Below are 57,671 nucleotides of genomic sequence, written 5' to 3' on the forward strand. Positions count from 1 at the left end.
TGCAGAACATGTTAGGCGTGAAAGGCTGCCCGGCATTTGATGTTGCTGCTGCCTGCGCGGGTTTCACCTATGCGCTTAGCATCGCCGATCAATATGTAAAATCGGGCGCGGTGAAAAATGCGCTGGTGATCGGTTCTGACGTTCTGGCGCGTACCTGCGACCCGGAAGATCGTGGCACCATTATTATTTTTGGCGATGGCGCGGGCGCAGTTGTGCTCGGAGCATCCGAAGAGCCGGGTATCATCTCTACGCATCTGCATGCTGACGGTAGTTACGGCGAACTGTTAACGCTGCCGAATGCCAATCGTGTGCATCCAGAGAATCCTATTTTCCTGACAATGGCAGGAAACGAAGTCTTTAAAGTGGCGGTGACTGAGCTTTCTCGCATCGTCGACGAAACCCTCGAAGCGAATAATTTGCAGCGCAGTGAGCTGAACTGGCTGGTGCCGCATCAGGCAAATCTGCGCATTATCAGCGCGACAGCCAAAAAACTGGGCATGTCGCTGGACAACGTTGTGGTGACACTCGATCGTCACGGTAATACTTCTGCGGCGTCTGTCCCTTGTGCGCTGGATGAAGCGGTTCGCGACGGGCGCATTCAGCGCGGCCAATTGATTCTGCTGGAAGCCTTTGGCGGTGGTTTCACCTGGGGCTCTGCGCTGGTTCGTTTCTAGTACTAAGGATAAAAACATGACGCAATTTGCATTTGTGTTCCCGGGACAGGGTTCTCAAACCGTGGGTATGTTAGCTGACATGGCAGCAACTCACCCGGTTGTTGAAGAGACATTCCGTGAAGCCTCTGCGGCACTTGGCTACGATCTGTGGGCACTTGTTCAACAAGGGCCGGCGGAAGAGTTGAATAAAACCTGGCAGACGCAGCCTGCATTGTTGACGGCTTCCGTTGCCTTATGGCGTGTGTGGCAGCAACAGGGCGGTAAAACCCCTGCGTTGATGGCCGGCCACAGCCTGGGCGAGTATTCTGCACTGGTCTGTGCAGGTGTTATCCCGTTTGCAGACGCGGTGCGTCTGGTTGAACTGCGCGGTAAATTCATGCAGGAAGCCGTGCCGGAAGGTACTGGTGCTATGGCGGCAATTATCGGTCTGGATGATGCGTCCATCGCCAAAGCGTGTGAAGAGTCCGCGCAAGGGCAGGTTGTTTCTCCGGTAAACTATAATTCTCCGGGCCAGGTTGTTATCGCAGGCCACAAAGATGCGGTTGATCGTGCGGGTGCTGCCTGTAAAGCTGCTGGCGCGAAGCGCGCGCTGCCGCTGCCGGTCAGCGTGCCATCCCACTGTGCGCTGATGAAACCTGCTGCAGAGAAACTGGCGGCAGAATTAGAAAAAATCACGTTCAGCGTTCCGCAGGTTCCGGTTGTAAACAACGTTGATGTGAAATGCGAAACGTCGCCGGAAGCGATTCGTCACGCGCTGGTACGTCAGCTTTACAGCCCGGTGCAATGGACCAAAAGCGTTGAATGTATGGCATCACAGGGCGTTGAGCACCTGTATGAAGTTGGCCCAGGTAAAGTGCTTACCGGTCTGACAAAACGTATTGTTGATACCCTGACAGCGTCTGCGCTTAATGAGCCAGCCGCGCTGTCAGAGGCACTTGCGCAATAAAAGAGGAAAACCATGAGTTTTGAAGGAAAAGTCGCGCTGGTTACCGGCGCGAGCCGTGGCATTGGCCGCGCAATCGCGGAAGCCCTTGTTGCTCGTGGCGCGAAGGTTATCGGTACTGCAACCAGCGAAAATGGCGCTCAGGCTATTAGTGATTATTTAGGTGCCAACGGTAAAGGTCTGATGTTGAATGTGACCGATCCTGCATCTATTGAATCTGTGCTGGAAAACATTCGTGCCGGGTTTGGCGAAGTTGATATCCTGGTCAATAATGCCGGTATCACTCGCGATAACCTGTTAATGCGCATGAAGGATGACGAGTGGAACGATATCATCGAAACTAACCTGTCATCGGTTTTCCGTCTGTCAAAAGCGGTGATGCGCGCTATGATGAAAAAGCGTCATGGTCGTATCATCACTATCGGTTCTGTGGTTGGTACCATGGGAAATGCTGGTCAGGCAAACTACGCTGCGGCGAAGGCGGGTCTGATTGGTTTCAGTAAATCGCTGGCGCGAGAAGTCGCATCACGCGGGATTACTGTGAACGTTGTTGCTCCGGGCTTTATTGAAACGGACATGACGCGTGCGCTGACCGAAGATCAGCGTGCGGGTATTCTGGCGCAAGTTCCAGCGGGTCGCCTTGGCGGTGCTCAGGAAATCGCCAGCGCGGTTGCATTTTTAGCCTCTGACGAAGCAGGTTACATCACTGGTGAGACCCTGCACGTCAACGGCGGAATGTATATGGTTTAACCACGATTAAAATTATTTGCGTTATTAGGGCGAAAGGCCTCAAAATAGCGTAAAATCGTGGTACGAACTGCCGGGATTTAGTTGCAAATTTTTCAACATTTTATACACTACGAAAACCATCGCGAAAGCGAGTTTTGATAGGAAATTTAAGAGTATGAGCACTATCGAAGAACGCGTTAAGAAAATTATCGGCGAGCAGCTGGGCGTTAAGCAGGAAGAAGTTACCAACAATGCTTCCTTCGTTGAAGACCTGGGCGCTGATTCTCTTGACACCGTTGAGCTGGTAATGGCTCTGGAAGAAGAGTTTGATACTGAGATTCCGGACGAAGAAGCTGAGAAAATCACCACCGTTCAGGCTGCCATTGATTACATCAACGGTCACCAGGCGTAAGTGAACATCTCCAGGCGGTCATTCGACCGCCTGAGTTTTATCTTTTATCCCCCTAATCTTAATCTTTTTTCCCTCCCTGGAGGACAACCGTGTCTAAGCGTCGTGTAGTTGTGACCGGACTGGGCATGTTGTCTCCTGTCGGCAATACCGTAGAGTCTACCTGGAAAGCTCTCCTTGCCGGTCAGAGTGGCATCAGCCTGATCGACCATTTCGATACTAGCGCCTACGCAACGAAATTTGCTGGCTTAGTAAAGGACTTTAACTGTGAAGACATCATCTCGCGTAAAGAACAGCGCAAGATGGATGACTTTATTCAATATGGAATTGTCGCTGGCGTTCAGGCCATGCAGGATTCTGGCCTTGAAGTGACGGAAGAGAACGCAACCCGCATCGGTGCCGCTATTGGTTCCGGTATTGGTGGTCTCGGCCTGATTGAGGAAAACCACAGTTCTTTAGTGAATGGTGGCCCACGTAAAATCAGCCCGTTCTTCGTCCCGTCGACGATTGTTAATATGGTGGCCGGTCATCTGACCATCATGTTTGGCCTCCGCGGCCCAAGTATTTCGATTGCCACAGCCTGTACATCTGGTGTGCATAATATCGGCCATGCTGCACGTATGATCGCCTATGGCGATGCGGATGCGATGCTTGCCGGTGGCGCAGAAAAAGCGAGTACCCCGCTGGGCGTGGGTGGCTTTGGCGCGGCACGTGCGCTATCTACACGCAACGATAATCCTCAGGCTGCGAGCCGTCCGTGGGATCAGGACCGTGATGGTTTTGTTCTTGGCGATGGCGCAGGCATTATCATGCTTGAAGAGTATGAACACGCGAAAAAACGCGGTGCGAAAATTTATGCGGAAATCGTTGGTTTCGGCATGAGTAGCGATGCTTACCACATGACCTCTCCGCCGGAAAACGGTGCGGGTGCTGCTGATGCGATGGTCAACGCCATTCGTGATGCGGGCCTTGAACCAGGCCAAATCGGTTATGTAAACGCCCATGGGACATCGACCCCGGCGGGTGACAAAGCTGAAGCGCAGGCGGTTAAATCCGTGTTTGGTGATGCAGCGAGCCGCATTATGGTTAGCTCTACCAAATCTATGACGGGCCACCTGCTGGGTGCTGCGGGCGCGGTAGAGTCTATCTTCTCTATCCTTGCACTGCGCGACCAGGCTGTTCCGCCGACCATCAACCTGGATAACCCGTCTGAGGGTTGCGATCTGGATTTCGTTCCGCACGAAGCCCGTCAGGTAAATGGTCTGGAGTACACGCTGTGTAACTCCTTCGGCTTTGGTGGTACTAACGGCTCCCTGATCTTCAAAAAGGTCTGAGCGTAGCGCTGTTTATTACCCCAGCCTGTAAAAAGGTCCGCACTGCGGGCCTTTTTTATTCAGTTTTCTCCGCTTGTCCGGCGCAGAGTGTCCTGCCACACTAATCAGCCACGCATAAGGAGCCTCTATGTTGTTGATTAATGGTTGCGAGCAGACATTTCTTGCCGCAAATGACAGAGCGACTCAGTTTGGCGACGGCTGTTTCACGACGGCGCGTATCGACAACGGCACTATCAGTCTGTTGGCTGAACATCTGCATCGTCTGAAACTCGCCTGTGACAGGCTCTTTATCCCTTTTAACCAGTGGAAAACGCTGGAAGACGAAATGCGTCGTCTCGCCTCGGGAAGGACAAGTGGGGTTCTGAAAGCAATTATCAGCCGGGGCGGTGGTGGACGTGGTTATAGCGGAGCCGGGTGCCAGAGTCCGACACGTATTCTCAGCGTTTCTGCGTATCCGACGCATTACACTCGCTGGCGAGAAGAGGGGGTTACGCTTTCACTCAGCCCGGTACGTCTGGGGCGCAACCCGCACCTTGCCGGCATCAAACATCTCAATCGGCTGGAGCAGGTCCTGATCCGCCGTTATCTTGAGCAATCTCACGGTGACGAGGCGCTGGTTCTTGACAGTGAAGGGTGGGTTACGGAATGCTGTGCCGCGAATATTTTCTGGCGCAAAGGCCGCGATGTATTTACCCCAAACCTGAGTCAGGCTGGCGTTGATGGCATCATGCGACAATTTTGTCTGCGCCAACTGGCATCTTCCGACTATCGCGTTGTCGAAATCAATGCGTCGCCAGATGCACTTAACACTGCTGATGAAGTCATCATCTGTAATGCATTAATGCCCGTGATCCCCGTGCGTGAGTGGGATGGCATAAGCTGGACTTCCCGGGAGTTGTACCAATTTTTAGCCCCTCTTTGTGAGCATCCGATATCGTCATGAAAAAAATGTTGCGCGTTGTACTTCTTCTTCTGCTGGTCCTGGTGATTGCGGCAGGCGCGGGTATATGGAAAGTTCGCCAGTTGGCCGACAGTAAGCTCCTCATTAAAGAGGAGACTATTTTTACACTGGAAGCAGGAACCGGGCGCGTTGCGTTGGGTGAACAGCTTTATAGCGAGAAGGTGATTAATCGCCCGCGTGTGTTCCAGTGGTTGTTGCGCGTGGAGCCTGATCTTTCGCACTTTAAAGCCGGTACCTATCGGTTTACCCCAACTATGACGGTGCGTGACATGCTCCAGTTGCTGGAAAGCGGCAAAGAGGCGCAGTTCCCACTCCGTCTGGTTGAAGGGATGCGGTTAAGTGATTATCTGCAGCAACTGCGTGCCGCGCCGTATATCAAGCACACCCTGAAAGATGATGAATACGCGACGGTTGCTAAGGCGCTGGATTTCGAGCATGCGGACTGGGTGGAAGGGTGGTTCTGGCCGGATACCTGGATGTATACCGCGAATACCACGGATATTGCACTGCTCAAGCGTGCGCACCAAAAAATGGTGCGGGCGATTGATCAGGCGTGGGAAGGGCGTATGGAGGGGTTACCCTACCAGGATATAAACCAGATGGTGACGATGGCGTCTATCATCGAGAAAGAGACGGCGGTGGCCAGCGAGCGCGATAAAGTCGCATCGGTCTTTATTAACCGTTTGCGAATTGGGATGCGACTACAAACGGATCCCACCGTGATTTACGGGATGGGTGAGCGGTATAATGGTAAGTTGTCACGTGCCGATCTGGAAACGCCAACGCCGTACAATACCTATATCATCAGCGGTCTGCCGCCGGGTCCGATTGCCACGCCTGGCGAAGCCTCATTGAAAGCTGCGGCGCACCCGGCAAAAACGCCGTATCTCTATTTTGTCGCTGATGGCAAGGGTGGTCACACATTTAACACCAATCTCGCGAGCCACAATCGGTCAGTGCAGGACTATTTAAAAGTACTTAAGGAAAAAAATGGGCAGTAAATACATCGTCATTGAAGGGCTCGAAGGGGCAGGAAAAACCACCGCGCGTGATGTCGTGGTCGACGCGCTACGTCAACTGGGCGTAGAGGAGATGGTTTTCACCCGCGAGCCGGGCGGTACGCAACTGGCAGAAAAACTGCGCAGCCTGGTACTGGACATTCGTTCTGTTGGCGATGAGACGATTACGGTTAAGGCCGAAGTATTAATGTTTTATGCTGCCCGCGTTCAATTGGTGGAGACAGTGATTAAACCGGCACTGGCCAACGGAAGTTGGGTGATTGGCGATCGTCACGACCTCTCTACACAAGCCTATCAGGGCGGTGGACGTGGCGTTGATCAGACCATGCTGGCAACATTGCGCGACGCGGTGTTGGGTGATTTCCGCCCGGACCTGACGCTTTATCTGGACGTGACGCCCGAAGTCGGACTCAAGCGCGCCCGTGCTCGCGGTGAGCTGGACCGCATTGAACAGGAATCTCTGGATTTCTTCAACCGCACACGTGCCCGTTACCTTGAGCTGGCGGCGGCAGATGACAGCATTCGCACCATCGATGCCACGCAATCGCTCGAAGACGTGGTGGCGGATATCCGCCAGACTGTCACCGCCTGGGTGCAGGAGCAGGGCGCATGAGATGGTACCCGTGGCTGCGAGCGGATTATGAGCAACTGGTCGCCAGTTATCATGCCGGTCGCGGACATCATGCCTTGCTGGTCCACGCGCTACCGGGAATGGGTGACGATGCGCTGATCTATGCGCTAAGCCGTTATCTGCTTTGCCAGCATCCGGAAAATGCCAAAAGCTGCGGCCATTGCCGGGGCTGCCAGTTAATGCAGGCGGGGACGCATCCGGATTATTACCCGTTAGCCCCAGAAAAGGGCAAGACCACGCTCGGGATCGACGCGGTGCGCGAGGTCAGCGAAAAACTGTATGAGCACGCCCGTCTTGGCGGCGCTAAAGTGGTCTGGATTCAGGACGCCGCGCTTTTAACAGACGCCGCGGCAAATGCCCTGCTCAAAACGCTGGAAGAGCCGCCGAAAGAGACCTGGTTTTTTATGAGCTGTCGCGAACCGGCGCGCTTACTGGCAACGTTGCGTAGCCGCTGTCGGATGCATCACCTCGCGCCGCCTGCCGAGAACTATGCTTGTGCCTGGCTTGCTCGCGAGCACAGCGCGTCACAAGAGACCATTGTCAGCGCGTTACGCCTGTGTGGCGGCGCGCCCGGTGCGGCAGAGCAACTGCTGCAGGCGGACAACCTCGCACCGCGTCAGGCGCTGTGTCAGTCTCTTGGGCAGGTACTCAATAATGGCGACTGGCTTTCGCTGCTGGCGACATTGAGCCACGAACAGGTGGCCGAACGCCTGCACTGGCTGGCGACACTGCTGCTCGATGCCCTTAAGGTTCAGCAGGGCGCAACATTGCTGACGAATATGGATGCGATAATGCTGGTACGCCAGCTTGCCAGCCAGTTTAATGGCGAACGCCTGCAAGCCTGCCTTCACGCGGCGGTGGAATGCCGCGAACAGCTGATGACAGTGGTGGGCGTCAACCGTGAATTGCTATTGACCGACCTTTTATTACGCATTGAGCGTTACCTGCAACCCGGCGCTACGTTGCCCGGACAGCATTTCTAAGAGAGAGATTATGTTTTTAGTCGACTCCCATTGCCATCTTGATGGCCTGGATTATCAGTCGTTACATACGGATGTTAATGACGCGCTAGAAAAAGCCGCGGCCCGCGACGTGAAATTCTTCCTCGCCGTGGCGACGACACTGCCGGGTTACCGCAGTATGCGCGACCTGGTGGGAGAGCGTAGCGATGTGGCTTTTTCCTGCGGCGTACATCCGCTCAATCAGGATGAAGCCTATGCGGTGGAAGATTTACGCCGCATGGCCGCAGAAGAAGGCGTTGTGGCAATGGGTGAAACGGGTCTGGACTATTATTACACGCCGGAAACCAAAGCCCGCCAGCAAGCGTCGTTTCGTGATCATATCCGTATTGGTCGTGAACTGAATAAGCCGGTAATTGTTCACACCCGTGATGCGCGGGCAGATACGCTGGCTATCCTTCGCGAAGAAAAGGTGACGGATTGCGGAGGCGTACTACACTGTTTTACGGAAGATAGGGAAACGGCAGGTCAGTTATTAGATCTGGGCTTCTATATCTCGTTTTCCGGGATCGTCACCTTCCGTAACGCGGAACAACTGCGTGATGCGGCGCGTTACGTTCCGCTCGATCGTTTGCTGGTGGAGACAGATTCGCCTTATCTGGCACCGGTTCCTCATCGCGGTAAAGAAAACCAACCGGCGTATGTCCGGGATGTTGCTGAATATATGGCAGTTTTGAAGGGCGTTTCGGTCGATGAACTGGCGCAACAAACCACAGAAAACTTCGCTAAACTGTTCCATATCGATCCGGCCCGCCTGCAATCCCTCTGAATTTTCAGCTTATTTTAGTGCTCGTAATTAATAAGTAATGAGAGTAAAGTTCACCGCCACAAAAGAGGCGGTGAACGCTTTTTTTGACACATTCGGTAATGGGTTTTGTAAATCTATGAAAGTTTTGCCTCTGGCGCTAACTGAAACGTGATAGCCGTCAAACAAACTTATGCGGATTTATTTTACTCTGTGTAATAAATAAAGGGCACTTAGATGTCCTGTTCACAGCACGGTTCTCCCCCCGTGCCAATGCGCAAAAAGCGTAAAAAAAGCACAAATACTCAGGAGCACTCTCAATTATGTTTAAGAATGCATTTGCTAACCTGCAGAAGGTCGGTAAATCGCTGATGCTGCCGGTATCCGTACTGCCTATCGCAGGTATCCTGCTGGGCGTCGGGTCTGCTAACTTCAGCTGGCTGCCAGAAGTGGTTTCTCACGTAATGGCCGAAGCAGGCGGTTCTGTTTTTGCTAACATGCCGCTGATCTTCGCTATCGGTGTTGCTCTTGGCTTCACCAATAACGATGGCGTATCCGGTCTTGCTGCTGTGGTGGCCTACGGCATCATGGTGAAAACCATGTCCGTGGTTGCACCTCTGGTACTGCATTTACCTGCAGAAGAAATCGCGGCTAAACATCTGGCAGATACCGGTGTCCTCGGTGGTATCATCGCCGGTGCCATCGCTGCGTATATGTTTAACCGTTTCTACCGTATCAAGCTGCCTGAGTATCTGGGCTTCTTCGCCGGTAAGCGTTTTGTTCCGATTATCTCCGGTCTGGCCGCTATTATCTTCGGTGTTGTGCTGTCCTTCATTTGGCCACCGATTGGTACTGCTATTCAGGAATTCTCTCAATGGGCTGCCTACCAGAACCCGGTTGTTGCGTTCGGTATCTACGGCTTCATTGAGCGTTGCCTGGTGCCGTTTGGTCTGCATCATATCTGGAACGTTCCTTTCCAGATGCAGATCGGCGAATTCACCAACGCAGCAGGCCAGGTATTCCACGGCGATATCCCGCGTTACATGGCAGGCGACCCGACTGCGGGCAAACTGTCTGGCGGCTTCCTGTTCAAAATGTATGGCCTGCCGGCTGCTGCTATCGCGATTTGGCACTCTGCTAAACCAGAGAACCGCGCGAAAGTGGGCGGTATCATGATCTCCGCAGCGTTGACCTCGTTCCTGACCGGTATCACCGAGCCGATCGAGTTCTCCTTCATGTTCGTTGCGCCGATCCTGTACGCAATCCATGCGATTCTGGCTGGTCTGGCATTCCCGATCTGTATCCTGCTGGGTATGCGTGACGGTACGTCCTTCTCTCACGGCCTGATCGACTTCATCGTCCTGTCCGGTAACGGCAGCAAACTGTGGTTGTTCCCGGTTGTAGGTCTGTGCTATGCAGCGATTTACTACACCGTGTTCCGCGTACTGATTAAAGCGCTGGATCTGAAAACCCCGGGTCGTGAAGATGCGTCCGAAGAGTCTAAAGCTGGCGCAACCAGCGAAATGGCTCCGGCACTGGTCGCTGCGTTCGGCGGTAAAGAAAACATCACTAACCTGGATGCTTGCATCACTCGTCTGCGCGTTAGCGTTGCCGATGTGGCAAAAGTTGACCAGCCTGGTCTGAAAAAACTGGGCGCGGCAGGTGTGGTGGTTGCTGGTTCTGGTGTACAGGCAATTTTCGGTACTAAATCCGATAACCTGAAAACCGAAATGGATGAGTACATCCGCAGCAACTAAGCCGTAAAGTCTGGGGAGACTGAGGCAGCCGAAAGGCTGCCTTTTTTACGTTCAAAGGTTTTACATTTAAGGCAAATGAGACAAGAAGGTCATCTGTCACGTCAGAAGGGTGAAGGGCAATGAAATATAAAAAAGCCCGTCAGCGAACTAACGGGCAGGGGTTAGCATCTGAACGCCGTCATCAAAAGCTATAGCTGGCGCTGAGGGAAAAATTACGCGGTGCGCCGTAGACGGTATAGCTGCCTACATAATCGTAGTACTCACGGTCAAACACATTGTTCAGGTTTGCCTGGACGGCGAAATCTTTAGTGACCTGATAGCGCCCGAACAGATTCACCAGTGCATAGCTGCCTTGTTCTGCGCGCTGGGTATCTGACACGTCGGTCCAGACTTTGTTCTGCCAGTTTACCCCTCCGCCGATTGTTAACTCAGGCAGTGCCGGCAACTGATAGCGGGTAAACAACTTCATGGTGGTTCGCGGTTGATCGGAACTGACTGCCTTGCCCTGCTTGTCTTCGGCAATAAAGCGAGTCGCACCGAAGGTTAACTGCCAGTTATCGGTCAGCGCACCGTTCAGCTCAAATTCGATACCTTTACTGACGACGCCATCCAGGGATTCATAGATGGACTCCCCGCCTGGCATGTAAGTGTACGTATTACTGGCGACACCGTCTTGCTCGATACGGAACACGGCAAGGGACGTTGTCAGACGGGTGCTAAACCAGTCTGCTTTTACACCCGCTTCATAGCTCTTACCGGTGGTTGGATCGAGATAGTGCCCGGATGCGTCACGTTTGTCCTGCGGCTGGAAGATCTCGGTATAGCTGGCGTATGCGGACCAGTCTTCGTTGATGTCATAGACCAGGCCTGCATACGGTGTGACATCGTCTTTGGTGCTTTCAAGCCGGGTAGAAGGTGAACCTGACGGGTTGTAGCGAATATTGTATTCGGTATAACGTGCGCCCACGATCAGGTGCAGTGGATCGGCCAGCGAGACACGCGCCGAGGTATAGGCAGACGACTGACGAATATCGTCCTTGCTATACAGCGCCCATGGTGTCCATGCCGGATCGGCAATATTACCACTCCAGCCACTGTTGAATGAGCCCACATCGACAATCGTCCCAGGCGTGTCCGGCAGGGAATTGTCATAATGGTTACGCTGGCGGCTGTAGCTTGCGCCGAACATCAACTCGTGCTGGCGGCCAAACAGGTCAAAACCGCCACGCATGAAGGCATCAATGGCATCCTGTTTACGCTCGCCACGGTTCCAGCCGCCGTAACCGACCATTCCCAAGCCTGTGGCTTCATCCGGATAACCGTACATATACATCGTTTTGGTATCGAAATTGGTTTCCGCATGCATACCGTTAACATGCGCTTCCCAGCCATTGCCAAAACGCTGCGTCAGGTTGGCGAAGACTTTGGTGTTGTCTTTATCGGAATAGGCCCAAGTTGGCGCAACGGTTGTGCTGCGGTCATATTTCGCTTTGCTACCATCGGCGTACCAGGTCGGCAGACCGCCCCAGGTGGGGCTGTCAGTCTGGCTTTCCTGATACTCATATCCCAGCGATAAGGTGGTGCTGTCGGTTACGTCAGCATCAACAACACCGTAGATGAATTTTTTGCGGTAGTGGTATGTGTCCACCCAACTGTCATTATCCTGGTAACCGGTGATGACGCGGCCACGCACTTTGCCCGATTCGGTCAGCGGAGCCTGCAGATCAAGGATATAACGTTGTTTATCCCAGCTACCGTAAGTGGCGGACACGTTACCTTTGAATTCAGTACTATCTGCATGCTTACGCACCATGTTGACATAGGCCGCCGGGTTGCCAGTACCGGACATCAGACCCGTCGCGCCGCGTACTACTTCAATGCGGTCATAGATGGCGGTATCGGCGGCGGTGTCGCCAAAGTTCCAGACTTCACTAATGGAGGTTGGAAGATCGTCGTAGGCGTAGTTGCTGACAAAGAAGCCACGTGAATAAAACACGGTGCGATCGCTGTCCTGTACCTGCGCGGTGACGCCGGTGGTATTGGTCAATACTTGCCCGATTGAGTTCAGGTTCTGATCCTGCATACGCTGCTGACTGATAACGCTTACCGACTGTGGGATATCGCGCGGCACGAGCAGCAGTTTAGTGCCGGTGGTGGTGGTCTGAACGCTGTAGTCCTGGTCCTGGTGGGTATCGCTTTGGTCGCCGGATGCGCCTTCAACAATAACAGTTTCATCAGTGCCGGATGTGGATGCTGCAAAACCTGCGGCTGGTGTTAACGCGAACCCAATACAAACGGCCAGCAATGATGGCGCGCTGTTAAACGGACGCTGCTCATTCCTGGCGTTAATGGTGAAAGACATTATTAACCCTTAATGGTATGTGAACGGGATTGTCCGGATCGCGATGCATTGTCGGCGTCCGGTCTGTTTTTATTTTTCAGTTAATAAACGCGCATGAAAATGCAAATGCGAAATATACGCATTCATAATTGAGATGTAAACAGATGTAATATCCGTAGCTGAGTGGTTGATTTAACGCGGTTATGGGTAAGTGTTGGTTATAACACCACCAGCCGGTGGCGAAATCTTGAAGAAAAAGAGCGTTATAGTTGAAACAGCCGGAGAATCTCGCTCATACTCTACACTGTATCTCGTGATGGGGCGGTTTCGCCCGCGCGTATAAAAAGGAAAACGTCATGGCCGAAGAAACCATTTTCAGTAAGATTATCCGTCGGGAAATTCCGTCGGACATCGTCTATCAGGATGAATTAGTTACCGCTTTCCGTGATATCTCTCCCCAGGCTCCGACGCATGTTCTGATCGTGCCGAATATCCTTATTCCTACCGCTAATGACATTACCGAAGCGCATGAACAGGCGATGGGACGGATGATGACCGTCGCAGCAAAAATTGCCCGTGCTGAGGGCATTGCGGAAGATGGTTATCGCCTCATCATGAACTGTAACCGCCACGGCGGACAGGAAGTCTGGCATATCCATATGCATTTGTTGGGTGGTCGCCCCTTAGGCCCGATGCTGGCACATAAAGGCGAGTGATATGATCAACGGACGCGTTGCACTTCTGGTGACGGCCCTGGCGTTAGTCGGCTGTGGCTCGCGTCCTGCGATCCCGGTGGCCAACGATCAAACGCTGGTGATGGAAGCCAATGTTCTGGCCGCAGGTATCACCGCTGACTCTCCCACGCTGAGCACGCAGGAAATCCAGCCCTCTGCCTCGTCTCGCCTGTTCAATGAACGCGCGCAGCCGGTAACCATCAATTACCGTTTTTACTGGTACGACGCCAGAGGCCTGGAAATGCACCCGCTCGAAGAACCGCGTAGGATCACGATCCCGGCGCACTCCGCTGTCACACTTTATGGAAATGCAAATTTCCTGGGTGCGCACAAGGTCAGACTTTATCTCTATCTATAAGGGGTGAAAATTGATTAAAACATTAGGACGTTTCGCGCTGCTGGCCACAGTGGCCGTTATCCTTTCCGGGTGTATTACGCGCGGCGAGCAAGAACCCGCGCCGGTTGAACAAGCGAACCCAACGCCGCAACAGCCTGTTCCGCAGCAACCGCAGCCGTCGCAACCTGTACCGACGGTGCCCTCTGTTCCGTCGATCCCGGAGCAACCAGGGCCAATCGAACACCCTGATCAAACGACTCAGCCGACGCCGCGTGAACGTCACTATGACTGGAACAGCGCCGTACAGCCGATGATGGGGAAAATGTTGCAGGCGAGCGGCGCCTCGGCGGGTAACGTACTGCTCGTTGACAGTGTGAACAACCGGACAAACGGTTCGGTGAACACCAGCGAAGCAACTGAAACCCTGCGCAGCGCGCTGACCAACAATGGCAAGTTTACGCTGGTTTCAGCGCAGCAACTGGCAATTGCCAAGCAGCAACTGGGCCTGTCTCCGCAGGATAGTCTCGGTACACGCAGTAAAGCTATTGGTATTGCCCGCAATGTAGGGGCCCAGTACGTGCTGTATTCCAGCGCGACAGGTAATGCCAATGCGCCGACGCTGCAAATGCAACTGATGCTGGTGCAGACTGGCGAAATTGTCTGGTCAGGTAAAGGTGCGGTTCAGCAACAATAATCTTACGCGTGACGCGCTGTTGTCACGCTATTTCCCGCATTATGCTCCCGTCGAAGGCCAGGATACTGGCCTGAGTGGCGGGAGCTGTCTTATCAGCAACGGTCATCATCGTCTGGTTTTACGTCAACAGCATCAGGCGACATCGTCACCCTTTCTGCGCCAGTATCGCGCGCTTAAACGATTACCGCGCCACATCGCACCGCAACCGCACTTCTTCGCAAAAGGCTGGATGGCGATTGATTATATTCCTGGCGATGTACAAAGCAGTTTGCCGGATAGCCATAACCTGGCGGCCTTACTGTATGATCTGCATCGCTGTCCTCCCTTTGGCTGGCGTCTTAACCTGTTGCCTTTACTGGAAACGTACTGGCAGCAATGTTTGCCGTCGCGCCGTACGCTGTTCTGGCTGCAGCAATTAAAAGCACGCAGGAGCCAGGGCGAACCGCTACCCTTGCGACTGGCTCCATTACATATGGATGTTCATGCGGGTAACCTGGTGCACAGCCAGGATGGGGTGCGGTTGATCGACTGGGAGTATGCCGGTGACGGTGATATTGCGATGGAACTGGCAGGTGTCTGGACCGGGAGTGAGCATCAGCGCCGTGAACTGGTGGCTGAATACGCACGCTGTGCCATGCTCGATGAAACGCAATTATGGCGCCAGGTTGTTCACTGGCGTCCGTGGATAGCAATGCTGATGGCGGGCTGGTTTGAATGCCGTTTGCAGCAGACGGGCGATCAACAATTTATAACGCTGGCCGATGATGCATGGCGCCAGTTAAAGATGAAAGGAAAAGAGAGGTGAGTGTGGGTCCGGTCATGTTAGATGTGCAAGGCTACGAACTGGATGCGGAAGAGCGCGAAATTCTGGCGCATCCGCTGGTGGGTGGCCTGATTCTGTTTACCCGCAATTATCACGATCCGGCGCAGTTGCGCGAACTGGTACGCCAGATCCGCGCCGCGTCGCATCATCGCCTGGTGGTCGCGGTCGATCAGGAAGGGGGGCGGGTCCAGCGTTTTCGTGAAGGATTCACCCAACTGCCGGCTGCACAATCTTTTGCAGCACTGCTGGGAATGGAAGAGGGCGGCAGAGTGGCAGAAGAGGCGGGCTGGCTGATGGCAAGCGAGATGATTGCGATGGATATCGACATCAGTTTCGCGCCCGTGCTTGATGTGGGCCATATCAGCGCGGCTATTGGCGAACGTTCTTATCATGAAGATCCGGCAAAAGCGCTCTCTATCGCAGGACGTTTCATTGATGGTATGCACAGCGCGGGCATGAAAACCACCGGTAAGCATTTTCCGGGACATGGTGCGGTGACGGCCGATTCACATAAAGAGACGCCGCGCGATCCGCGTGCTCAGGCGGAGATCCGCAGCAAAGATATGGCGGTATTCCGCACGTTGATTGAACAGGGCAAGCTGGATGCGATTATGCCTGCGCACGTTATTTATACGGATGCGGATTCGCGCCCGGCCAGCGGTTCTCCCTACTGGCTGAAAACGGTGCTGCGTGGTGAACTCAATTTTGATGGCGTGATTTTTTCAGACGATTTATCGATGGAAGGCGCGGCGATCATGGGCAGCTATGCTGAGCGTGGACAGGCATCGCTGGATGCAGGTTGCGATATGATCCTGGTCTGTAATAATCGTAAGGGCGCAGTGAGTGTGTTGGATAACCTGTCGCCGATCAAAGCAGAGCGTGTTACGAAATTGTATCATAAAGGTTCATTTTCCCGTCAGGAATTGCTGAGTTCTGAACGCTGGAAGGCCGCCAACCGTGAACTGGAGCAACTCCATGCGCGTTGGCAGGAATACAAGTCGGCTCAGTGAACCTTTGTGGGCGGGGTACTGGAGTAGGGTGAGGATACAATGATCATCTATTTGCACGGTTTTGACTCAAACAGTCCTGGAAATCATGAGAAGGTGTTGCAGCTGCAATTTATCGATTCGGACGTCAGGTTGATCAGTTACAGCACGCGTCATCCGAAGCATGATATGCAGCATTTGTTAAAAGAGGTGGACAAAATGCTGCAGCTAAACGTGGATGAACGGCCGCTCATTTGCGGCGTGGGGCTGGGAGGATACTGGGCGGAGCGCATTGGTTTCCTGTGCGACATTCGGCAGGTTATGTTCAACCCTAATTTGTTCCCGTTTGAGAACATGGAAGGCAAGATCGACCGGCCGGAAGAGTACCTCGACATTGCCACCAAGTGTGTGTCGAACTTTCGCGAGAAAAATCGCGATCGCTGTCTGGCTATCCTTTCTCGCCGTGATGAAGCGCTGGACAGCCAGCGTTCATCGGACGTTCTGCACCATTACTATGAAATTGTCTGGGACGAAGAACAGACGCACAAGTTTAAAAATATCTCGCCGCACTTGCAGCGAATTAAAGCTTTTAAAACACTTGGTTAATCCCCTCAGCCCGACACTCGTCGGGCTTTGTTTTGCTGCCTTTGCCCCCATGTTTTAGCGCACGTTTTCGCCCGGTTTGTTTCATAGCAACTACACTTGTTCATCTTTTAGGCATCAAAACTTGATGCATATCAATTTTGGTATGACCAATGCACCGTTCATGTTATTCTCACTGACATCATTTGGTTTTCATGATGTAACTTGTTGTTAATTAAGAGTTATATTTATAACTTTTAATTAACAATTGGTTAATAATTTTGAGGGGGTCACGTTGACTACACCATTGAAGAAAATTGTGATTGTTGGCGGTGGTGCTGGCGGGCTTGAACTGGCGACACAGTTGGGTAAAAAATTGGGCCGCGGTAAAAAAGCAAAGGTTACGCTGGTGGATCGCAACCATAGTCACCTGTGGAAACCGCTGTTGCACGAAGTGGCAACAGGGTCGCTGGATGAAGGCGTTGATGCGCTGAGCTATCTGGCGCATGCGCGTAATCACCATTTCCAGTTCCAGTTGGGCTCGGTGGTTGATATCAATCGCGAAGCGAAGACCATCACTCTGGCAGAGTTGCGTGACGAGAAAGGCGAACTGCTGGTGCCTGAACGTAAGCTGGCGTACGACACGCTGGTAATGGCGTTAGGCAGCACTTCGAATGACTTCAACACCCCTGGCGTGAAAGAGCACTGCATTTTCCTCGATAACCCGCATCAGGCGCGCCGTTTCCACCAGGAGATGCTGAACCTGTTCCTGAAATACTCTGCCAGCCTCGGGGCAAACGGCAAAGTGAACATCGCTATCGTCGGTGGTGGTGCAACGGGAGTAGAGCTTTCTGCCGAGTTACATAACGCGGTAAAACAGTTACATAGCTATGGTTATAAAGGTCTGACCAATGAAGCGCTGAACGTGACGCTGGTGGAAGCGGGTGAGCGTATCTTGCCTGCGTTGCCGCCGCGTATTTCCGGAGCTGCGCACAATGAGCTGACCAAAATGGGCGTGCGTGTTCTGACTAAAACTATGGTTACCAGCGCCGATGAAGGCGGTCTTCATACTAAAGACGGTGAATACATCAAAGCCGACCTGATGGTCTGGGCGGCGGGTATCAAAGCGCCGGACTTTATGAAAGAGATAGGCGGCCTTGAAACGAACCGTATTAACCAGTTAGTCGTTGAGCCGACACTGCAAACTACCCGTGATGCGGACATTTATGCCATTGGCGATTGTGCTTCGTGCGCGCGTCCGGAAGGGGGCTTTGTGCCACCGCGCGCTCAGGCTGCGCACCAGATGGCCAGCCTCGCGCTGCACAACATCCTGGCGCAAATGAAAGGTAAACCGACGAAGTCCTACGTCTATAAAGATCACGGTTCGCTGGTTTCACTTTCCAACTTCTCCACCGTGGGGAGCCTGATGGGTAACCTGATGCGTGGGTCCATGATGATTGAAGGGCGTATTGCACGCTTTGTTTATATTTCACTGTACCGCATGCATCAGATTGCGCTGCATGGCTACTTCAAGACGGGGTTAATGATGCTGGTCGGCAGCATTAACCGTGTGATCCGTCCCCGCCTGAAATTGCATTAATTTGCCTGACTGCTCTCCTGCATAGCGTTGCAGGGGAGCAGTACATCCTTCTGTCATACAGTCAGTATATGCTCGGATAACTCCGAATCATGCTGGATTCTCCCTAATCTCTCCTTTTTTCCTCTCATTCCGATTGGCTTAGCACACTCCCAAGTTGCAAAATTGTTACGAATAGCAAACCAGGGAGGAAATCCTGTGAATAAATCAATGTTAGCGGGTATCGGTATTGGCGTGGCCGCTGCTCTGGGTGTCGCAGCGGTTGCAAGTATGAATGTCTTCAATCGCGGGCCGCAGTATGCGCAGGTGGTTTCCGCCACGCCAATCAAAGAATCCATCAAAACACCGCGTCAGGAGTGTCGTAATGTCACGATGACGCATCGTCGTCCGGTGCAGGATGAAAATCGCCTGACCGGTTCTGTACTGGGTGCTGTTGCCGGTGGGGTTATCGGTCATCAGTTCGGCGGGGGGCGTGGTCGCGATGTCGCCACGGTCGTCGGCGCGCTGGGCGGTGGTTACGCCGGGAATCAGGTCCAGGGCGAGATGCAGGCAAGAGATACATACACCACCACCGAGCAACGTTGTAAAACGGTGTATGACAAATCGGAAAAAATGCTGGGGTATGACGTCACTTACAAAATTGGCGACCAGCAAGGGAAGATCCGCATGGATAAAGACCCTGGAACCCAGATCCCACTGGATGACAACGGTCAGCTTATTTTGAATAACAAAGCCTAAAATAGCAGTATTGTACCCATTGGCTCCTCAATTGCTCAGGCTGAGGAGCCTTTTTTACAGGCCGAAGATTCAGATAAGATCGTGCTGGCGATAGAGCAGAAAGCCGGTAATGACCACAGAGATAAACGCGAATAAAACCGAACCACCACATACAACCCAGAGCCCGAATAACAATGTTATTACTATTAGCACTTTAAGTAATGGTAATAGCAAAATCATTTCCATTTTCCTTCTGAATGTGAATAGTCAGCCAAAGTACATAAATTCCGTATATACAATAAGATAGCGTAGGGTTAGAACAATAAATTCGCTTATGTCGTCATCCTGACGTTTATGGTTCTTTTACGACTAATGGTTAGCAGCGAAATAATTCCTGTTTAATATTAGCAAAGCGGCAAAAACGGCATGCTGTTTTCACCTATTAATATAATAGGTGAAAACGATAATTATTGCTAAGGAAGGCAAATCAGGATGTGATCAACTGGGGCCATAAACGCAGAGTGGTCGCGGAAATTTGCAGCAATTTCTCACAACTTGCCCCTTCACGTGCGCTGATAGACATGCCCTGCAACACACAGCTTAAAAACTGCGCCAGTTCCTGAACGTCCGCGTGAGCGGGGATTTCCCCCCGTTGCTGACGTTGTAGCAAAAACTTGAGCAACAGTTGTTCCTGCTGCGCATGGCGTGACTTAATGGTCTGCGCAATTGCCTGCGAAGAGGCGGCCAGCGTTGCGGAGGTATTGATCAGAAAACAGCCCGCAGGGGTTTCAGTGCTGGTAAAGCAGTGTGCCACCGCCGTGAAGTAATCCGTTAACGCCTGCGCCAGTGGTTTGTCGTCGCATAACAACTGGGCTTCATGTTTTGCTGCAAAAAGCGAGATGTAGCGATCCAGCACTGCACGGAACAGGCCTTCTTTATTCGTAAATTCCGCATACAGCGTCGGTGCTTTCGCGCCCGTTGCCTCTACGAGATCTGATAATGACGTGGCTTCGTAGCCATGCTGCCAGAATAATGCCATGGCCTTATCAAGCGCCACTTCCCTGTCGAACACTTTCGGTCGGCCACGGCTTTTTTTCATACAAGTGACTTCACTGGTCATAGTGCCGTTCAACCTTTGTTGGTTTGTTGAACAATCATTATAAAAATAAATGCTGTCAGACACCAGAGGCAAAATAGCACAAATTAATAAATTCTATCTATATGATAAATATGGATTTGTTAATTTAATTAACGTTCGTTATTAAAATGCATTGACGAGTGACATAGATCACACTTATGATTTGTCTATCGATCGTTAAGTAAATGCTTACGACGCTACTTTCATCTGCTACAGGAACAAAATCATGAAAAACGTTAAAACTCTGATCGCCGCTGCCGTACTGAGCTCACTCTCTTTTGCAAGCTTCGCTGCCGTTGAAGTTCAAAACGCACCGGCAGGCCAACAGGAAGTCGCTGTTATTGGTGCTTCTGCGGGTGCTAACCTCTCCTCTGTTGAAGATCAACTGGCACAAAAAGCCGATGAGATGGGTGCAAAATCTTTCCGTATCACCTCTGTGACCGGTTCCGATACTCTGCACGGCACCGCAGTGCTGTACAAATAAGTTAAGCCACAGAATTAACCCTCATAAAAAAGGCCTCGCAACTGCGAGGCCTTTTTTGTTATCCGGAAATTAAAGGGATTGTTGTAGCACACTGTCATGGAGAGTGACATCCACCGGCATGCCAGAGCGCACTTCCACTGCGCGTTCAAATACATCGCTTGCGCTTTGTGGCGAATCTTTGAAAGTCTGCATAGTGGCATTGAGTACAATCGGTAATGTCTTCGGGTCGTCGTCGATAGATTTTGACAGTGGTTGATGCACTTCCACCAGGCGCGTGCCGTCAGGTTCAACCGACGCTTTTATCGGTGTGTTGATAATATTCACGCGCGTACCGGGTTTGATAACGCTAAACAATGTGGCGATGTCGTTATCACGCAGACGAATACATCCGGAGCTGACGCGCATGCCAATGCCAAAATCAGCGTTGGTCCCATGAATGAGGTAGACACCACCGTACGCGGCAAGGCGAATGGCGTGGTGGCCCATCGGGTTTTCCGGCCCGGCCGGAACGACCGCCGGTAAATCTATTCCCTGGGCTTTATAACGTGCGCGAATGTTGGCCGTTGGTGTCCAGGTAGGATTAGCCCGTTTATCAGAAACGGTTGTCACCATGGTAGGCGTTAGGGTATCTCCACCCAGTTGCCCTATTCCGATAGGGTAGACGGTCACTTCGTTTTTACCCGGCGGATAATAATAGAGACGTAGCTCGGCCAGATTGATGACGATACCTTCTCGCGGCACGTCGGGTAACAATGTCTGTAACGGGATAGTCAGTACATTACCTGCGCGAGGAACATACGGATCGACGCCGGGGTTCGCCTGCAACAGGGCCAGGAAACCGACATTGTATTTTTTGGCAATCGCCTCCAGCGAACCGCCATCATTTTCTACCACGTGATACCGGTTTTCACCGACCAACCGGCTACCGGTGGGGGGTAAAGGCCAGGTATTCGCCTTCGCGGGTAAAACGAGCGTGGCGGCGAGGAAAACCGCCCAGAGGACAAAACGGGAATTATTAATCATTACCATAATCCATGTAATTAATAAGGTTATTTGCAGGCGCAAGTAATGAAATTATGGGGGGAGGGAATGTCGGGAAGTCCTGGAAGAGTGCAAAGTGTTTGTAAATATTTCAAAAAAGCGGGCCAGTGATGATAACTGGCCCGCAGAACACTATGCCATTGCGTTTTCTTCAAGCTGTCGCATGAAGTTGCGTACCCACTCCATGCGTGTTTTGCGTTCCGTCAGCTCCTGGAAGAACTTCAGGCGTGTCGGGCCATCAAGGCGGAAATGTTTAGGCTGCTTTTGCAGCAGGCCGATAAGCCATGCGGGATTGACATGGTTTTTTTCATTGAACTCAATCGTGCCGCCTTTTTCATTCCCTTCAAGCTTACGAATCCCCAATTTCTGGGCCTGTTGACGCAGCCGCGCAATATCAAGCAGGTTTCGCGCGGCGTCAGGCAGCAGACCAAAACGGTCGATCAGCTCCACTTTAATCTCATCGAGCTCATTTTCACTCTTCGCACTGGCAATGCGCTTGTAGAAAGAGAGACGAGTATTGACGTCGGGAATAAAATCATCCGGCAGCAGGGAAGGCATGCGCAGTTCGACTTCTGTTTGCTGGCTGGTGAGATCTTCAAGCGATGGCTCTCGCCCGGCTTTGAGCGCATCGACCGCATTTTCCAGCAGCTCCATGTACAGTGAAAAGCCGATGGTCTCCATTGAACCGCTCTGATCTTCTCCCAGCAGTTCGCCAGCCCCGCGGATTTCCAGATCGTGGGTCGCCAGTGCGAAACCCGCACCTAAATCTTCCAGCGAGGCAATCGCTTCGAGACGCTTTTGCGCATCGGTGGTCATCGCTTTCGGATGCGGCGTCAGCAGCCAGGCATAGGCCTGATGGTGCGAACGTCCCACGCGGCCACGTAACTGGTGGAGCTGCGCCAGGCCAAAGTGATCGGCACGTTCAATAATGATCGTGTTCGCGGTAGGAATGTCGATCCCGGTCTCGATAATCGTGGTACACACCAGCACATTAAAACGCTGGTGGTGGAAATCATTCATTACCCGTTCCAGTTCGCGCTCACGCATCTGCCCGTGGCCGATGGCGATGCGCGCTTCCGGAACCAGTTCCGCCAGTCTGTCGGCGGCTTTCTGAATATTTTCGACATCGTTATAAAGGTAGTAAACCTGCCCACCACGCAGGACTTCACGCAGTATTGCCTCGCGCACTACCAGACTGTCATATTCGCGAACGAAGGTTTTCACTGCCAGGCGGCGCGCAGGTGGGGTGGCAATGATCGACAGATCGCGCATACCGCTCATGGCCATATTGAGTGTACGCGGAATGGGTGTTGCGGTTAACGTGAGGATATCTACGTCAGCACGCATCGCTTTAATCCGCTCTTTATGACGCACGCCGAAGCGGTGTTCTTCATCGACGATCAGCAGCCCCAGGTCTTTCCACTTCACATCGTTTTGCAGCAGCTTATGGGTGCCGATAAGAATATCAATCTTGCCCTCAGCCGCCTGCTCCAGCACTTGTGTCTGTTCTTTCGCGCTACGAAAACGTGAGAGCATCTCCACCCGCACTGGCCAGTTAGCGAAGCGGTCGCGGAAATTGTCGAAATGCTGCTGAGCGAGCAGGGTGGTGGGGACCAGCACGGCTACCTGCTTGTTGTTTTCGACAGCGAGGAAGGCGGCACGCATTGCCACTTCGGTTTTACCGAAGCCGACATCGCCACACACCAGGCGGTCCATAGCCAGCGGCTGGCACATGTCACTCAACACCGCGTTAATGGCTTGCGCCTGGTCTGGTGTGGTTTCAAACGGGAAGCTGTCGCAGAAAAGCTGATATTGTTCGCGATCGTGTTTAAATGCAAAGCCGGACTTCGCGGCGCGTTGGGCATAGATATCCAACAATTCCGCCGCCACATCCCGGACTTTTTCTGCCGCTTTCTGCCGCGCGCGGGCCCATGCATCGCCGCCCAGTTTATGCAGCGGCGCGCTCTCCTCGGCACCACCGGCATAGCGGCTAATCAGATGCAACGACGAGACCGGCACGTAAAGTTTGGCATCCCCGGCATAGGTCAGCATCAGGTATTCGCCTTTAATGCCGCCCGCTTCAAGCGTGGTCATTCCCGCATAGCGTCCAACCCCATGTTCCAGATGCACCACCGGCTGGCCAGGGTGCAGTTCAGCGAGGTTGCGGATCAGCGTATCGGGGTTAATCGTGCGGCGTGTATCCTGGCGACGGCGGGCAACGCGCTCGCCCAGCAGATCGCTTTCGCAAATCAGTGCCCGGTTACGTAGCGTGTCGATAAAGCCATGTTCTGCGGAGCCAATGATCAGATAGCGCCCTGTATCTTGCGCGTCATCCAGCCGGGTAATGCGCTTCGGCGCCACCTTGATGCGTGAGAGGAGTTCTCCCAGCGCTTCGCGACGCCCCTCGCTCTCGACCGAAAAGACGACCGGACCGGTAAAGGATTCAAGGAATTTGCGTAAATTATCCAACGGTGATTTTTGCTGTGCCTGAACGGCCAAATCCGGCAACGTCCGGTAACCGAGGTTTACATTGGCGGTTTTGTCTGCCAGGTTTTCGGTTTTGAGTTGCACGCGCGGCCAGCGCTTGAGTTCGCTGAACAGTTCATCAACCCGCAGCCACAGTAATTCCGGCGCCAGCAAAGGGCGCATAGGGTCCACGCCACGGTTTTCGAAGCGCGCCTGGGTCTCCTGGCTAAAGCGCTCAGCGCTGTTTTCAATGTCACCCGTGTTGACCAGTAGCGTATTGTCCGGCAAATAGCTAAACAACGACGGCAAAGGCTCACTGAAAAACAGTGGCTGCCAGTATTCAATACCGGTTGGCAAAGTGCCTTTGCTCACCTGTTGGTAGATATGTTCGGCATCGCGCTTGACGTCGAACTTATCTCGCCACTGGCTGCGAAACAGTTCGATGGCGGTCTTATCCGTCGGGAATTCGTGAGCAGGCAGTAAATTGATGGCTTCGACCTCTTCCAGCGTACGCTGGCTGTCCGCATCGAACAGGCGAAGACTGTCAATTTCATCATCAAAGAAATCAAGGCGATAAGGCTGTGCGCTGCCCATTGGGAAGAGATCCAGCAGCGCCCCGCGAGTCGCGTATTCGCCGTGTTCCATAACCTGATCAACGTGGCGATACCCTGCGCTGTCCAGTTGCGCGCGCAGCGCGTCACGGGACAGACGCTGACCTTTTTTCATGACCAACGCGTGACCGTGCAAATAGCTATGCGGGCAGACGCGCTGCATCAAGGTATTCACCGATACAATCAGCACACCACGCTGCATAGAGGGCAACTGGTAGAGCGTGGAGAGACGAGAGGAGATAATTTCCTGATGCGGCGAGAAACTGTCATACGGCAGTGTCTCCCAGTCAGCAAGATTCATCACCAGGTTGTCGGTGAACTGGGTAATTTCGTCATGCAGACGCAGGGCATTTTGCATATCCGGCGCAATCAATACCACCGGACCTTTATGGCGCTCAATGATTTCCGCGACTTCGGTGGCGCAGGCTGCACCAGTCAGTTCGCCAAGCTGGCGCTGCTCGCCAGCTTTGGCGGGCAGCGAATAACGGTATTGTTCAGGCATAGATAGGGTCTGGGTCTCTTATGGATATGCCCCTTGTTATGGGGGCATATCACTGATACGCAATCCCTTTATTATCCGCGATTGTGCACTATTCGCCAACCTCAACACATGCGCTTATCGTGCCTGCAGAGGTGAGGCCATCCTGGCAGGTGGAGTGAAAAGCAGATCGGCAAAGATTGCCGAAGAGATTTTCCGTATACACAAGCCAACCAGCGTACAGATGACGAGGCTACAGAACGGATAGAGCAATACGATGGTGAGCTCGAAGGCAGGCGACCAGCGCCCGTCATTCATCGGGGTTAACAACGCAAGACTGAGCGCTTCGATCAGAATGCGATGCGTGGTGTAGATGGCAAGCGTATTGCTGCCCACGATATTCAGCAGTGCGTTTTCGCGTGAGCCAACGCGCTCTTCCAGCGCGCGGAACAGACGCAAAATCAGCACAATCGACAGCAAGCTCAAGGGTAATGGCACATTTAAAAACCATAGCGCCACCGCAGCAAGTAACGCCACCGCCAGCATAATGGCGTAGCGGCGAAAAGAGAGGCGTTTAATCGCATCCATAATAGCATCGCCAAACCATGCCCCCAGGCTGTAGTAGATCATGTTGCGCAGTACGCTATTCATACCCCACCAGGGCGAGGGCAAAAAGTTAATCGCCACGCTCAGCAGTGTCATGGCGACCAGTGCTGCAAGTGACCAGCGGCTCAACAATTTACACAGAATAAAATAGACAACCAGCGCGTAGAGATACCACAGGCTGGTACTGGCGGTGAGCATTCCCTTGATAAAGTCTGAAGGGGTATCCGCATAGGCGGCGTTGGACGCATTGCTTAAATCGCGCGTGGGTGCCAGCCAGTCATTAATATGGCTGAGCGCCAGCCACTGCAGCACACCCCAGACGACAAGCACATAAAAGATACTCCAGATACGCTTGTCGATCGCCTCCTTCCATGGCACCTCATCAATGTAGCGTCGAATCAGATAGCCAGAGAGAAAAAAGAACACGGGCATGCGGAAGGGGGCAAGATAAAGATTAAAGTAGATCCAGCACTTTGCGAGCGTTTCCGACCACGCGTGACCAAATGTGGTGAGGTGCGGGTAAAACGTAATGACTGAGTGATAGATGACCACCAGGCAGATACATAATCCCTTGATTTGATTGATCCATAGAGTCTTTTTTTTCATCGTCTTTCGCCGTTTGTATTACAAAGTTCGGCGTTTATCCTGATGGCGACGCCATGGGGTGTAACGGGAAACAGTCTGTATTTCCTCATTTTTCGGATAAATATCAGACGGAGAGTGATAAATGAACTCTCTGTGGGTAGCAAAATGCGTAAAAGTCGCGCAACTAGTAATTTGATTTATCGGATTTTTTCCTGCCCTCAGAGATGTCCGCTTACCGTTTCACTCATTTACGCTCTACGCTTTCGCTTATATACTCCGGAGTCTGCTAACAGCAACCAGACGGATTTCATGTACCAGCCTGTCACTCTCTTTATCGGCCTGCGCTATATGCGTGGGCGCGCAGCCGACCGCTTCGGTCGTTTCGTTTCCTGGCTGTCGACCATTGGCATTACGCTTGGCGTAATGGCTCTGGTGACAGTGCTGTCGGTCATGAATGGCTTTGAGCGCGAACTGCAAAATAACATCCTGGGGCTGATGCCGCAGGCCGTCATCACCGCGCAAAACGGCTCTATCAATCCTGAACAATTACCGGCCAATGGGCTCAAATTGCAGGGTGTCAATCGCATTGCGCCGCTGAGTACCGGTGATGTCGTTCTGCAAAGTGCGCGCAGCGTGGCCGTGGGTGTCATGTTGGGTATCGATCCGGCGCAAAAAGATCCGCTGACCCCGTACCTGGTCAACGTGCAGCAATCTTCGCTGGAAGCCGGGCAGTACAACGTGATCCTCGGTGAAGGGCTGGCCGGGCAATTAGGCGTCAATCGTGGCGACCAGATTCGCGTCATGGTGCCGTCCGCCAGCCAGTTCACCCCAATGGGGCGTTTACCCAGCCAGCGTCTGTTTACCGTCGTCGGAACCTTTGCTGCCAGCAGTGAAGTCGATGACTATCAGATGCTGGTCAATATTCAGGATGCGTCCCGTCTGTTGCGTTACCCCGCAGGCAATATTACCGGTTGGCGTTTATGGCTGGATGCACCGTTGCAGGTTGATGTTCTGAGCCAGCAAACGCTGCCGCAAGGGACCAAATGGCAAGACTGGCGCGAGCGGAAAGGCGAGTTATTCCAGGCCGTACGTATGGAGAAAAACATGATGGGGCTGCTGCTAAGCCTGATTATTGCGGTGGCGGCCTTTAATATCATTACCTCCCTTGGCCTGATGGTGATGGAAAAACAAGGCGAGGTGGCGATCCTGCAAACTCAGGGGTTGACCCCGCGTCAGATCATGGCGGTCTTTATGGTGCAGGGTGCCAGCGCGGGCATCATTGGTGCGCTGCTGGGGGCCGGGCTTGGCGCACTGCTGGCCAGCCAGTTGAATAATCTAATGCCGGTCATCGGTGCGTTTCTTGATGGCGCTGCGCTGCCGGTAGCCATCGAACCGTTACAGGTAGTTGTTATTGCGCTGGTGGCCATGGCCATCGCGTTGCTGTCTACGCTTTATCCTTCCTGGCGCGCTGCCGCTACCCAACCCGCTGAGGCTTTACGTTATGAATAAGATCCTGTTGCAATGCGACCACCTGTGCAAACGCTATCAGGAAGGGAAAGTGCAAACCGATGTGTTGCACGATGTAAGCTTTAGCGTGGGTGAGGGTGAGCTGATGGCGATTGTCGGCAGCTCCGGTTCCGGTAAAAGTACGCTCCTGCATCTGTTAGGCGGGCTCGACACGCCCACCTCCGGCGAAGTGACCTTCGATAATCAACAACTGAGCAAACTCTCCTCTGCGGCGAAAGCGGAGCTACGCAACCGCGAGCTGGGCTTTATCTACCAGTTTCACCACCTGCTGCCCGATTTTACCGCGCTGGAAAACGTCGCGATGCCGCTGCTGATTGGTAAGCATAAAGCGGCAGAAATTGATGTCCGGGCGCGGGAAATGCTACGCGCGGTTGGGCTTGAGCATCGCGCCAGCCATCGCCCCTCAGAGCTGTCTGGCGGTGAGCGTCAGCGCGTGGCGATTGCTCGTGCGCTGGTCAATAACCCACGTCTGGTGCTGGCGGACGAACCGACCGGCAACCTGGATGCCCGTAATGCGGACAGTATCTTCCAGTTGTTGGGCGAACTGAATGCGTCGCAGGGCACCGCGTTCCTGGTGGTCACACACGATCTGCAACTGGCGAAACGGATGAGCCGCCAGTTGGAGATGCGCGATGGCCGCCTGAGCACAGAAATGACCCTGATGGGGGCTGAGTGATGGCGTCTCCCCTGTCATTACTGATTGGCCTGCGTTTTAGCCGTGGTCGCCGCCGCAGCGGCATGGTGTCGCTGATTTCCGTCATCTCCACCGTGGGGATTTCGCTTGGCGTTGCGGTGTTGATCGTCGGGCTCAGCGCAATGAACGGCTTCGAACGCGAGCTCAATAATCGTATTCTGGCGGTGGTACCCCATGGCGAAATCGAGCCGGTGAATCAGCCGTGGAATAACTGGAACGACGCGCTGGCAAAAGTGGAAAAAGTGCCGGGCATTGTCGCCGCCGCACCCTATATTAATTTCACCGGGCTTGTGGAGAGCGGTACCAATTTGCGAGCGATTCAGGTGAAGGGGGTAAACCCTGAACAGGAATCCCGTCTGAGCGCATTACCGAATTTTGTGCAGGCTGATGCCTGGCGCAATTTTAAACCCGGTGAGCAGCAGATTATCCTTGGTAAGGGTGTCGCCGATGCGCTGAACGTGAAACAGGGCGATTGGGTATCGATAATGATCCCTAATTCCGACACCGACCATAAATTGCTGCAGCCAAAACGCGTCAGACTGCATGTCACCGGCGTATTGCAATTGAGCGGACAACTCGACCATGCGTTTGCGATGATCCCCATGGAAGACGCCCAGCAGTATCTGGATATGGGCAGCAGCGTTACGGGCATTGCCATTAAGGTGAAGGACGTCTTTAACGCGAACACGCTGGTGCGTAGTGCCGGTGAAGTCACCAACAGCTATGTCTATATTAAAAGCTGGATCGGTAAATACGGCTATATGTATCGCGATATTCAGATGATCCGCGCCATTATGTATCTGGCGATGGTGCTGGTGATCGGTGTCGCCTGTTTTAATATTGTCTCCACGCTGGTGATGGCGGTAAAAGATAAGAGCAGTGATATCGCCGTGCTACGTACATTAGGGGCAAAAGATGGCCTGATCCGGGCTATCTTCGTCTGGTACGGGCTGCTGGCAGGTCTGCTGGGCAGTGTGATCGGTGCGGTGATCGGCGTGGTAGCGTCACTGCAATTGACCGCGATTATTCGCGTGATTGAGAAGATGATTGGTCACCAATTTTTATCCGGCGATATCTACTTTATTGATTTTCTACCGTCGGAGCTGCACGCACTGGATGTGGTGTATGTGCTGGTCACCGCTCTGGTGCTGAGTCTGTTGGCAAGCTGGTATCCGGCGCGCCGGGCAAGCAATATCGATCCGGCGAGGGTATTGAGCGGACAATAATAAGAAGCACAAAGGAGAGGCGATGTATTACGGATTTGATATCGGCGGAAGCAAGATAGCGCTGGGGGTATTTGATGATACCCGACGTTTGCAATGGGAAAAGCGCGTCGCCACACCGAAAGACAGTTACGAGACGTTTTTAACGACGATTGCTCAACTGGTAGCCGAAGCCGATGCGCGCTTCGGCGGCCAGGGCAGTGTTGGCATTGGTATTCCGGGTATGCCGGAAACCGCCGATGGTACCCTCTATGCCGCCAATGTGCCTGCCGCCAGCGGTCGTCCGCTGCGCAAAGATTTGAGCGTAAGGCTCGCACGTGATGTCCGCCTTGATAATGACGCCAACTGTTTTGCCCTTTCCGAAGCCTGGGATGATGAATTTCGCCAATACCCGATTGTAATGGGCCTGATCCTGGGCACCGGCGTTGGTGGTGGCATTGTCGCCAACGGCCAGACGCTTAAGGGCCGCAGCTATATCACCGGCGAGTTTGGTCATATTCGCCTGCCGGTTGATGCGATGGCGCTAATGGGCTTTGATTTTCCGCTGACACGCTGTGGCTGTGGCAAACTGGGCTGTATCGAAAATTATCTGTCCGGGCGCGGCTTTGCCTGGCTGTACCAACATTACTACCATCAATCATTGTCTTCTCCGGAAATCATCGCACGTTGGGAGCAGGGTGACGCGCAGGCGAAAGCCCATGTTGAACGCTATGCTGATTTGCTGGCGGTGTGTCTTGGGAATATCCTGACGATAGTGGATCCGGATTTACTGGTTATCGGTGGCGGCTTATCGAATTTCTCTGCTCTGACGTCGTTACTGGCGGCGCGTTTACCGCCACACTTGTTACCGGTAGCCCGGATACCCCGCATTGAACGTGCTCGCCACGGCGATGCTGGCGGCATGCGTGGCGCCGCTTTCCTTCATCTTACTGATTAATCCTGAGAGGATGATATGCAGTCTCGTCGGTCACATCGTCTCAGCTGTTTTCGCCGTAATAAACGCCGTTTGCGTGAGCGCTTACGCCAGCGGATCTTTTTCAGAGACCAGGTGGTGCCGGAAGTGATGGAAAAACCGAGAGTAGTGGTACTAACGGGGGCGGGTATCTCCGCAGAATCAGGCATTCGCACCTTCCGCGCCGCGGACGGTTTGTGGGAAGAACATCATGTGGAAGATGTGGCGACGCCAGAAGGTTTTGCCCGCAATCCACAACTGGTGCAGTCGTTCTATAATGCGCGTCGCCAGCAGCTCCAGTTACCGGAGATTGCGCCCAACCCGGCACATCTGGCGCTGGCGAAGCTGGAAGATATCCTCGGCGATCGCTTTTTACTGGTGACGCAGAATATTGACAACCTGCACGAACGTGCCGGAAACCACCATATCATCCATATGCACGGCGAATTGCTGAAAGTGCGCTGTTCGCAGAGCGGGCAGGTGCTGACGTGGACTCAGGACGTTACCCCGGAAGACAAATGCCATTGCTGCCAGTTTCCCGCACCGCTACGCCCCCATGTGGTCTGGTTTGGTGAGATGCCGCTCGGGATGGATGAGATTTATCATGCGCTCGCAATGGCCGATGTGTTTATCGCTATAGGTACCTCCGGCCATGTCTATCCAGCGGCTGGTTTTGTCCATGAGGCCAAACTGCACGGCGCACATACCGTTGAGTTAAATCTTGAACCAAGCCAGGTGGGCAGCGAGTTTGAAGAGAAGCATTATGGCCTCGCCAGCGAAGTGGTGCCGGAATATGTTGAGAAGCTGCTGAAAGGGCTGTAAGGCCTGTCTCTCTCAAAAAATGAGGGCGTTTTCCCGGGTGCGCTCACGCTTGCCCGGGCCGTTTCGTAGCCCACGGATAAGGCAGCGCCGCACCCGGAGGCCGGGAGCGCTAGGGGTTATCTGCGCTATGCCGTTTCCTTGTCCATAGCCATACCGCGAAAAACGTTGTCACGCCTATCATCAGCGCCCACCCCAGGGAGATATTCGCAACCGACACCGCCCGGTTAGCCAACCACAGGCAAAACGCCTGCCAGCCGATATTGCCGATGGTCATTGCCAGGGTGAACTTCATCGCGTAGCGAAAACGGCTGGTGTAGTTAAAAAGCATCATAAAGGCTATCCAGGCGCAGGCCCAGGCCATAAAACCAAAGCTGTTGCCGGCAACGCTGTCCGGCCCGTTCTGTTCCGGCGGCGGATACCATCTCAGCGGCGGCGTCGGCTGGTTTGTCAGCGCCGCTTCCAGCACATCCAGCGCGGTGTTGACCCCCTGGAACATCAGGCCGCGATGAAAGTACGCCAGCGTCTGGTTCTCGACCATCAAGCGCAATATATGGTCCGGCAGTTGCTGCGCCGCCTGATAGCTGCCGACCAGCAGCACCTGCGGCTTTTGGGTGGTAATCACAATCATTACGCTCCCCGTCATCTCGGGCTGGTTTGCCGTTGCCCGCGCCAGCATTCTTTTGCCGTCACGCAGCAGGCTTGCCTCATTCATAGCGGGAACCACCAGAATATAGAGTGCTATCCCGGTGCGCTGGCGGAACAATTCTGCTTTGTGGGTAAGCATCTCCGCGCCGGGCACCGTACCGGTGACATCGGTAAAAAGGGTTCGCATTATTGGCACCGGCGCGGCGCTGAGCGCCGCCAGCGGCAGGAGCAGCGTGAGCAGAATTAAAAGCCTTTTCATTTGCGCCCCCTCCGTTTCGCCCGACGCTTTTTGCGCGGGGAATCACTTAAGAACAGCGCGACGGCGATGAAAACAACCCCGCCGATGGCAAACAGCCCCCAGGCAAAGGCGTTAACCCACAGGCTGTTAATCTCCGCCTTATGTGGCTGACCCGGCGGGAAGGCCACCCCAACCGCATCGCCTTCGCTATGTTCATAAAAAACGCTGCCAATGGAAGATTCAAAAACCAGGGTATATTGCGGGGTAGGGCGAAAAGCCACCACCGGGAACCAGGCGCCGCTGTTGCCGACGCTACGCGGGTGGTTGTTGCGCCAGACAGTATCGACGATCAGGCCATCAGTATGTACGGCGTCGCGGGCGTCACGAAACTGTGAGTAAACAATAGCTGCGGCGATGAGCAGCAGTATGGCGCCCAGCGCGGTAAAAATGCGGCGAAAAACCTTCGCGTCCTGCTGCATGCGTACCCTTCCTTTGTCTGCGCAAAAGAGGCCGGGCATCCGCGCCCGGCCCGGATGCAAAACTTAACGTCCTGCTTTCAGCTTCTGATAATACTCTTCGTAAATAGCGCTGGCGCTGCCGACATCGTTCTGCCATTCGCCTTTGCTGATGGTCTCAGAATCCGGATAGAGTGATTTATCATTTGCCACTTCCGGGCTCAGCAGTTTACGGGCCGCGAGGTTTGGCGTCGGATAGCCAATGGTTTCCGCCACCTGCTTTGCAATTTCCGGGCGTAGCAGGAAGTTGATAAGCTTAAGCGCGCCCGCTTTGTTTTTGGCATTGGCAGGGATAGCAAGGCTGTCCATCCAGAAGATGCCGCCTTCCTTCGGCCAAATTATCTGCAACGGCGTGCCCGCCTGACGGGCGACATACGCGGAACCGTTCCATACCATCCCGAGATTCACTTCTCCTTCCATATACGGGTTCGCCGGATTATCGGAGTTGAACGCCGCCACGTTAGGCATCAATTTTTGCAGCTCTTTGTACGCCGCTTCAATCTCTTTCGGATCGGTGGTATTCCCGGAAAGCCCCAGTTTACGCAGCGCCACCTGGAAGACTTCGCGCGCATCATCCGTTAGCAGCAGGCTGCCTTTATACTCAGGCTTCCATAAGTCTGCCCAACGGGTCACCGTTTTAGGATCAATCGCTTCGCTGTTGATACCTATGGCTGTCGCGCCCCATATATACGGAATGGAGTAGTCGTTATTCGGGTCAAACGGCTTGTTCAGCATCTCCGGATCGAGATTATGGAAGTTGGTTAGCTGCGTTTTATCGATCTTTTGGATCATGCCCTCTTTACGCATTTTGTCGACAAAATAAGTGGAGGGCACGACCAGGTCGTATGCACCATCTTTATAGGTTTTGAGCTTGGCATACATGGTTTCATTCGATTCATAGGTCGAATAGATAACCTTAATGCCCGTCTCTTTGGTGAACTGTTCCAGCAGACCAGGCGGCACATATTCCGTCCAGTTGTAGAAATAGAGCGTCTTGCTGTCATCAGCATGAGCGGCATTGATGCCCAGTATCAGAGCACCCGCAGCAAGCAGGTGGCGTGACCATTTTTTCATTTAACGTCCCCTGAGATTATGCCCGGCGCGCCAGGCTTTTCGTTTTATCACGTACAACAAGCTGGCTTGCGAACACCATCACCAGCGACAGAACGAGCAGAATGGTTGCCAGTGCGTTTACCTCTGGCGATACGCCCACTTTAACCATTGAATAGATTTTCAACGGCAGAATTTCATAGCCCGGTCCGGTAACGAAGGACGAGACCACCACATCATCCATCGACAGGGTAAAGCTCAGCAGCCATCCAGCCGCCACGGCAGGCATCGCCAGCGGCAGGATAATTTTGCGCAGGATCACGAGTTCGCTGGCACCCAGATCTTTTGCCGCTTCCAGCATCCGCACATCAAAACCCTTCAGGCGCGAATAAACCGTCACGACCACGAAGGGCAGGCAGAACGTTATGTGCGAGAACAACAGCGACCAGAATCCAGGCTGAACGCCCAGCAGCATAAACAGCACCAGCAATGAGATGGCCATGACGATATCCGGCGACATCATCACGACGAACAGCATGCCGCTGACAAAGGGTTTGCCGCGAAAGCGATAGCGATACAGCGCCACCGCGGTCAGCGAACCGATAAGCGTAGCGAACGTGGCGGAGAAGACCGCCATCGTGAGTGAGTGCTGTGCTGCCTGCAACAGACTGTCGTTATTCAGCAGCAGACTGTACCAGTCGGTGGTAAAACCTTGCCAGTTAATCCCAAACCGTGAGCTGTTAAACGAGTTCACAATCAGAATGATAATGGGAATATAAAGGTAGGCGTAAATGGCGGTCATAAAACCGCCGCGCAGCAGTCGACCGATCATTGCAGTTCCACCTTCTTGTCCAGCAGACGCGAAGCGCGCCAGTAAACCAGTAACAGCAGACCCATCACAATGGTGAGCGTGATGCTGGTAGCCGCGCCAAAAGGCCAGTCGCGAATATTGAGGAACTGACTTTTAATCACGTTGCCAATCAGCAGGTTTTTCGCGCCCCCCATCAGGTCCGAGACGTAAAAAAGCCCCATCGCGGGCAGCAATACCAGCAGACAGCCGGCGATAATGCCCGGCATGGTCAACGGGATAATAATGCGCAAAAATGTCTGTAACTTACTGGCGCCCAAATCTTTCGCCGCTTCCAGCAATGGTTTATCGAGTTTTTCAATACTGGAGTAAAGCGGCATGACCATAAATGGCAGCAGGATATAGACCAGCCCGATAATGACCGCCGCCGGGGTGAACATTACGCGGATCGGTTCATCAATGACCCCCAGCCAGAGTAAAAATGTATTCAGATACCCTTTGGTGCTGAGGAATATTTTCAGGCCATAGATGCGAATCAGCGAATTGGTCCAGAACGGAATAATCAGCAAAAACAGCAATAACGGACGCACTTTCGTGGGTAGCTTTGCCAGAAACCAGGCGAAGGGATACCCCAGCATCAGGCAGGCAAGTGTGGCTATTACCGCCATATTCAGTGAGTGCAGCAGCACGTCAAAATAGAGTGGATCCAGCAGACGGGCATAGCTATCCAGCGAGAAGACCATCGTCACGAAGTGGGCATCGTCACGGGTCAGAAAGCTGGTCGCAATAATCATCAGGTTGGGCAGAAAGACAAACAGCACAAGCCAACCGACGACAGTGGCAATCACCCCATTCTGGAATTTACTTGTGCTTTTCATCAGCCAGTACGACCTCCCAGCTTTCCACCCAATTAATCGCCATTTTTTGGTTCAAAGAGTGGTCAAAATCGGGGTCATCTTCGTTGAAGAACTCGCTGACCAGCACCATTTTGCCGTTTTCAAGCTCGACTACTGACTCCAGCGTCATCCCTTTATAATTACGCTCACGCACGTAACCTACCAGCCCTTCGACCTCTGCGACATCGTTGATCTCTTCGACGCGCAAATCTTCCGGGCGCAGCATTACGTTTAGCCGCTGACCTTTTTCGATCGGGAAACTGACGTAAATATTGCATTCGCGCCCTTCGACGGTGGCACGCACGCGCTGTGCATCAAGACGCTCAATGACGGTGGCACTGAAAATATTAATCTCACCAATAAAACTGGCGACAAAGAGGTTCTTCGGCTCTTCGTAAATTTCCCGCGGCGTACCGTCTTGCTCTATTTTGCCGTCACGCATCACCACGATCCGGTCTGACATCGTCAGCGCCTCTTCCTGGTCATGGGTCACAAAGACGAAAGTAATACCAAGTTTGCGCTGCAGCGCCTTTAATTCGTTTTGCATCTGCTTGCGCAGCTTGTAATCGAGCGCGGAGAGCGATTCATCCAGTAAGAGCAGGCGCGGCTTGTTCACTACGGCACGGGCAATAGCCACACGTTGTTGTTGGCCGCCGGAGAGCTGGTGCGGTTTGCGCTGGGCGAATGCTTCAAGCTGCACCATACGCAGGGCGTCGGTGACGCGCGGGGCAATCTCTGCCGCAGGTGTTTTTTGCATCCGCAGGCCAAATGCCACGTTTTCGAACACGGTCATATGGGGAAACAGCGCGTAGCTTTGAAAGACGGTATTAACGTGGCGATGTTCCGCCGGAACGTCTGTGATATCCCGATCGTCGAGTTTGATATGGCCCACATCAACGCTTTCCAGCCCGGCAATCAGGCGAAGCACAGTGGTTTTGCCGCAGCCGGACGGGCCGAGCAGGGTGAGGAATTCGCCGTGATTGATGGTCAGGTTAAAGTCAGAAATGACCGTTTTACCATCAAAACCTTTACAAAGGTCGACCAGTTGCACCAGCGGAGTGGGCGAACGCGGTTGTGTATTCAATTTTTTACTCTGTCCCTTGTCAACGCATCGGATAACGCTCCGGATGCGGGGTTTGTGGTTAACCACCTTAGGGTCTGACACATTGATGAAGGGCTGGAATTCTACGGCAAAGCACTGAAATCGCCAATCATTGATCTATTTACGCGACCAAAAGTGAATTTTGTCAGCTACGTTTAAGTGAACAAAACAAAAATGAAAATATTCTCGTTTGCGGGATAAAAGTGACCTGACGCAATATTTGTCTTTTCCGGCTTATTGATAATGTTGTCACGTTTAGCGAGGGTGGCTGTATGGATAAATTATTAGAGCGTTTTTTGCAGTATGTTGCGCTGGATACTCAGTCGAAGCCGGGTGTCCGTCAGGTACCGAGTACCGACGGGCAATGGAAGCTCTTGCGCTTACTCCAGCAGCAGCTTGAAGAGATGGGGCTGGAAAACGTCACACTGAGCGAGAAAGGTACAGTGATGGCTACGCTGCCCTCTACCGTTGACAAGCCGGTGCCTGCTATCGGTTTTATCTCGCATGTTGATACCTCCCCGGATTGCAGCGGTAAAAATGTGAATCCGCAAATCCTCGAAAACTACCGTGGCGGTGATATCGCGCTGGGTATCGGTGATGAAATCCTCTCACCCGTTATGTTCCCGGTGTTGCACCAGTTGTTGGGGCAGACGCTCATTACCACAGACGGTAAAACCCTGTTGGGTGCGGATGACAAAGCCGGCGTGGCGGAAATCATGACCGCGATGGCGGTGCTGAAACAGAAAAAAATCCCGCATGGTGATATTCATGTGGCTTTCACCCCGGACGAAGAGGTCGGTAAAGGGGCGAAGCATTTTGACGTCGAGGCGTTTGGCGCGAAATGGGCCTACACCGTCGACGGTGGCGGGGTGGGGGAACTGGAGTTCGAAAACTTCAATGCCGCCTCGGTCACCATCAAAATCGTAGGGAATAACGTCCATCCGGGAACCGCGAAAGGGGTGATGGTGAACGCGCTGTCACTGGCAAGCCGCATTCATGCGCTGGTGCCAGCCGACGAGAGCCCGGAAAATACCGAAGGTTATGAAGGTTTTTACCATCTTACCAGCATCAAAGGCACCGTTGAACGTGCGGAGATGCATTACATCGTTCGCGATTTTGACCGCAAAGCATTTGAAGCGCGTAAGCGCAAAATAATGGAAATTGCCAAAAAAGTCGGGAAAGGTCTGCATCCGGACTGCTACATCGAGCTGGTGATTGAAGACAGTTATTACAATATGCGCGAGAAGATTGTCGATCATCCGCATATTATCGATATTGCCTGTCAGGCCATGCGCGATTGTGATATCGAACCGCAGATGAAAGCGATTCGCGGCGGTACCGATGGCGCGCAGCTATCATTTATGGGGCTGCCCTGTCCTAACCTGTTTACCGGCGGTTATAACTACCACGGCAAACATGAGTTCGTGACGCTTGAAGGGATGGAAAAAGCGGTACAGGTAATCGTGCGTATCGCTGAGCTGACAGCGAAACAGTAATAAAAGCAATTCTCTAAAGAACGAGACAGACAGGCCGGGCAAATGTGATGTTGCCCGGCTTTTTTATGGTTTAGTCTTCGAAGAACCAGTATCCGCTGTTGACCAGCGCGGCAAGCATCGCGAGGAAGGACGGGTCTTCGAGCGCATCGCCAAAGGCGCTATCATTCAGAACAATGTGATTTGCCAGGGCGTCGAGTGCCGGACGGTGCGGGGAGTTAATCCGCTCGCCGTTAACGAACACTTCGCCCGCGATACGCAATACACGCAGACCACCTAAACGCACCAGCTTGTCCCCCTGTTTCAGGGCATCGTAAATCTCATCAGGCTGGTAGGGCGGCTCCGGTGGCGTGACATCCAGTTCATGACGCGACTGGGTAATAAACTCACCGATCCACTCATTGAAATGCTCTGGCTGATTGATCAGATCGAGCATCATCTGACGCAGGCCGTCCAGCTCTTGCGGCAGCACATCCGCCGGGTGTTCACGTGACGGCACATCCGGGTCGGTATAACGCTGGCTGCCCAGTTCGCGCTGCAACACATAATCGGCAAAGCCGCTGATTAATTCCCGTCCGCTGGGGGCTCGGTAGCCAACGGAGTAGTTCATCGAGTTTTCCAGCGAATAGCCTTCGTGCGGGAATCCTGGCGGAATATAGAGAATATCGCCCGGCTCCATCTCTTCATCAATAATGGCTTCGAAGGGATCGACCTGTAACAGGTCCGGGTGCGGGCAGTGCTGCTTCATTGGCGTCTTTTCACCAACACGCCAGCGGCGGCGGCCGGTACCCTGAATGATAAAGACATCATACTGATCGAGATGCGGGCCAACGCCACCGCCGGGCACGGAAAACGAAATCATCACATCGTCGGTGCGCCAGTCGGGCAGTGCGCGGAAAGGACGCATCAGCGCCGCGGTCGGTTCATGCCAGTTGTTCACCGCCTGCACCAGCAGCGACCAGTTGCTTTCACCCAGATGGTCATAACTTTCGAAAGGCCCGTGGCTGACCTGCCATTTGCCATCAAGATGGCTTACCAGGCGGCTGTCGACTTCATCTTCCATGGCCAGACCGGCCAGTTCGTCAGGGGAAATGGGATCGATAAATTGTGCAAAGCCGCGTTTCAGTACCACCGGGCGTTTTTGCCAGTAGCGCTCGATAAAATCCGGCCAGTTAAGGTTGATGTTATAGTCCATGTTTGTTTCCCCAAACGTTAGTTTGAGTCGGAGTATAACGGATGGTGGACGGCCTGCGTGGGACAGGCCGTGTTATTTTGACTGAATGCGTTAATTATCGCCGCTTATCGGCTGCTGGCGGCCGAAGATGGCCTCCATTTTTGCCCCGCCGAGTAAACTTTCGCTGGTCAGAATTTGCCCGTCGTATTGTTCTACGATTTCGCGTGCGACGGATAATCCCACCCCCTGGCCCGGACGTAGCGTATCGGCACGCTGACCACGATCAAAGACCACTTCACGTTTGGATAACGGGATCCCAGGACCATCATCTTCGATAATGATGTGCACATTCTCATCGGTCTGCCTTGCGGATACTTCGACAAATTCGAGGCAATATTTGCAGGCGTTATCCAGGAGGTTGCCAATCACTTCCATAAAGTCGTTTTTCTCACCGACAAAGCTTATTTCCGGGGAGATATCGAGACTGATATTCACCCCTTTGCGTTGATACACTTTGTTTAGCGCCGAGGTCAGGCTATCAAGAAGCGGGGCGACCGGGTGAAGCTCACGGCTGAGCAGCCCGCTGCCACCGCGCATGCTGGCGCGATGCAGATAGTAACCAATCTGCTGAGAAATGCGGCTTATCTGTTCCAGCATTACCGGTTCGGCGTCGCTGACGCTCAGTTTTTCACTGCGTAACGAACGCAGCGTACTTTGCAGCACTGCCAGCGGGGTTTTCAGGCTGTGTGTCAGGTCGGTGAGGGTGGTCCGATATTTGTCGTAACGCTCGCGCTCGCTTTTGAGCAGGCGGTTGAGGTTACGCACCAGGCTTGTAAGCTCGCGAGTGGTGGCCGGGTTCAGATTCTCACGGTGGTGCTCCTCCAGCTCGCGCACCTCTTTCGCCAGTTCTTCGATGGGGCGCAAGCTCCACCAGGCTGCCATCCATAGCAGTGGGATCACCAGCAACAGGTTTGCCGCCAGGACATAGATGAACCAACTCCACACCATCCAGGAGCGTTTGAGTTCGATGGGCACGGTATCGATAACGACAATGGTGAGCTGCGGCATCCGCGCCGTGGCCGGATAGAGATTGACCGCCACCGAGTGGGTCATCTCCGAGGTGTTGTCATCCTCCCGAATCGCGTTGAACTGTTCCACCACCGACTCATCGTTATCGACCAGCGTGCTGGAGTCGTCCACATCCGCTTCGATTTCGTGGAATCCATCGGCCTGAAGCCAGGCGGGGTCAACACGTTTTGCCAGCCACGGGATATCACGTTGCGCCCAGATAAGTTTGCCGTCTTTGTCATAAATCAGCGTGATAGTCGGGCTTTGTAAATTGAGGCTGTTGGGCAGGTCGACAGTCAGGGTGTTGTTTTCCCAGCGGGCAAGGGTATAGAACAGGTTACTTTCACCGCGCAGCAGGCGAAACGTGGTCTTATCGAAACTGACGCTATAGCCTATCAGGGCAACCATGCCATAGGCGAGGGAGAGCACCAGCACGACGGCGGCGGTCGCCAGAAGGAAACGAACCCGTAGCGAGAGCGGCAGAAAATGCCGCATTAAACGTCTCATTTGGGCAGTTCGAAGAGATAACCCTGACCACGTACTGTGGTGATCACCTCTGCGGGATAGAGTGCCTGGATTTTCTTACGCAAGCGTCCCATAAGGACATCAATGGTGTGACTTTCGCGCAGTTCGGCATCGGGATAGAGCTGGAGCATCAGCGAGTCTTTGCTGACCACTTTGCCGCTGTTGCGAATCAGGGTTTCCATAATGGTGTATTCAAACGCGGTCAGTTTAACCACTTCACTGCTGATCGACATTTCGCGGCGCGAGAGGTCCACCTGAAACGGCGGCATAGAGATAACCTGTGAGGCCAGACCGCTGTTACGGCGCATCAGGGCCTGAATGCGCGCCACAACTTCTTCTATATGGAAAGGTTTGGTGACGTAATCATCGGCACCTGCGCTCAGTACTTCGACTTTATCCTGCCAGCCTTCACGCGCGGTCAGGACCAAAACAGGCAGAGAGACCTCATGGCTGCGCCAGCGGCGGATCAGCGATAAGCCGTCTTCATCGGGCAGGCCGAGATCGACAATGGCGATATCAGGCACGTGTTCATTAAGAAAATAGTCCGCTTCCTTTGCATCTTCCGCAGCATCGACCTGATGTCCCAGTTCCTGAAGCTGAACTTTTAAGTGGTGACGCAACAGGGCATTGTCCTCCACAACGAGTACGCGCATCGTCTTAACTCTCCTTATATTTTCAATACGAATAGTTTAACGCTGATTCTCGGGCGGCAGGGATAAACATTTGTTAAACCGAGAGGAAGGAAGCCCTCTTTCCTGATGAAAAGAGGGCGAAAGTCGGCAGGAAGGGGTTATTTCAGTTCATCGACCATGGTGATGGCACGACCAATGTAATTTGCCGGGGTCATCGCTTTCAGGCGAACTTTCTCGTCTTCCGGCAGCGCAAGGCTATCAATAAACTGTTTCATGCCTTCGGCATCCACACGTTTACCACGGGTCAGCTCTTTGAGCTTCTCATACGGTTTTTCGATACCGTAGCGCCGCATAACGGTCTGAATCGGCTCTGCCAGCACTTCCCAGTTATGATCCAGCTCGTCCAGCAGACGGTCGCGGTTCACTTCCAGTTTGCTCACGCCTTTCAGGGTTGCCTGATAGGCAATCAGCGCATAGCCCACGCCAACGCCCAGGTTACGCAGTACGGTGGAGTCGGTCAGGTCGCGCTGCCAGCGGGATACCGGCAGTTTGCTGGCCAGGTGCTGCAACACCGCATTCGACAGGCCGAGGTTGCCTTCGGAGTTTTCGAAGTCAATCGGGTTCACCTTGTGCGGCATGGTGGAAGAGCCAATTTCACCGGCGATGGTTTTCTGTTTGAAGTGGTTCAGGGCGATATAACCCCACACATCGCGATCGAAGTCGATCAGGATGGTGTTAAAGCGCGCCATGCAGTCAAACAGCTCCGCAATATAGTCATGCGGCTCGATCTGCGTGGTGTACGGGTTCCACTGGATACCCAGAGAGGTCACAAACTCTTCGCTGAACTGGTGCCAGTCCACTTCCGGATAAGCGGCGATGTGGGCGTTGTAGTTCCCCACCGCGCCGTTGATTTTGCCGAGGATTTCCACCTGATTTAACTGGCGATACTGGCGTTCCATACGGTATGCCACGTTAGCCATCTCTTTCCCCATGGTAGACGGCGTGGCCGGCTGTCCGTGAGTACGAGAAAGCAGCGGAATATCGCGATACTGCACGGCGAGGTCTTTCACCGCATCAATCACCTGACGCCAGTAAGGCAGGATGACCTCATCACGCGCGGTTTTCAGCATCAAGGCGTGGGAGAGGTTATTGATATCTTCTGAGGTGCAGGCGAAGTGGATAAATTCAGAGACCGCGTGTAATTGCGCGATATCCGCCACTTTTTCTTTCAGAAAATATTCGACCGCTTTCACGTCATGGTTAGTGGTGCGCTCGATAGTTTTGATACGCGCCGCGTCTTCTTCATTGAAGTCGGCGACGATTTTATCGAGGAAACCGTTTGCGTCATCAGCAAAAGCAGGAACTTCCTTGATCGCTGCATGTGACGCCAGCTTTTGTAACCAGCGTACTTCGACTTGTACACGAAATTTCAGCAAACCGAATTCGCTGAAGATCCCGCGCAGCGCGCTGACTTTATCGCCGTAGCGTCCATCGACAGGGGAAACGGCGGTCAGTGAGGATAATTCCATAGTTCAGAACTCCGGGAGGTTAACAATGAGCGAGAATTTGTTTGGCCTGAGTGGTCAGGCGATTACGGGAAAACATTAATTGCAGGCGGCCACCGCCAACCTGATGCCACAGCACCGCGGCACGAATACCTGCAAGCAGTGTGGCGCGAACTTTCGCCTGGACCTGCGGGCTTTGCAGCACCGCTGGCGAACCGGTCACCTGAATGCGCGGGCCGAGTGGGCTAATCACATCCACATAAATACTGGCCATAGCGCTAAGCAGCGTCTCCGACTGGAGATCAAAATGCTCAAGCTGGCGCTGCAAACCAGCGATACGGTCACCGAGCGTATTCATGGCGTCTTTGTGGCCCGCCAGCTTGCGCTCCAGCACCATCAGGCTAAGAGTATAGCGGGTCAATTCGGCATTCAGACCCTGACGGCTGCTGGCATTAAGTACGCCGAGTAGCGTTTCCAGCCCGGTGCGCAGGTTCGCTTCGCTGCCACCAAAAACGCTGAGGGTTGAGTCCGGGTTAAGATCGATGACGCTATTAAGAGAGACATGGAGCGCGTCGGCGTCGCAATGTCCCTGATGCGCCAGTTGCTGCACCAGACGGGCGGACTGGCAAATGCCTGCCAGCGCCAGGGTGATGTCGTAGTAATTCTTAGCCACACTCGCTCCTTGATTCGCTATCTCAGTCTCGTCGATTAAACCGGCAGCGCGATACGCTGTTCGATAATACCGCCGCCAAGGCACACTTCGCCGCTATAGAAAACGGCAGACTGGCCTGGCGTCACCGCAGCAACCGGCTCGTCAAAACGAACCTCAATGCGGTCATCATCCACGGCAGTAATGGTGCACGGAATATCGGTCTGGCGGTAACGGGTCTTCACGGTGCAGCGCAGCGTACCGACCAGCGGTTCGCGATTAACCCAGTGCAATTGCTGGGCAATCAGCCCAACGGACATCAGACGTGGGTGATCGTGCCCCTGCGCGACCACCAGGATATTGTTTTCCACATCTTTATCGACCACGTACCACGGATCTTCGGTACCTTCTTTGGTTCCGCCAATCCCCAGACCTTTGCGTTGGCCCAGCGTGTGGTACATCAGCCCCTGATGCTCGCCAATCTCTTCACCGTCAACGGTGAGGATTTTGCCCGGCTGGGCAGGCAGGTAGCGGCCTAAAAATTCGCGGAATTTGCGCTCGCCGATGAAGCAGATACCGGTAGAGTCTTTTTTCTTCGCAGTGACGAGCCCCAACTCTTCGGCGATTTTACGCACTTCGGGTTTTTCCAGTTCACCGACCGGGAACAGGCTTTGCGCAATCTGCTCATGACCAAGCGTATAGAGGAAATAACTCTGATCTTTGTTGCCATCCAGACCGCGAAGCAAACGGCTTTTACCGTCGACATCAGCCCGGCGGACATAGTGACCGGTCGCGATATAATCGGCGCCCAGGTCTTCGGCGGCAAATTCGAGGAAGGCTTTAAATTTGATCTCTTTGTTGCACAGAATATCCGGGTTAGGCGTGCGCCCGGCTTTATATTCCGCCAGGAAGTGTTCAAACACGTTATCCCAGTATTCTGCGGCAAAGTTTACGGTGTGGAGTTCAATACCGAGTTTGTCGCACACGGCCTGCGCATCGGCCAGATCGGCCGCCGCGGTACAGTATTCCTCGCCGTCGTCCTCTTCCCAGTTCTTCATGAACAGGCCTTCCACCTTATAACCCTGTTGCAGTAACAGCCAGGCAGATACGGAAGAATCGACACCGCCGGACATGCCGACGATCACTTTTTTTGGGCTATCAGACATAGAATACTCACGACATTGAACTTCAAGGCGGCGTATTCTATCACGCACTCGCCGCACAGGCACCCCTGCATATTACCAATCCGCAACAAGTCGGGCGCAAATTACCGCTAACCTGGCTTGCCGTGAGCGCTAATGGCGTGATTATTCGTCTGGAACGAGGCACAGAACGATAAACCCCAGCGAGGCCGGGGTTTATGTTAACTCATGCGTTTTGACGCGTTGTATCAGGCGGCCCGCTGCTCATCGATGCTGAACTGCTCGACACTCTGGGCAAGTTGCTGTGCCTGTTCTTCGAGGGAACTTGCCGCCGCCGCCATCTCTTGCACCAGCGAAGCGTTCTGCTGGGTGACGCCATCCATCTCGTTAACCGCAATCGTCACCTGGCTAATGCCTTTGGCCTGCTCATCAGAGGCGACAACAATCTCATTAATGATGGTTTGGACGGAATTCACCGCCTGAGTCATTTCCTGCATTGTCTTCCCGGCATCATTAACCAGTTGAACGCCGTTCTCAACACGCTGACTCGACTCTTCAATCAATGCGGCAATCTCTTTCACCGCGTTGGCGCTGCGCTGCGCAAGGTTACGCACTTCGGAAGCCACCACGGCAAAACCGCGCCCCTGTTCGCCAGCGCGCGCCGCTTCGACGGCGGCGTTAAGCGCCAGAATATTGGTCTGGAAGGCGATACTGTTGATCATGGTGGTGATGTCGCTGATTTTTTTCGAGCTGTCATCAATCTGCGACATAGTTTTAACCACCTGGCCGACGAGTGCTTCACCCCGGCTGGCAATCTGCGTTGCATTTGCTGTCAGGGCCGTAGCCTGGTGTGCGTTGGTGGCGTTATGTTTCACCGTTGCGCTGAACTGCTCCATGCTGGCGGCAGTTTGCTCCAGTGCTGCGGCTTGCTGCTCTGTACGCGAAGAGAGGTTAATGTTGCCGCTAACAATCTCCCCCGCGCCCTGACGTACAGAATCACTGGCATCTTTGATCTGCCCGACGATTTGACGCAGTTGTGCCTGCATGGTCTGCAGCGCAAAGAACAGGCTATGGCGATCGCCAGATTTGACGTTAATCTCGTTATCCAGTTTGCCGTCTGCGACGGCCAGCGCGATGGTTGCCGCTTCCAGCGGTTCGCCGCCAATCGGTTTCAATACTTTGCGGCTAAAGACGATACCCAGTAAGGCGCTAACCAGCAGAATGCTGAGTACCATCAGAATGATGGCGTTCATCAACTGACGGTTGGCCGCTGCCATCACCTGGCTGACAGGTGCGACGACACCCAGATACCATTTGTCGGGACTGTTGCCGATAGACACCGGCTGCCAGGTCACTAAAGCATCCTCACCGAGGATAGCATCAGGCTGTTCCACCACCTGTGAAGAGAAATTATTGGTGTTGCCCGGAAAGGGTTTGCTGGTCATTTTCTTATCAGGATAAGAGATAACTTTGCCTGCGGTGGACAACAGTACGGCGTAGCCGCCACCTTCCCAGGGTTTAATTTGATTGACTTTTTCCTGCAATGAGGCAAGTGAGATATCCGAGGTGATCACAGCATGCAGTTTGCCCTGACTGACCACCGGGGCGGCGACGGATGTCAACAGCGTCGGCACGCCGTTGTAAGCGTAGCTATAGGGTTCAATCAGCGTGTCTTTCTGGGATTTTTGCGGTACGAGGTAATAATCACCCTGACCTGGCGTCAGATAAGAGAGCAGGGGGTGCATCTTGAAATTGCCTGACTGATCGCGATCAACGAAGAAGGCATACCGCCCCTTCGGTGCCTGATCGGGCTTATCTGCAAAATCCGCATCTTTTCCGTCAAAGGCGTTTTCTTCAAAAATCACCGAGATGGAAAGGTAATCAGGATTATCACGCAGAGCGGATTCCATCATTTTATCGGCGACTTGACGATCCGTTATCCCGGCTGCCGGTAAGGCAATCAGACTGTGGCCGAGATTATGCGCAACATCGCGCGCATAATTAAGGTCTTGCTGAATTTTCAGGGCTTCACTCTGCGCAATCTGGTGTAAGTATTTTTCTGCTAATGATTTTTGCTCGTTGCTGGACTGCCAGCTCAGCACGCCAATGGTTGCAACAAAGCCGAGAGTGATGGTTAACGCGCCGGTGAGCAACATTTGCGCACGGGTACTCATCTTTTTTTGAACATACTGTCTTGCCATCACCGTACCTCTGATCTCAACGTATAGCACCATTACAATCCCGCAAATCGGGACTGCCTTCCTTGATGTCTATCGGCGTATGTTTTTTGATCTTTAGTTGTTAAAAATGCAGCCGTTTTGGCGTAAAAATGCACAAAAAAAGGCGTGTGTAGCAGGAGTGATCGCTGAGGCGCGTGGAACGCGAAGGAATATATCGAGTGTAGCGTTACTTCTGGTTGGTTAAGTTGCGGTTAAATATTTCGCTTTGGTATTAATTCAGCAGGTGTTGTTGACGGGCGCAACGGGGAAAACACAACAACCGCGCAGGCGCGGCTGTTGTCAAAATCGGACGCTTATTTAAAAGGCCAGTTAAATTCGCCAATCACCGATAACGGATAACGTGTACCGGTTTGCCAGCTACGAATACTTTCTGCGACCAGCGGGGAACGCAGGTTTTTCGCATTCAGGATTTCATCAGCGCTGACCCACAGGCAGCGGTCAATATCACTGTCGTGCGGCTCGGTGGCGCAGATGTCTTCGAGATCGACGGCAAACAGAAAACGCAGGAAAGGGGTTTTGTCCGGCGCTATCCACTGATGCATACGAATAAAGGCATCGGGCGTGGCGTGAATACCTGTCTCTTCCCACAGCTCGCGTTTTGCAGCCTGCATCAGCGTTTCATTGGCTTCCAGGTGGCCGGCAGGCTGATTCCACAGTGCCTTGCCGCTGATTGTCTCTTCTACGACCAAAAACTTACCCTGCGCATGGACGACGCAGGCGACGGTGACATGAGGTTTAAACATACTTTCCTCTTTGTTTATCAAAGTTATTCATCAAACCCATCGGCCATATCCGGCCAACTGATCTCGCCACTCTGCTTGTTGATACTAATATAGGCCACCGGTGGAGACGTCTCGCTATCCGCACTGCCACGGCACAGCGCCGACTGGTGATCTTCGCGAACGATAATCTGAATCTCTTTTTGCGCGTTCCAGCTTTCATAAAACACACAGTGATAATCGGTGCGCAGGGAAAGCGTGGCGATACGCGTGGCTTTATCGACAGAGAGCGGGTTAATGTCGTCGCGATAGCGATCGCCTTCGTCAATAGACGCAAGCTGTGATTTTTTAAGCCAGCCGCGAATGATGCGGTGATCGGGACCGTACCAGTTCACCTCAAGAAAATCATCCTCGGACTGCTCCTGAGCGGAAACACTATCACCCGGCACCAGGAAGACCGACGAGCTACGGCACTTTTCATTGGGCATCGTGTAAAACCATACGCGCGCCTGACCTTGAACGCGGTATCGGTTATTGGCCGAAGGGGCTTCGCGCACACGTGTACGCAAGGTGTCGTCTGCCCACGCCTGGCATTCATGGCTGACCGGCAACGAGGTGGGCTGGGTGGTCAACTCATCGGCCGTCACCCAGCCGGTGACAAATGCGCCGTTGGTATCCCGGTAGCGTACATAGCGAAAGGGATGAGTGGGGGAGACCCCGCCTGATTTCCCGTATAAGACCGAGCTTCGCAGGACTTCAACGGTATCGCCGTTGACTAAAAAAGCGGGAAGCTGGCATTCCGAGCCGGGGGCAGAATAAAAGTGCAACCGGTCAGGGCTGGTCACTTTTGCAACTTCGAAGAGATAATCTGCTTCGCCTGCGGCCCTCCCGCCGATGGTCTCGCAAGTTTCATTAGCAAAACATGATGACGAAACAGCGCAGAGCAGCAAAAAAGCCGCAACCCGTAACAACATACCTTCTCCTCATCCATGACAAATTTCAATTAATGATTAGTTTGCGGAATTATTCAGTATAAACAGCGTGTTTATTTCACTTCTCGCCACTGGCCATTGGGCAGCCCATCGAGGGTATATTCACCCAGCGCATAACGAATGAGGCGGAGAGTGGGAAAGCCAACGTGTGCGGTCATTCTACGGACCTGGCGATTACGGCCTTCGTAAAGCGTGATTTTAAGCCAACTGGTGGGAATGGATTTCCGCTCGCGAATGGGGGGATTGCGCGGCCACAGCCACTCTGGCTCACTAACTCGTTCAATGCCGGCGGGCAGGGTTGGGCCATCATTCAGGGTGACACCGTCGCGCAACACTGCCAGCGCCTCTTCACCCGGCTCTCCTTCAACCTGAACAAAATAGATTTTCCCGGTACGTTTCCCCGGCTGTGTCAGTTTCGCCTGCAATTCACCGTCGTTCGTTAACACCAGTAAACCTTCACTGTCGCGATCGAGACGCCCCGCCGCGTATACATTTTGAACAGGTATATACTCTTTAAGCGTACTGCGTCCTGCCTCATCGGTGAACTGCGGCAAAACATCATAGGGTTTATTAAACAAAATCACCCGCTTTGGCTGGTTTTCGCGTCGCGGCTTAGTAGCTTGTCGTGAGCTGAATCGCTCAAGGTGGTGATTTCTAAAAGAAGTTTTCTTCATGGTATTTTCAGTGGTTATCAATTGCCGCATTATAACTGAAACATGATTGCCTTTCATGGAACCCAACTATCAGGTAGTATTGACAGGCTAATTACAATTCATTAACAAAAATCAGTAACAACCAGAAGCGCTCGAAGGAGAGGTGAATGGAAAGCAAAGTAGTTGTTCCGGCGGAAGGTAAGAAGATCACCCTGCAAAACGGCAAGCTGAACGTTCCGAATAACCCGATTATCCCGTTCATTGAAGGTGACGGTATCGGTGTCGACGTTACCCCTGCGATGCTGAAAGTGGTCGATGCCGCTGTGGAGAAAGCCTATAAAGGCGAGCGTAAAATTTCCTGGATGGAAATTTACACCGGTGAGAAGTCTACCCAAATTTACGGCCAGGACGTCTGGCTGCCCGCTGAAACTCTCGATCTGATTCGTGAATACCGCGTTGCTATCAAAGGCCCGCTGACCACGCCAGTTGGTGGCGGTATCCGCTCTCTGAACGTTGCCCTTCGTCAGGAGCTGGACCTGTATGTCTGCCTGCGCCCGGTACGTTACTACCAGGGCACGCCAAGCCCGGTTAAACACCCGGAACTGACCGACATGGTCATCTTCCGCGAAAACTCCGAAGACATTTACGCCGGTATCGAATGGAAAGCGGACTCTGCTGACGCAGAGAAAGTGATTAAATTCCTGCGTGAAGAGATGGGCGTGAAGAAAATTCGCTTCCCGGAACATTGCGGCATCGGTATCAAACCGTGTTCCGAAGAAGGCACCAAACGTCTGGTACGTGCGGCTATTGAATACGCTATCACCAACGATCGCGATTCACTAACCCTCGTACACAAAGGCAACATCATGAAGTTCACCGAAGGCGCGTTCAAAGACTGGGGCTACCAGCTGATTCGCGAAGAGTTCGGTGGTGAGCTGATCGACGGCGGCCCGTGGCAGAAGATCAAAAACCCGAACACCGGCAAAGAGATCATCATTAAAGATGTGATCGCTGATGCGTTCCTGCAACAGATCCTGCTGCGTCCGGCTGAATATGACGTTATCGCCTGTATGAACCTGAACGGTGACTATATCTCCGACGCCCTGGCAGCCCAGGTAGGCGGTATCGGTATCGCACCGGGTGCTAACATCGGTGACGAATGTGCACTGTTCGAAGCTACTCACGGTACTGCGCCGAAGTATGCGGGCCAGGACAAAGTGAACCCGGGTTCTGTTATCCTTTCCGCTGAGATGATGCTGCGTCACATGCAGTGGTTCGAAGCCGCAGACCTGATCGTGAAAGGCATGGAAGGCGCTATCGCTGCCAAAACCGTGACCTACGATTTCGAACGTCTGATGGAAGGCGCTAAGCTTTTGAAATGTAGTGAGTTTGGCGACGCGATCATCGCGAACATGTAATCCTGTTTCTGGGTTAAAAAAGAACGGGAGCCGATTGGTTCCCGTTTTTTATGCGACTCAGGAAATCTTCCCCAAAATTTTCCCCAAAACCCCCTCTGAAAACGATGCTTAGCCGACCATAATCCAGTTTTTATCTCAGTCATCATGATATTTCAGTCTGTTTCGCCGATACCTACCGGTAAGGTTAGGGCAAACATCATGACGATTTTTCCCTGGTAGGTCAGGTGGATATGGCAAAATTATTGTTTAATGGTTCTATACACCAAATCACTCTAGTGGATGGCAATGGAAACCTAAAAAATATGTTCTTAGACACATCGACTCAATGCTTGATACCAAAGATCTGGGTAAAATCCAGAATCAGGTGTCGCGTTTTTGCCCTGGATAAAACGAAGAGTTTTGTAACGGGAGCAAAGTAGCAGCAGAAAAAGCAGCCCAAGAATAAGTTGTGGTAAGTTTATTTATGCTGGGCCATGGATTGGCACCGTTGTCAGGGAGAAAGTCATTTTTGAAGACTTCCGATAAATTCACCCGGTGTGATGTCATTTAAAGATGCAGGTGCTTTCACCAAATTATATTCCCTGCACCCGTTGATAAACTCCATGGCTCCATAGCGCGATATACGTGATATTCAGGTGAGATCCATAATACCAACGCTTGAATACGACAGTGCTAATAGCCTTCGCTGAAAAAGTTCCGCAAAAGAAATTAATGCCAGTACTGTGTCTTTTATGCCCATCCCGGCAACATTTTGATGTTTAGCGACCTATGAGATCATGCACAGAAAACAGTCCGGCATCATGAAGCGATCCTGACGCTAATGATTGAGATTGTCGCATTGGCAAGGCGCGTTGCTGACTGACGTAAAAACACTGAGCAGGCAGCAGGAAAGACATTATTTTATTTAAGGATATACGTATCTTAGCCTAAGCGGAGATGCTAATTTAGTAACGGAAATCACCGTACTATCCATGGAGGTTTACTGTGAGTGTATATGTTTTTTATTACAACGAATCGGGTGCACGAGTCTTTCCCAAAAGTAGCGTAAATGAGGAAGCAAAGGCGCTTCTCAAACGGAAGGGTTACAAAAAACATCATTTTGAGGTCAACGCTGAGAGCGCTAAGGATGCTATCGCGATGATGAAACAAAATGATGATGAATATCTTAAGGAATTAAAAGACTATTCTGACAGCCTACTTTTTGTTGGCCTGGCTGGGGTTGCTTCACATTTGTAAAAGGCGTCAGAGCAGCATCAGAAAGAAGCCTGTGTAAGGTGAGGTAGAATCACAGGCTTTTACCGTCGTAACGACGTCGGTAGGCGTTGTCGCGCTTCATGATGCCGCCGGTCTGGATAGAGGATCAGACGATAAATATCCTTTAAGGACGCACCGTTATCTTTCGGCGCACCCGGATATCTGATAAGCAGGGATCCAATGAGGCCATCATTGAATGAGCTAAAAATACGAGCAATATGATGGACCATTGCGCAGTTGCGCTTTGCGAGACTGCGCCTGCCTGGATAACTTATTTTTGATTAAAAATAAGCCTCAATGTTGATGCAATAGCGATGATGCTACCGATAATCATAACAGTCGCAATAAACCTCCTGTGGTGCGATACGAGATCCATCATCCCGTTGACCAGACAGAACGTCATAAATCCTATACTTATCCAGCGAATATGATTTTTATTCAACGCGTCCACCTTTGTTGGCAGGCTAATATCCCTACCATCTTATCTCAATGTTATGTATACATTTTCAACAAATCATCAACGCCAAAAAGTAATAAGGCAGGTCGTTGAGGTCTGCGATAAGACAGGAGCGCGAGCCGAAATACCACGCTGTTAGTGGGCACTAAAGCTTACCCGAAAACGATGCTTCACACCTTTTAACCTCAGGCGCATCTTGTGTATCACGAAAATGCGTTGCCTCACGTAAAAGCCTGCTACTTTCGGCTATTCTTTCTCTATCAAATAGTCCAAAGGAGCATTCAGATGAGTCAGCGCGGAGTCGTCCTTCATCATGAACACCGGATTGGTTATGTCATCATTCGCGATGAATTCGGCAATCACACAGTCGTAAAACTGCTAACAGGAAACGATATCGAAAGAGGTGATATCATCGTTGGTTTCCTGCATGGTGAAGGCGACCAAACCCTCCATAACGAAACCCAGGATGTCTCGCTGGATGTTCATATTCAGGGGCATGGATTATCCGAAGATGCAACAATCCAGATGATTCAAAAGGCCCACTGAGTTACGCGTTATTGCGTGATCCAGGTGCCGACTAGTCAGAAAAACATTTGGCTGACGGGATAGCGACGCATTTCGCCATGCAGGACTGTCGCGTCAGCCATTCTGGGTATTTACAATGAGTGATGTAAATAAGCCCCCCGTCGATGGGCCTGGTCACAGCGCAAGTGTTGTGATTACTGGCGTCCTGTCAATAAATCCGACCGCATTTTAACGAATCCATAAAGTGAACATCTGGCGTTGGCAAGTGCTTTCAGGAAATAATTTATCGACGAAGAGAAAAGTATTTGATAATACGAAGCCTGCTAATGATTGTTTAAAATATAATTAAATGGCCGGGGGATTATTTTCGACAAAAGAAAAAGGACAGTTTCGACATCAAAACTGTCCGAGAATGCGGTAGAGAATGTTAAATCGTATTTCCTTCACATGCGTACTTTATATCTTTCCTAAGCGAAATTTACCAACGCATTTTTTTCTCGTTGTGGATTGAGAAAATTGATGATCGGGTTATTAATGTCGGGCTTTATTGGTTAAGGCTTAACATTCGCCCTCAGCAGGAGAGGGCACTTAAGCATAAATTACGAACCATACTGATGCTGATCGTTGTTAATACGTCCTAACACGCGATAGGGCTTACAGTCCGCAAGCCAGGCTTTAATCTCTTCTGGCGGGATTGGTCTCGAAAAATAATAACCTTGTGCCTCATCACAGCCAAACTCGGTTAGCATTTGCGCCGTCTCATGATCTTCAACCCCTTCGGCCAGCACCACATAATGGAGTTCTTTAAGCATCATGATGACATTACGGGCGATGATACGACTGCCGGAATCAGTCGTTATCTGACTGACCAATGAGCGATCCAATTTAATCACATCAATAGGAATGCGACGCAAGTAACTGATATTACTGTAACCGGCGCCAAAGTCATCCAGCAGAATCTGGAAACCTAGCAGTTTCAGGCGATCGAGTTCTTCAAGCGCGGCTTCACTTTCCAGAACTTTTTCTGTCTCCAGACACTCAATGCGAATATCAGCCGGATACAAGCCCGCATTGAGAACATTATTTTCCAGCTCATCCGCAAAGCCGGGACGAGAAAAATCACTCACTGTCACGTTAATCGAAACAGGGAGGGTAATACCCTGGCTACGCCAGGATTTCAGTTGCGCGATGACCGTTTTGATGACCCACTGGGTAATTTCCGACATCAGACTGGTTTTTTCTGCCAGCGAAACAATGGTTGCCGGAGAAATATTGCCAAGCTGTGGATGTCGCCAGCGCAGCAGAGCTTCCACCCCTTCTGTTTTGCCAGAGCGCAACGATACCTTCGGTTGAAAAACCAGATACAGTTGGCTGGTTGATTTAATCGCCTCACTTAAGTCATAAAGAAGTTTAAAGTCTTTATTTCTTTTATGATCAAGGATGGGATTAAATTGCAGGACCGGAATATTCTGGCGGATTGATTCGTGCAGGGCGCTGATCGCCTGACGCACAATTTCATGGGCATCATCTTCCCGTGGCGAGAATTTGACGTAGCCGGTATGGATAGTCAGCGTAATATCAATGTTTTGCGCCATTTGCGCCCGCGTTCCTGGCAGCGTTTCTGCGCGTTTAACGAGCGTTAAGGCTTGTTCAATCTCAACCAGTACCGCAAAACGGGCAGGGGCGAAAGAGTATAAAAGAACATTCTCTTTTAACCGCAGACGTAGACGCAACAGCGGGATAAAACTGCGCAGCATATTATCCACGGCGTGCAATCCCAGATAGCGGATTAACTCGTAAGCACGAGGCATATCAATGCAGTCAAATATCACCAGGCCATAGGTTTTAGGGTCTTTTTCCAGCGTTTTTTGCTCCATTTCACGCAGCAAAAACTGGCGGTTGGGAAGCCCGGTAAGCGTGTCTACGCGACCAATAGAATAGCGCGCTTCGAGGTAGACTGCGGAAAGCTCTGCGATACGGTTAAAACTTTCTATTTGTTGCATTGTTGGGGTGAATACGCTGGAACTACTGACACAAAGTGTGCCAAGCACCATCCCCTCTTGCGTCATCATCGGCGCCGAAGCATAAAACAGAATATCGCCGTTTTGCACCAGTGGTTGATGGGAAAAACGGGAATCCAGTCGGGCATCAGGGCAGACAACGGTCTGCCCGCTATCGCGCGAGTACTGGCACATCGTTTTTTCTATCGGGACTTTAAAATGTTCGAGCGGCACATTTTTAACATATTTGATATATTGGTAGTCATCATCAAATACGGTAATAAAGCAGCCTTCGACATTCATCACCTCGCAAGCAAGGCAGGCATACTCTGTCAGGGCTGCATCGCGGACTTTATCCTCTTTACGCAATAATTCCAGCGCCGCCAGCCGTTTGCTTTCGCTTCTTTTAAGTCCCGTGAACATTGCGAGCTCCTGCTCAGATAAATGAGGCTGTTAGGTTATGCTCTGTCGACAACATCACTGGCCAGGATGACATCTACTATGACTGTTAAATTTAGCCCACCGTCTACCACCAGCCGAGTTGAGTACCAGCGACGGCAACAACAGCCACAATGAGCATAATGATTGTTGACTTTCTCACGAACTAGCTCCTGAGCTGGCAGCCTTTGCCAGCGATGCAGATAATAATTAAATAGAAGAAAATAAGATAATTCTCAAGCAAAAAAACGCACTAAAGTGAATTAATTGAGCCGTAAAAACGGCTGTTTGCTTTTTCCGTTTTTATCCTGATACATAGCGCGATCGGCGATGCGCAATGCACTGTCAGCATCAATAGTATCAGGATTAATTTCGACCACACCGATACTGGCTCCGGGATAAAATATATTCACGGAACCCAGTCGATATTCTCCAGTGAGACATTTGTGCAAATTTTGCTTAAGGGAGGATAATCTTTCGGTCTGTGTTTGATCGCGCGGCCCGCCTGGACAGGCAATTAAAAATTCATCACCGCCAAGCCGCCCGACCACATCATCTTTATCGCAACCATCCAGAAGACGACGCCCAATCTGAATAAGGAATTGATCGCCTGATTCATGGCCAAGCTCATCATTTATTCTTTTAAAGTTATCGAGATCAATAAACGCAATAATAATCTGAATATCAAGGTTCCTGGCAAGAGAAAATAGCATTGTCAGATTATCAAAGATCGCCCGACGATTAGGCAGGCCGGTCAGCGGATCGGTATAAGAGTGGGCGATGAGTGCCGCGTTAGCTTCGCGCAGTTGTTCCACCAGGTGGTCTTTTTCGATGGAACGCGCTATCAGCCCGGCGAAAAGACGTAAAACGTGCTCACCGCGAACGCTCAACTTACGCGTGTCCTTACTGGCGGCGCATAGCGTGCCATAAAGCGAACCATCCGCCAGATGCACAGGCATGCTTAAGTATGTGGTGATCCCAATTTTTTGCGCCGCTTCGCAATCTGCCCACTGCGTTGCCACGTCATCGCTAAAAAAACAGCCCTCATCCAGCGCGCGCTTACACAGGCTGTCACCCCACGGCAGAGAAAAACCCTCTGGAAGATCAAGTTGTTTGCTGTTTCGCGCATACTGGATATGCTGAAAACCACCATCATCGTCAATCTTGGTAAGGTAAGTCGATTCCATTTCAGTGACCATCTCCAGCATTTCAAGGAGCTGTCGCACCAGGCTTTCAAGGGATTGATCTTTATGGAGTGTTTCGGAAACTCGGGCCAAAATGAAATCGGACATTACGCTCATTAACTCCTGTGCACTGCGCGTTGTATGCACTTGATGCTGAAAATATAGACTCGCCATATTAAAGCATGGCTTAAATAAGTTTTATATATCGGCAGCGTCAAACGGACGGTTCAGGAGATTGCGTAAAAAAAGCCCCGTTGATGAGACGGGGCAAAAACTCATTGATTACGGAATGATGTTCTCTGGTCATGGGTGAGAACGAGGCAAATATATCTGCAAAAAGTGGCGTAAGGATGGAGAAATCATGGAGATGTCAGGCGTAACGCATTAAGCTAAATTTCTGGCTTATTATTTCAATATGGATAATTTGATGCGTAATATTTTCTTCTTTTTCATTTGTGCATTAACGGCATGCTCCACGCCACCGGGTACGACTCGTCAACCCGTAGCAGGAAAAGCCAATCAGGCTGCGGTGCATTGTCTGCAGGTGGGTGGGCAACGCGTGCCTGTGCAAAGCCCCCTGGGGGTGCGCACAGAATGTAAATTGCCAGGCGGTGAAGTGATAGATGAATGGGAACTGTGGCGACGCGATCACCCTCAATCTCGCTCGTGACACGCTACCTGCATCAGGGT

General features: G+C 52.4%; 54 protein-coding genes (1 of these 54 cut by a window edge). 30 read left to right on the forward strand and 24 right to left on the reverse strand.

Annotated features, from left to right (window positions below; translation table 11 throughout):
* From ABU190_RS10395 to ptsG, 11 genes are all read left to right on the forward strand, one after another.
* Positions 1-674, forward strand: partial view of a beta-ketoacyl-ACP synthase III gene (locus tag ABU190_RS10395; RefSeq protein WP_354691244.1) — the 3' portion only. Its footprint begins 280 nt before the window's first position; only the last 674 of its 954 coding nucleotides appear in the window; its start codon lies off the left edge, out of view; it ends in the stop codon at positions 672-674.
* Between the two features lie 16 nt (positions 675-690).
* Positions 691-1,620: an ACP S-malonyltransferase gene (fabD, locus tag ABU190_RS10400; RefSeq protein ID WP_354691245.1), complete on the forward strand. Its 930-nt coding sequence runs from the start codon at positions 691-693 to the stop codon at positions 1,618-1,620.
* Between the two features lie 12 nt (positions 1,621-1,632).
* Entirely contained in the window at positions 1,633-2,367 is a 735-nt protein-coding gene (gene fabG, locus ABU190_RS10405) for a 3-oxoacyl-ACP reductase FabG (RefSeq protein WP_041851726.1), read from the forward strand.
* 154 nt (positions 2,368-2,521) lie between these two features.
* Entirely contained in the window at positions 2,522-2,758 is a 237-nt protein-coding gene (acpP, locus tag ABU190_RS10410; protein ID WP_000103754.1) for an acyl carrier protein, read from the forward strand.
* Positions 2,759-2,847: 89 nt separating this feature from the next.
* The gene (gene fabF, locus ABU190_RS10415) at positions 2,848-4,089 is read left to right on the forward strand and encodes a beta-ketoacyl-ACP synthase II (protein WP_041851725.1); all 1,242 of its coding nucleotides are present in this window, start codon (positions 2,848-2,850) and stop codon (positions 4,087-4,089) included.
* A gap of 127 nt (positions 4,090-4,216) precedes the next feature.
* A complete protein-coding gene (pabC, locus tag ABU190_RS10420; RefSeq protein ID WP_354691246.1) occupies positions 4,217-5,032 on the forward strand; it encodes an aminodeoxychorismate lyase in 816 nt (271 codons plus the stop codon).
* Complete coding sequence (gene yceG, locus ABU190_RS10425; RefSeq protein WP_354691247.1) at positions 5,029-6,051, forward strand: cell division protein YceG; 1,023 nt, start codon at positions 5,029-5,031, stop codon at positions 6,049-6,051. Before pabC ends, yceG begins: the two co-directional genes overlap by 4 nt.
* A complete protein-coding gene (gene tmk / locus ABU190_RS10430; RefSeq protein ID WP_354691248.1) occupies positions 6,041-6,682 on the forward strand; it encodes a dTMP kinase in 642 nt (213 codons plus the stop codon). The genes yceG and tmk overlap by 11 nt, the downstream gene beginning before the upstream one ends.
* Complete coding sequence (gene holB, locus ABU190_RS10435; RefSeq protein WP_354691249.1) at positions 6,679-7,683, forward strand: DNA polymerase III subunit delta'; 1,005 nt, start codon at positions 6,679-6,681, stop codon at positions 7,681-7,683. The genes tmk and holB overlap by 4 nt, the downstream gene beginning before the upstream one ends.
* A gap of 10 nt (positions 7,684-7,693) precedes the next feature.
* Entirely contained in the window at positions 7,694-8,488 is a 795-nt protein-coding gene (locus ABU190_RS10440) for a metal-dependent hydrolase (RefSeq protein ID WP_271849061.1), read from the forward strand.
* 299 nt (positions 8,489-8,787) lie between these two features.
* Positions 8,788-10,221 (forward strand): PTS glucose transporter subunit IIBC, encoded by a 1,434-nt coding sequence (ptsG, locus tag ABU190_RS10445; RefSeq protein ID WP_041851719.1) that lies wholly within the window; start codon positions 8,788-8,790, stop codon positions 10,219-10,221.
* A gap of 181 nt (positions 10,222-10,402) precedes the next feature.
* Here the strand turns inward: ptsG and fhuE are convergent, their stop codons facing one another.
* Positions 10,403-12,583, reverse strand: coding sequence for a ferric-rhodotorulic acid/ferric-coprogen receptor FhuE (gene fhuE / locus ABU190_RS10450; protein WP_354691250.1), 2,181 nt, complete (start codon positions 12,581-12,583; stop codon positions 10,403-10,405).
* A 335-nt stretch (positions 12,584-12,918) separates the two neighbouring features.
* On the opposite strand from fhuE, the gene hinT reads away from it, so the two are divergent.
* The 8 genes from hinT (at position 12,919) to ABU190_RS10490 (ending at position 19,053) form a co-directional block, all read left to right on the forward strand.
* Positions 12,919-13,278, forward strand: coding sequence for a purine nucleoside phosphoramidase (hinT, locus tag ABU190_RS10455; protein WP_090087896.1), 360 nt, complete (start codon positions 12,919-12,921; stop codon positions 13,276-13,278).
* A 1-nt stretch (position 13,279) separates the two neighbouring features.
* Positions 13,280-13,654: a YcfL family protein gene (locus ABU190_RS10460; protein ID WP_041851716.1), complete on the forward strand. Its 375-nt coding sequence runs from the start codon at positions 13,280-13,282 to the stop codon at positions 13,652-13,654.
* 10 nt (positions 13,655-13,664) lie between these two features.
* Complete coding sequence (gene lpoB, locus ABU190_RS10465; RefSeq protein ID WP_296428141.1) at positions 13,665-14,327, forward strand: penicillin-binding protein activator LpoB; 663 nt, start codon at positions 13,665-13,667, stop codon at positions 14,325-14,327.
* Positions 14,308-15,132, forward strand: coding sequence for a thiamine kinase (thiK, locus tag ABU190_RS10470; protein ID WP_354691251.1), 825 nt, complete (start codon positions 14,308-14,310; stop codon positions 15,130-15,132). The genes lpoB and thiK overlap by 20 nt, the downstream gene beginning before the upstream one ends.
* Before the next feature lie 2 nt (positions 15,133-15,134).
* Complete coding sequence (nagZ, locus tag ABU190_RS10475) at positions 15,135-16,160, forward strand: beta-N-acetylhexosaminidase (protein ID WP_071195478.1); 1,026 nt, start codon at positions 15,135-15,137, stop codon at positions 16,158-16,160.
* Positions 16,161-16,199: 39 nt separating this feature from the next.
* Complete coding sequence (gene ycfP / locus ABU190_RS10480) at positions 16,200-16,742, forward strand: alpha/beta hydrolase YcfP (RefSeq protein ID WP_354691252.1); 543 nt, start codon at positions 16,200-16,202, stop codon at positions 16,740-16,742.
* Positions 16,743-17,013: 271 nt separating this feature from the next.
* The gene (locus ABU190_RS10485; protein ID WP_041851712.1) at positions 17,014-18,318 is read left to right on the forward strand and encodes an NAD(P)/FAD-dependent oxidoreductase; all 1,305 of its coding nucleotides are present in this window, start codon (positions 17,014-17,016) and stop codon (positions 18,316-18,318) included.
* Between the two features lie 195 nt (positions 18,319-18,513).
* A complete protein-coding gene (locus ABU190_RS10490; RefSeq protein WP_041851711.1) occupies positions 18,514-19,053 on the forward strand; it encodes a glycine zipper 2TM domain-containing protein in 540 nt (179 codons plus the stop codon).
* Positions 19,054-19,519: 466 nt separating this feature from the next.
* Here the strand turns inward: ABU190_RS10490 and ABU190_RS10495 are convergent, their stop codons facing one another.
* Positions 19,520-20,152, reverse strand: coding sequence for a TetR/AcrR family transcriptional regulator (locus ABU190_RS10495; protein ID WP_354691253.1), 633 nt, complete (start codon positions 20,150-20,152; stop codon positions 19,520-19,522).
* Between the two features lie 244 nt (positions 20,153-20,396).
* On the opposite strand from ABU190_RS10495, the gene bhsA reads away from it, so the two are divergent.
* Positions 20,397-20,654: a multiple stress resistance protein BhsA gene (gene bhsA, locus ABU190_RS10500; RefSeq protein WP_041851709.1), complete on the forward strand. Its 258-nt coding sequence runs from the start codon at positions 20,397-20,399 to the stop codon at positions 20,652-20,654.
* Positions 20,655-20,723: 69 nt separating this feature from the next.
* On the opposite strand, the gene ABU190_RS10505 is transcribed toward bhsA, so the two are convergent.
* The 3 genes from ABU190_RS10505 to ABU190_RS10515 form a co-directional block, all read right to left on the reverse strand.
* Positions 20,724-21,677 carry a L,D-transpeptidase family protein gene (locus ABU190_RS10505; protein ID WP_354691254.1) on the reverse strand — a complete coding sequence of 318 codons (954 nt, stop codon included), beginning with the start codon at positions 21,675-21,677 and terminating at the stop codon, positions 20,724-20,726.
* Positions 21,678-21,827: 150 nt separating this feature from the next.
* Positions 21,828-25,274: a transcription-repair coupling factor gene (gene mfd, locus ABU190_RS10510; RefSeq protein WP_354691255.1), complete on the reverse strand. Its 3,447-nt coding sequence runs from the start codon at positions 25,272-25,274 to the stop codon at positions 21,828-21,830.
* Positions 25,275-25,388: 114 nt separating this feature from the next.
* Complete coding sequence (locus ABU190_RS10515; RefSeq protein WP_354691256.1) at positions 25,389-26,462, reverse strand: acyltransferase family protein; 1,074 nt, start codon at positions 26,460-26,462, stop codon at positions 25,389-25,391.
* A gap of 288 nt (positions 26,463-26,750) precedes the next feature.
* Here ABU190_RS10515 and lolC point away from each other — a divergent pair, with 288 nt between their 5' ends.
* The 5 genes from lolC to cobB are packed head-to-tail and all read left to right on the forward strand — an operon-like array spanning position 26,751 to position 31,659.
* A complete protein-coding gene (gene lolC, locus ABU190_RS10520; protein WP_354691257.1) occupies positions 26,751-27,950 on the forward strand; it encodes a lipoprotein-releasing ABC transporter permease subunit LolC in 1,200 nt (399 codons plus the stop codon).
* On the forward strand, positions 27,943-28,644 hold the full coding sequence (gene lolD / locus ABU190_RS10525; protein WP_041851705.1) for a lipoprotein-releasing ABC transporter ATP-binding protein LolD: 702 nt from the start codon (positions 27,943-27,945) through the stop codon (positions 28,642-28,644). Before lolC ends, lolD begins: the two co-directional genes overlap by 8 nt.
* A complete protein-coding gene (gene lolE, locus ABU190_RS10530; protein ID WP_271849050.1) occupies positions 28,644-29,888 on the forward strand; it encodes a lipoprotein-releasing ABC transporter permease subunit LolE in 1,245 nt (414 codons plus the stop codon). Before lolD ends, lolE begins: the two co-directional genes overlap by 1 nt.
* Before the next feature lie 22 nt (positions 29,889-29,910).
* A complete protein-coding gene (nagK, locus tag ABU190_RS10535; protein ID WP_071195431.1) occupies positions 29,911-30,822 on the forward strand; it encodes an N-acetylglucosamine kinase in 912 nt (303 codons plus the stop codon).
* Positions 30,823-30,837: 15 nt separating this feature from the next.
* Positions 30,838-31,659 carry a Sir2 family NAD+-dependent deacetylase gene (cobB, locus tag ABU190_RS10540; protein ID WP_041851702.1) on the forward strand — a complete coding sequence of 274 codons (822 nt, stop codon included), beginning with the start codon at positions 30,838-30,840 and terminating at the stop codon, positions 31,657-31,659.
* A gap of 109 nt (positions 31,660-31,768) precedes the next feature.
* Here cobB and ABU190_RS10545 read toward each other — a convergent pair whose 3' ends face one another.
* The 6 genes from ABU190_RS10545 to potA form a co-directional block, all read right to left on the reverse strand.
* The gene (locus tag ABU190_RS10545) at positions 31,769-32,563 is read right to left on the reverse strand and encodes a TPM domain-containing protein (RefSeq protein WP_354691258.1); all 795 of its coding nucleotides are present in this window, start codon (positions 32,561-32,563) and stop codon (positions 31,769-31,771) included.
* Positions 32,560-33,021, reverse strand: coding sequence for a DUF3592 domain-containing protein (locus ABU190_RS10550; protein WP_041851700.1), 462 nt, complete (start codon positions 33,019-33,021; stop codon positions 32,560-32,562). Before ABU190_RS10550 ends, ABU190_RS10545 begins: the two co-directional genes overlap by 4 nt.
* Before the next feature lie 63 nt (positions 33,022-33,084).
* Positions 33,085-34,131, reverse strand: coding sequence for a spermidine/putrescine ABC transporter substrate-binding protein PotD (potD, locus tag ABU190_RS10555; protein WP_354691259.1), 1,047 nt, complete (start codon positions 34,129-34,131; stop codon positions 33,085-33,087).
* Positions 34,132-34,147: 16 nt separating this feature from the next.
* A complete protein-coding gene (gene potC, locus ABU190_RS10560; protein ID WP_354691260.1) occupies positions 34,148-34,939 on the reverse strand; it encodes a spermidine/putrescine ABC transporter permease PotC in 792 nt (263 codons plus the stop codon).
* Positions 34,936-35,793 (reverse strand): spermidine/putrescine ABC transporter permease PotB, encoded by an 858-nt coding sequence (gene potB, locus ABU190_RS10565; RefSeq protein WP_354691261.1) that lies wholly within the window; start codon positions 35,791-35,793, stop codon positions 34,936-34,938. The genes potC and potB overlap by 4 nt, the downstream gene beginning before the upstream one ends.
* Positions 35,777-36,928 carry a spermidine/putrescine ABC transporter ATP-binding protein PotA gene (potA, locus tag ABU190_RS10570; RefSeq protein WP_354691477.1) on the reverse strand — a complete coding sequence of 384 codons (1,152 nt, stop codon included), beginning with the start codon at positions 36,926-36,928 and terminating at the stop codon, positions 35,777-35,779. The genes potB and potA overlap by 17 nt, the downstream gene beginning before the upstream one ends.
* A gap of 257 nt (positions 36,929-37,185) precedes the next feature.
* On the opposite strand from potA, the gene pepT reads away from it, so the two are divergent.
* Positions 37,186-38,409 (forward strand): peptidase T, encoded by a 1,224-nt coding sequence (gene pepT / locus ABU190_RS10575; RefSeq protein ID WP_271849044.1) that lies wholly within the window; start codon positions 37,186-37,188, stop codon positions 38,407-38,409.
* A gap of 70 nt (positions 38,410-38,479) precedes the next feature.
* On the opposite strand, the gene ABU190_RS10580 is transcribed toward pepT, so the two are convergent.
* The 10 genes from ABU190_RS10580 to rluE form a co-directional block, all read right to left on the reverse strand.
* On the reverse strand, positions 38,480-39,601 hold the full coding sequence (locus ABU190_RS10580) for a cupin domain-containing protein (RefSeq protein ID WP_041851694.1): 1,122 nt from the start codon (positions 39,599-39,601) through the stop codon (positions 38,480-38,482).
* A gap of 90 nt (positions 39,602-39,691) precedes the next feature.
* Positions 39,692-41,155 (reverse strand): two-component system sensor histidine kinase PhoQ, encoded by a 1,464-nt coding sequence (phoQ, locus tag ABU190_RS10585; protein WP_193793724.1) that lies wholly within the window; start codon positions 41,153-41,155, stop codon positions 39,692-39,694.
* Positions 41,152-41,826 carry a two-component system response regulator PhoP gene (phoP, locus tag ABU190_RS10590; RefSeq protein ID WP_041851692.1) on the reverse strand — a complete coding sequence of 225 codons (675 nt, stop codon included), beginning with the start codon at positions 41,824-41,826 and terminating at the stop codon, positions 41,152-41,154. The genes phoQ and phoP overlap by 4 nt, the downstream gene beginning before the upstream one ends.
* 137 nt (positions 41,827-41,963) lie before the next feature.
* On the reverse strand, positions 41,964-43,334 hold the full coding sequence (purB, locus tag ABU190_RS10595) for an adenylosuccinate lyase (protein ID WP_041851691.1): 1,371 nt from the start codon (positions 43,332-43,334) through the stop codon (positions 41,964-41,966).
* Between the two features lie 19 nt (positions 43,335-43,353).
* Positions 43,354-43,983, reverse strand: coding sequence for a high frequency lysogenization protein HflD (gene hflD / locus ABU190_RS10600; protein ID WP_354691262.1), 630 nt, complete (start codon positions 43,981-43,983; stop codon positions 43,354-43,356).
* 35 nt (positions 43,984-44,018) lie between these two features.
* On the reverse strand, positions 44,019-45,161 hold the full coding sequence (gene mnmA, locus ABU190_RS10605; RefSeq protein ID WP_354691478.1) for a tRNA 2-thiouridine(34) synthase MnmA: 1,143 nt from the start codon (positions 45,159-45,161) through the stop codon (positions 44,019-44,021).
* 188 nt (positions 45,162-45,349) lie between these two features.
* Positions 45,350-47,302 carry a methyl-accepting chemotaxis protein gene (locus ABU190_RS10610; RefSeq protein ID WP_354691263.1) on the reverse strand — a complete coding sequence of 651 codons (1,953 nt, stop codon included), beginning with the start codon at positions 47,300-47,302 and terminating at the stop codon, positions 45,350-45,352.
* A 332-nt stretch (positions 47,303-47,634) separates the two neighbouring features.
* A complete protein-coding gene (locus tag ABU190_RS10615; protein WP_354691264.1) occupies positions 47,635-48,084 on the reverse strand; it encodes an NUDIX hydrolase in 450 nt (149 codons plus the stop codon).
* Positions 48,085-48,107: 23 nt separating this feature from the next.
* Entirely contained in the window at positions 48,108-49,034 is a 927-nt protein-coding gene (locus ABU190_RS10620; protein ID WP_354691265.1) for a hypothetical protein, read from the reverse strand.
* A gap of 71 nt (positions 49,035-49,105) precedes the next feature.
* Positions 49,106-49,756: a 23S rRNA pseudouridine(2457) synthase RluE gene (rluE, locus tag ABU190_RS10625; RefSeq protein WP_354691266.1), complete on the reverse strand. Its 651-nt coding sequence runs from the start codon at positions 49,754-49,756 to the stop codon at positions 49,106-49,108.
* A gap of 116 nt (positions 49,757-49,872) precedes the next feature.
* On the opposite strand from rluE, the gene icd reads away from it, so the two are divergent.
* The 3 genes from icd (at position 49,873) to ABU190_RS10640 (ending at position 53,380) form a co-directional block, all read left to right on the forward strand.
* On the forward strand, positions 49,873-51,123 hold the full coding sequence (gene icd / locus ABU190_RS10630; RefSeq protein ID WP_041851685.1) for an NADP-dependent isocitrate dehydrogenase: 1,251 nt from the start codon (positions 49,873-49,875) through the stop codon (positions 51,121-51,123).
* A gap of 984 nt (positions 51,124-52,107) precedes the next feature.
* A complete protein-coding gene (locus ABU190_RS10635; RefSeq protein WP_354691267.1) occupies positions 52,108-52,359 on the forward strand; it encodes a hypothetical protein in 252 nt (83 codons plus the stop codon).
* Positions 52,360-53,119: 760 nt separating this feature from the next.
* Positions 53,120-53,380 carry a hypothetical protein gene (locus ABU190_RS10640; RefSeq protein ID WP_354691268.1) on the forward strand — a complete coding sequence of 87 codons (261 nt, stop codon included), beginning with the start codon at positions 53,120-53,122 and terminating at the stop codon, positions 53,378-53,380.
* Between the two features lie 578 nt (positions 53,381-53,958).
* Here ABU190_RS10640 and ABU190_RS10645 read toward each other — a convergent pair.
* The 3 genes from ABU190_RS10645 to ABU190_RS10655 all read right to left on the reverse strand — a co-directional run bounded on the left by ABU190_RS10645 (position 53,959) and on the right by ABU190_RS10655 (position 57,089).
* Entirely contained in the window at positions 53,959-55,782 is a 1,824-nt protein-coding gene (locus ABU190_RS10645) for a sensor domain-containing phosphodiesterase (RefSeq protein ID WP_354691269.1), read from the reverse strand.
* A gap of 103 nt (positions 55,783-55,885) precedes the next feature.
* The gene (yoaJ, locus tag ABU190_RS10650) at positions 55,886-55,960 is read right to left on the reverse strand and encodes a protein YoaJ (protein WP_107222887.1); all 75 of its coding nucleotides are present in this window, start codon (positions 55,958-55,960) and stop codon (positions 55,886-55,888) included.
* Positions 55,961-56,060: 100 nt separating this feature from the next.
* A complete protein-coding gene (locus ABU190_RS10655) occupies positions 56,061-57,089 on the reverse strand; it encodes a sensor domain-containing diguanylate cyclase (RefSeq protein ID WP_354691270.1) in 1,029 nt (342 codons plus the stop codon).
* 319 nt (positions 57,090-57,408) lie between these two features.
* On the opposite strand from ABU190_RS10655, the gene ABU190_RS10660 reads away from it, so the two are divergent.
* On the forward strand, positions 57,409-57,651 hold the full coding sequence (locus ABU190_RS10660) for a DUF333 domain-containing protein (protein ID WP_354691271.1): 243 nt from the start codon (positions 57,409-57,411) through the stop codon (positions 57,649-57,651).
* The last annotated feature ends 20 nt before the right edge of the window (positions 57,652-57,671 follow it).

The sequence above is a fragment of the Phytobacter sp. RSE-02 genome (assembly GCF_040578655.1).
Classification (GTDB): domain Bacteria; phylum Pseudomonadota; class Gammaproteobacteria; order Enterobacterales; family Enterobacteriaceae; genus Phytobacter; species Phytobacter diazotrophicus.

Bases quoted from the DNA above. Each gene is read 5' to 3' on its own strand.
- fabD (WP_354691245.1), top strand. From the start codon at position 691: ATGACGCAATTTGCATTTGTGTTCCCGGGACAGGGTTCTCAAACCGTG.
- fabG (WP_041851726.1), top strand. From the start codon at position 1,633: ATGAGTTTTGAAGGAAAAGTCGCGCTGGTTACCGGCGCGAGCCGTGGC.
- acpP (WP_000103754.1), top strand. From the start codon at position 2,522: ATGAGCACTATCGAAGAACGCGTTAAGAAAATTATCGGCGAGCAGCTG.
- pabC (WP_354691246.1), top strand. From the start codon at position 4,217: ATGTTGTTGATTAATGGTTGCGAGCAGACATTTCTTGCCGCAAATGAC.
- yceG (WP_354691247.1), top strand. From the start codon at position 5,029: ATGAAAAAAATGTTGCGCGTTGTACTTCTTCTTCTGCTGGTCCTGGTG.
- tmk (WP_354691248.1), top strand. From the start codon at position 6,041: ATGGGCAGTAAATACATCGTCATTGAAGGGCTCGAAGGGGCAGGAAAA.
- holB (WP_354691249.1), top strand. From the start codon at position 6,679: ATGAGATGGTACCCGTGGCTGCGAGCGGATTATGAGCAACTGGTCGCC.
- ABU190_RS10440 (WP_271849061.1), top strand. From the start codon at position 7,694: ATGTTTTTAGTCGACTCCCATTGCCATCTTGATGGCCTGGATTATCAG.
- ptsG (WP_041851719.1), top strand. From the start codon at position 8,788: ATGTTTAAGAATGCATTTGCTAACCTGCAGAAGGTCGGTAAATCGCTG.
- fhuE (WP_354691250.1), bottom strand. From the start codon at position 12,583: ATGTCTTTCACCATTAACGCCAGGAATGAGCAGCGTCCGTTTAACAGC.
- hinT (WP_090087896.1), top strand. From the start codon at position 12,919: ATGGCCGAAGAAACCATTTTCAGTAAGATTATCCGTCGGGAAATTCCG.
- ABU190_RS10460 (WP_041851716.1), top strand. From the start codon at position 13,280: ATGATCAACGGACGCGTTGCACTTCTGGTGACGGCCCTGGCGTTAGTC.
- ycfP (WP_354691252.1), top strand. From the start codon at position 16,200: ATGATCATCTATTTGCACGGTTTTGACTCAAACAGTCCTGGAAATCAT.
- ABU190_RS10495 (WP_354691253.1), bottom strand. From the start codon at position 20,152: ATGACCAGTGAAGTCACTTGTATGAAAAAAAGCCGTGGCCGACCGAAA.
- bhsA (WP_041851709.1), top strand. From the start codon at position 20,397: ATGAAAAACGTTAAAACTCTGATCGCCGCTGCCGTACTGAGCTCACTC.
- ABU190_RS10505 (WP_354691254.1), bottom strand. From the start codon at position 21,677: ATGATTAATAATTCCCGTTTTGTCCTCTGGGCGGTTTTCCTCGCCGCC.
- mfd (WP_354691255.1), bottom strand. From the start codon at position 25,274: ATGCCTGAACAATACCGTTATTCGCTGCCCGCCAAAGCTGGCGAGCAG.
- ABU190_RS10515 (WP_354691256.1), bottom strand. From the start codon at position 26,462: ATGAAAAAAAAGACTCTATGGATCAATCAAATCAAGGGATTATGTATC.
- lolC (WP_354691257.1), top strand. From the start codon at position 26,751: ATGTACCAGCCTGTCACTCTCTTTATCGGCCTGCGCTATATGCGTGGG.
- lolD (WP_041851705.1), top strand. From the start codon at position 27,943: ATGAATAAGATCCTGTTGCAATGCGACCACCTGTGCAAACGCTATCAG.
- lolE (WP_271849050.1), top strand. From the start codon at position 28,644: ATGGCGTCTCCCCTGTCATTACTGATTGGCCTGCGTTTTAGCCGTGGT.
- nagK (WP_071195431.1), top strand. From the start codon at position 29,911: ATGTATTACGGATTTGATATCGGCGGAAGCAAGATAGCGCTGGGGGTA.
- cobB (WP_041851702.1), top strand. From the start codon at position 30,838: ATGCAGTCTCGTCGGTCACATCGTCTCAGCTGTTTTCGCCGTAATAAA.
- ABU190_RS10545 (WP_354691258.1), bottom strand. From the start codon at position 32,563: ATGAAAAGGCTTTTAATTCTGCTCACGCTGCTCCTGCCGCTGGCGGCG.
- ABU190_RS10550 (WP_041851700.1), bottom strand. From the start codon at position 33,021: ATGCAGCAGGACGCGAAGGTTTTTCGCCGCATTTTTACCGCGCTGGGC.
- potD (WP_354691259.1), bottom strand. From the start codon at position 34,131: ATGAAAAAATGGTCACGCCACCTGCTTGCTGCGGGTGCTCTGATACTG.
- potC (WP_354691260.1), bottom strand. From the start codon at position 34,939: ATGATCGGTCGACTGCTGCGCGGCGGTTTTATGACCGCCATTTACGCC.
- potB (WP_354691261.1), bottom strand. From the start codon at position 35,793: ATGAAAAGCACAAGTAAATTCCAGAATGGGGTGATTGCCACTGTCGTC.
- pepT (WP_271849044.1), top strand. From the start codon at position 37,186: ATGGATAAATTATTAGAGCGTTTTTTGCAGTATGTTGCGCTGGATACT.
- ABU190_RS10580 (WP_041851694.1), bottom strand. From the start codon at position 39,601: ATGGACTATAACATCAACCTTAACTGGCCGGATTTTATCGAGCGCTAC.
- phoQ (WP_193793724.1), bottom strand. From the start codon at position 41,155: ATGAGACGTTTAATGCGGCATTTTCTGCCGCTCTCGCTACGGGTTCGT.
- phoP (WP_041851692.1), bottom strand. From the start codon at position 41,826: ATGCGCGTACTCGTTGTGGAGGACAATGCCCTGTTGCGTCACCACTTA.
- purB (WP_041851691.1), bottom strand. From the start codon at position 43,334: ATGGAATTATCCTCACTGACCGCCGTTTCCCCTGTCGATGGACGCTAC.
- ABU190_RS10610 (WP_354691263.1), bottom strand. From the start codon at position 47,302: ATGGCAAGACAGTATGTTCAAAAAAAGATGAGTACCCGTGCGCAAATG.
- ABU190_RS10615 (WP_354691264.1), bottom strand. From the start codon at position 48,084: ATGTTTAAACCTCATGTCACCGTCGCCTGCGTCGTCCATGCGCAGGGT.
- ABU190_RS10620 (WP_354691265.1), bottom strand. From the start codon at position 49,034: ATGTTGTTACGGGTTGCGGCTTTTTTGCTGCTCTGCGCTGTTTCGTCA.
- rluE (WP_354691266.1), bottom strand. From the start codon at position 49,756: ATGCGGCAATTGATAACCACTGAAAATACCATGAAGAAAACTTCTTTT.
- icd (WP_041851685.1), top strand. From the start codon at position 49,873: ATGGAAAGCAAAGTAGTTGTTCCGGCGGAAGGTAAGAAGATCACCCTG.
- ABU190_RS10640 (WP_354691268.1), top strand. From the start codon at position 53,120: ATGAGTCAGCGCGGAGTCGTCCTTCATCATGAACACCGGATTGGTTAT.
- ABU190_RS10645 (WP_354691269.1), bottom strand. From the start codon at position 55,782: ATGTTCACGGGACTTAAAAGAAGCGAAAGCAAACGGCTGGCGGCGCTG.
- ABU190_RS10655 (WP_354691270.1), bottom strand. From the start codon at position 57,089: ATGTCCGATTTCATTTTGGCCCGAGTTTCCGAAACACTCCATAAAGAT.
- ABU190_RS10660 (WP_354691271.1), top strand. From the start codon at position 57,409: ATGCGTAATATTTTCTTCTTTTTCATTTGTGCATTAACGGCATGCTCC.